This is a genomic window from Kitasatospora nipponensis, from assembly GCF_039528135.1.
In the GTDB taxonomy this organism is placed as follows: Bacteria; Actinomycetota; Actinomycetes; order Streptomycetales; family Streptomycetaceae; genus Kitasatospora; species Kitasatospora nipponensis.
In genome coordinates, this window is the sequence record NZ_BAAALF010000003.1 from 1 (window position 1) to 55,605 (window position 55,605).

At 73.4% G+C, this 55,605-nt stretch carries 55 protein-coding genes and 1 pseudogene (1 of these 56 only partly in view); 28 read left to right on the top strand and 28 right to left on the bottom strand.

What is annotated here, in order from left to right; all coding sequences use genetic code 11:
• From ABD323_RS01495 to ABD323_RS01505, 3 genes are all read left to right on the top strand, one after another.
• Nucleotides 1–935: polysaccharide deacetylase family protein (locus tag ABD323_RS01495; RefSeq protein ID WP_344438056.1), on the top strand; the 935-nt coding region annotated here is incomplete at its 5' end.
• Between the two features lie 106 nt (nt 936–1,041).
• Nucleotides 1,042–1,443, top strand: coding sequence for a YciI family protein (locus ABD323_RS01500; RefSeq protein ID WP_344438058.1), 402 nt, complete (start codon nt 1,042–1,044; stop codon nt 1,441–1,443).
• Nucleotides 1,444–1,446: 3 nt separating this feature from the next.
• Entirely contained in the window at nt 1,447–2,784 is a 1,338-nt protein-coding gene (locus ABD323_RS01505; RefSeq protein WP_344438060.1) for an RNA polymerase sigma factor, read from the top strand.
• Here the strand turns inward: ABD323_RS01505 and ABD323_RS01510 are convergent.
• Together ABD323_RS01510 and ABD323_RS01515 are read right to left on the bottom strand one after the other, a co-directional pair.
• Nucleotides 2,771–3,958, bottom strand: a complete 1,188-nt coding sequence (locus ABD323_RS01510; RefSeq protein WP_344438062.1) for a chitinase — start codon at nt 3,956–3,958, stop codon at nt 2,771–2,773. The genes ABD323_RS01505 and ABD323_RS01510 overlap by 14 nt on opposite strands.
• Nucleotides 3,959–4,110: 152 nt before the next feature.
• Nucleotides 4,111–4,740, bottom strand: a complete 630-nt coding sequence (locus ABD323_RS01515; protein WP_344438064.1) for a TlpA family protein disulfide reductase — start codon at nt 4,738–4,740, stop codon at nt 4,111–4,113.
• Nucleotides 4,741–4,929: 189 nt separating this feature from the next.
• Here ABD323_RS01515 and ABD323_RS01520 point away from each other — a divergent pair, with 189 nt between their 5' ends.
• The gene (locus ABD323_RS01520) at nt 4,930–5,559 is read left to right on the top strand and encodes a hypothetical protein (protein ID WP_344438066.1); all 630 of its coding nucleotides are present in this window, start codon (nt 4,930–4,932) and stop codon (nt 5,557–5,559) included.
• On the opposite strand, the gene ABD323_RS01525 is transcribed toward ABD323_RS01520, so the two are convergent.
• Nucleotides 5,507–6,406 (bottom strand): aldo/keto reductase, encoded by a 900-nt coding sequence (locus ABD323_RS01525; RefSeq protein ID WP_344438068.1) that lies wholly within the window; start codon nt 6,404–6,406, stop codon nt 5,507–5,509. The two genes, ABD323_RS01520 and ABD323_RS01525, sit on opposite strands and share 53 nt — an antisense overlap.
• A gap of 191 nt (nt 6,407–6,597) precedes the next feature.
• A complete protein-coding gene (locus ABD323_RS01530) occupies nt 6,598–6,966 on the bottom strand; it encodes an MmcQ/YjbR family DNA-binding protein (protein ID WP_344438274.1) in 369 nt (122 codons plus the stop codon).
• Nucleotides 6,967–7,030: 64 nt separating this feature from the next.
• Between ABD323_RS01530 and ABD323_RS01535 the strand changes: the two genes are divergently transcribed.
• Genes ABD323_RS01535 through ABD323_RS01545 form a run of 3 tightly spaced genes read left to right on the top strand, consistent with a single transcriptional unit; the run spans nt 7,031 to nt 9,743 of the window.
• Nucleotides 7,031–7,714 (top strand): HEAT repeat domain-containing protein, encoded by a 684-nt coding sequence (locus ABD323_RS01535; protein WP_344438070.1) that lies wholly within the window; start codon nt 7,031–7,033, stop codon nt 7,712–7,714.
• A gap of 8 nt (nt 7,715–7,722) precedes the next feature.
• Complete coding sequence (locus ABD323_RS01540; RefSeq protein WP_344438072.1) at nt 7,723–9,111, top strand: sensor histidine kinase; 1,389 nt, start codon at nt 7,723–7,725, stop codon at nt 9,109–9,111.
• Complete coding sequence (locus ABD323_RS01545; protein WP_344438075.1) at nt 9,108–9,743, top strand: response regulator; 636 nt, start codon at nt 9,108–9,110, stop codon at nt 9,741–9,743. Before ABD323_RS01540 ends, ABD323_RS01545 begins: the two co-directional genes overlap by 4 nt.
• A gap of 55 nt (nt 9,744–9,798) precedes the next feature.
• On the opposite strand, the gene ABD323_RS01550 is transcribed toward ABD323_RS01545, so the two are convergent.
• A complete protein-coding gene (locus ABD323_RS01550; protein WP_344438077.1) occupies nt 9,799–10,320 on the bottom strand; it encodes a DUF3592 domain-containing protein in 522 nt (173 codons plus the stop codon).
• 176 nt (nt 10,321–10,496) lie between these two features.
• On the opposite strand from ABD323_RS01550, the gene ABD323_RS01555 reads away from it, so the two are divergent.
• From ABD323_RS01555 to ABD323_RS01570, 4 genes are read left to right on the top strand one after another with little or no spacing between them, the layout of a single operon-like run.
• Nucleotides 10,497–11,462, top strand: coding sequence for an SPFH domain-containing protein (locus ABD323_RS01555; protein WP_425555824.1), 966 nt, complete (start codon nt 10,497–10,499; stop codon nt 11,460–11,462).
• Nucleotides 11,463–11,472: 10 nt separating this feature from the next.
• Nucleotides 11,473–11,697, top strand: a complete 225-nt coding sequence (locus tag ABD323_RS01560) for a type II toxin-antitoxin system antitoxin (protein ID WP_344438079.1) — start codon at nt 11,473–11,475, stop codon at nt 11,695–11,697.
• 12 nt (nt 11,698–11,709) lie between these two features.
• On the top strand, nt 11,710–12,339 hold the full coding sequence (locus tag ABD323_RS01565; protein WP_344438081.1) for a GOLPH3/VPS74 family protein: 630 nt from the start codon (nt 11,710–11,712) through the stop codon (nt 12,337–12,339).
• A gap of 52 nt (nt 12,340–12,391) precedes the next feature.
• Entirely contained in the window at nt 12,392–13,168 is a 777-nt protein-coding gene (locus tag ABD323_RS01570) for a methyltransferase domain-containing protein (RefSeq protein WP_344438083.1), read from the top strand.
• Nucleotides 13,169–13,191: 23 nt separating this feature from the next.
• On the opposite strand, the gene ABD323_RS01575 is transcribed toward ABD323_RS01570, so the two are convergent.
• Nucleotides 13,192–13,584: a hypothetical protein gene (locus tag ABD323_RS01575; RefSeq protein ID WP_344438085.1), complete on the bottom strand. Its 393-nt coding sequence runs from the start codon at nt 13,582–13,584 to the stop codon at nt 13,192–13,194.
• A 133-nt stretch (nt 13,585–13,717) separates the two neighbouring features.
• On the opposite strand from ABD323_RS01575, the gene ABD323_RS01580 reads away from it, so the two are divergent.
• The gene (locus ABD323_RS01580) at nt 13,718–14,020 is read left to right on the top strand and encodes a hypothetical protein (protein ID WP_344438088.1); all 303 of its coding nucleotides are present in this window, start codon (nt 13,718–13,720) and stop codon (nt 14,018–14,020) included.
• Nucleotides 14,021–14,030: 10 nt separating this feature from the next.
• Nucleotides 14,031–14,591, top strand: coding sequence for a class IV adenylate cyclase (gene cyaB / locus ABD323_RS01585; RefSeq protein WP_344438090.1), 561 nt, complete (start codon nt 14,031–14,033; stop codon nt 14,589–14,591).
• 449 nt (nt 14,592–15,040) lie between these two features.
• Here cyaB and ABD323_RS01590 read toward each other — a convergent pair whose 3' ends face one another.
• Complete coding sequence (locus ABD323_RS01590) at nt 15,041–15,970, bottom strand: proline dehydrogenase family protein (RefSeq protein ID WP_344438092.1); 930 nt, start codon at nt 15,968–15,970, stop codon at nt 15,041–15,043.
• 85 nt (nt 15,971–16,055) lie between these two features.
• Nucleotides 16,056–17,684, bottom strand: coding sequence for an L-glutamate gamma-semialdehyde dehydrogenase (gene pruA, locus ABD323_RS01595; RefSeq protein ID WP_344438094.1), 1,629 nt, complete (start codon nt 17,682–17,684; stop codon nt 16,056–16,058).
• Nucleotides 17,685–17,845: 161 nt separating this feature from the next.
• On the opposite strand from pruA, the gene ABD323_RS01600 reads away from it, so the two are divergent.
• Nucleotides 17,846–19,531, top strand: a complete 1,686-nt coding sequence (locus ABD323_RS01600) for a PucR family transcriptional regulator (protein WP_344438096.1) — start codon at nt 17,846–17,848, stop codon at nt 19,529–19,531.
• Between the two features lie 113 nt (nt 19,532–19,644).
• Here ABD323_RS01600 and ABD323_RS01605 read toward each other — a convergent pair whose 3' ends face one another.
• Nucleotides 19,645–20,889 (bottom strand): hypothetical protein, encoded by a 1,245-nt coding sequence (locus tag ABD323_RS01605; RefSeq protein WP_344438098.1) that lies wholly within the window; start codon nt 20,887–20,889, stop codon nt 19,645–19,647.
• Between the two features lie 206 nt (nt 20,890–21,095).
• Between ABD323_RS01605 and ABD323_RS01610 the strand changes: the two genes are divergently transcribed.
• On the top strand, nt 21,096–21,539 hold the full coding sequence (locus ABD323_RS01610) for a VOC family protein (RefSeq protein ID WP_344438100.1): 444 nt from the start codon (nt 21,096–21,098) through the stop codon (nt 21,537–21,539).
• A 19-nt stretch (nt 21,540–21,558) separates the two neighbouring features.
• On the top strand, nt 21,559–22,092 hold the full coding sequence (locus ABD323_RS01615; protein ID WP_344438102.1) for an SRPBCC family protein: 534 nt from the start codon (nt 21,559–21,561) through the stop codon (nt 22,090–22,092).
• A 46-nt stretch (nt 22,093–22,138) separates the two neighbouring features.
• Here ABD323_RS01615 and ABD323_RS01620 read toward each other — a convergent pair whose 3' ends face one another.
• Nucleotides 22,139–23,761: a hypothetical protein gene (locus ABD323_RS01620; RefSeq protein ID WP_344438104.1), complete on the bottom strand. Its 1,623-nt coding sequence runs from the start codon at nt 23,759–23,761 to the stop codon at nt 22,139–22,141.
• Between the two features lie 314 nt (nt 23,762–24,075).
• Between ABD323_RS01620 and ABD323_RS01625 the strand changes: the two genes are divergently transcribed.
• From ABD323_RS01625 to ABD323_RS01640, 4 genes are all read left to right on the top strand, one after another.
• Nucleotides 24,076–25,398: an MFS transporter gene (locus ABD323_RS01625; RefSeq protein WP_344438106.1), complete on the top strand. Its 1,323-nt coding sequence runs from the start codon at nt 24,076–24,078 to the stop codon at nt 25,396–25,398.
• Between the two features lie 192 nt (nt 25,399–25,590).
• Nucleotides 25,591–25,938: a PadR family transcriptional regulator gene (locus ABD323_RS01630; RefSeq protein ID WP_344438108.1), complete on the top strand. Its 348-nt coding sequence runs from the start codon at nt 25,591–25,593 to the stop codon at nt 25,936–25,938.
• The gene (locus ABD323_RS01635; RefSeq protein WP_344438110.1) at nt 25,935–27,053 is read left to right on the top strand and encodes a hypothetical protein; all 1,119 of its coding nucleotides are present in this window, start codon (nt 25,935–25,937) and stop codon (nt 27,051–27,053) included. The genes ABD323_RS01630 and ABD323_RS01635 overlap by 4 nt, the downstream gene beginning before the upstream one ends.
• Nucleotides 27,054–27,063: 10 nt before the next feature.
• Nucleotides 27,064–29,790, top strand: a complete 2,727-nt coding sequence (locus ABD323_RS01640) for a M4 family metallopeptidase (protein ID WP_344438113.1) — start codon at nt 27,064–27,066, stop codon at nt 29,788–29,790.
• A 232-nt stretch (nt 29,791–30,022) separates the two neighbouring features.
• On the opposite strand, the gene ABD323_RS01645 is transcribed toward ABD323_RS01640, so the two are convergent.
• From ABD323_RS01645 to ABD323_RS01680, 8 genes are read right to left on the bottom strand one after another with little or no spacing between them, the layout of a single operon-like run.
• Nucleotides 30,023–30,415 carry a metal-sulfur cluster assembly factor gene (locus ABD323_RS01645; protein ID WP_344438114.1) on the bottom strand — a complete coding sequence of 131 codons (393 nt, stop codon included), beginning with the start codon at nt 30,413–30,415 and terminating at the stop codon, nt 30,023–30,025.
• A 21-nt stretch (nt 30,416–30,436) separates the two neighbouring features.
• On the bottom strand, nt 30,437–30,886 hold the full coding sequence (sufU, locus tag ABD323_RS01650; RefSeq protein ID WP_344438116.1) for a Fe-S cluster assembly sulfur transfer protein SufU: 450 nt from the start codon (nt 30,884–30,886) through the stop codon (nt 30,437–30,439).
• A gap of 14 nt (nt 30,887–30,900) precedes the next feature.
• The gene (locus tag ABD323_RS01655) at nt 30,901–32,148 is read right to left on the bottom strand and encodes a cysteine desulfurase (RefSeq protein ID WP_344438278.1); all 1,248 of its coding nucleotides are present in this window, start codon (nt 32,146–32,148) and stop codon (nt 30,901–30,903) included.
• A 23-nt stretch (nt 32,149–32,171) separates the two neighbouring features.
• A complete protein-coding gene (sufC, locus tag ABD323_RS01660) occupies nt 32,172–32,936 on the bottom strand; it encodes a Fe-S cluster assembly ATPase SufC (RefSeq protein ID WP_344438118.1) in 765 nt (254 codons plus the stop codon).
• Between the two features lie 2 nt (nt 32,937–32,938).
• Nucleotides 32,939–33,256, bottom strand: coding sequence for a bifunctional 3-phenylpropionate/cinnamic acid dioxygenase ferredoxin subunit (locus ABD323_RS01665; protein WP_344438120.1), 318 nt, complete (start codon nt 33,254–33,256; stop codon nt 32,939–32,941).
• Nucleotides 33,253–34,500, bottom strand: coding sequence for a Fe-S cluster assembly protein SufD (gene sufD, locus ABD323_RS01670; RefSeq protein WP_344438122.1), 1,248 nt, complete (start codon nt 34,498–34,500; stop codon nt 33,253–33,255). The genes ABD323_RS01665 and sufD overlap by 4 nt, the downstream gene beginning before the upstream one ends.
• A gap of 59 nt (nt 34,501–34,559) precedes the next feature.
• On the bottom strand, nt 34,560–35,975 hold the full coding sequence (gene sufB / locus ABD323_RS01675) for a Fe-S cluster assembly protein SufB (RefSeq protein WP_344438125.1): 1,416 nt from the start codon (nt 35,973–35,975) through the stop codon (nt 34,560–34,562).
• On the bottom strand, nt 35,972–36,823 hold the full coding sequence (locus tag ABD323_RS01680) for a helix-turn-helix transcriptional regulator (protein WP_344438280.1): 852 nt from the start codon (nt 36,821–36,823) through the stop codon (nt 35,972–35,974). Before ABD323_RS01680 ends, sufB begins: the two co-directional genes overlap by 4 nt.
• A 163-nt stretch (nt 36,824–36,986) precedes the next feature.
• On the opposite strand from ABD323_RS01680, the gene ABD323_RS01685 reads away from it, so the two are divergent.
• Nucleotides 36,987–37,913 carry an ABC transporter ATP-binding protein gene (locus ABD323_RS01685; RefSeq protein ID WP_344438128.1) on the top strand — a complete coding sequence of 309 codons (927 nt, stop codon included), beginning with the start codon at nt 36,987–36,989 and terminating at the stop codon, nt 37,911–37,913.
• A complete protein-coding gene (locus ABD323_RS01690; protein ID WP_344438130.1) occupies nt 37,910–38,683 on the top strand; it encodes an ABC transporter permease in 774 nt (257 codons plus the stop codon). Before ABD323_RS01685 ends, ABD323_RS01690 begins: the two co-directional genes overlap by 4 nt.
• Before the next feature lie 70 nt (nt 38,684–38,753).
• Here ABD323_RS01690 and ABD323_RS01695 read toward each other — a convergent pair whose 3' ends face one another.
• Nucleotides 38,754–39,455, bottom strand: a complete 702-nt coding sequence (locus ABD323_RS01695) for a sortase-dependent protein (RefSeq protein ID WP_344438132.1) — start codon at nt 39,453–39,455, stop codon at nt 38,754–38,756.
• Between the two features lie 305 nt (nt 39,456–39,760).
• On the bottom strand, nt 39,761–41,182 hold the full coding sequence (locus tag ABD323_RS01700; RefSeq protein ID WP_344438134.1) for a choice-of-anchor A family protein: 1,422 nt from the start codon (nt 41,180–41,182) through the stop codon (nt 39,761–39,763).
• A gap of 203 nt (nt 41,183–41,385) precedes the next feature.
• Between ABD323_RS01700 and ABD323_RS01705 the strand changes: the two genes are divergently transcribed.
• On the top strand, nt 41,386–42,384 hold the full coding sequence (locus ABD323_RS01705; RefSeq protein ID WP_344438137.1) for a COX15/CtaA family protein: 999 nt from the start codon (nt 41,386–41,388) through the stop codon (nt 42,382–42,384).
• A gap of 121 nt (nt 42,385–42,505) precedes the next feature.
• Here ABD323_RS01705 and ABD323_RS01710 read toward each other — a convergent pair.
• Together ABD323_RS01710 and ABD323_RS01715 are read right to left on the bottom strand one after the other, a co-directional pair.
• Nucleotides 42,506–42,844: pseudogene (locus ABD323_RS01710) on the bottom strand (hypothetical protein).
• Nucleotides 42,845–43,041: 197 nt separating this feature from the next.
• Entirely contained in the window at nt 43,042–43,983 is a 942-nt protein-coding gene (locus tag ABD323_RS01715) for a heme o synthase (RefSeq protein ID WP_344438141.1), read from the bottom strand.
• Nucleotides 43,984–44,418: 435 nt separating this feature from the next.
• On the opposite strand from ABD323_RS01715, the gene tkt reads away from it, so the two are divergent.
• The 5 genes from tkt (at nt 44,419) to pgl (ending at nt 51,374) form a co-directional block, all read left to right on the top strand.
• Nucleotides 44,419–46,518, top strand: a complete 2,100-nt coding sequence (gene tkt / locus ABD323_RS01720; RefSeq protein ID WP_344438143.1) for a transketolase — start codon at nt 44,419–44,421, stop codon at nt 46,516–46,518.
• A 99-nt stretch (nt 46,519–46,617) separates the two neighbouring features.
• Nucleotides 46,618–47,763 carry a transaldolase gene (gene tal / locus ABD323_RS01725; protein ID WP_344438145.1) on the top strand — a complete coding sequence of 382 codons (1,146 nt, stop codon included), beginning with the start codon at nt 46,618–46,620 and terminating at the stop codon, nt 47,761–47,763.
• 79 nt (nt 47,764–47,842) lie between these two features.
• Complete coding sequence (zwf, locus tag ABD323_RS01730) at nt 47,843–49,387, top strand: glucose-6-phosphate dehydrogenase (protein ID WP_344438147.1); 1,545 nt, start codon at nt 47,843–47,845, stop codon at nt 49,385–49,387.
• Complete coding sequence (gene opcA / locus ABD323_RS01735) at nt 49,384–50,592, top strand: glucose-6-phosphate dehydrogenase assembly protein OpcA (RefSeq protein ID WP_344438149.1); 1,209 nt, start codon at nt 49,384–49,386, stop codon at nt 50,590–50,592. Before zwf ends, opcA begins: the two co-directional genes overlap by 4 nt.
• Nucleotides 50,589–51,374 (top strand): 6-phosphogluconolactonase, encoded by a 786-nt coding sequence (gene pgl / locus ABD323_RS01740; protein WP_344438151.1) that lies wholly within the window; start codon nt 50,589–50,591, stop codon nt 51,372–51,374. Before opcA ends, pgl begins: the two co-directional genes overlap by 4 nt.
• An 85-nt stretch (nt 51,375–51,459) precedes the next feature.
• Here pgl and ABD323_RS01745 read toward each other — a convergent pair whose 3' ends face one another.
• The 6 genes from ABD323_RS01745 to gap all read right to left on the bottom strand — a co-directional run.
• A complete protein-coding gene (locus tag ABD323_RS01745; RefSeq protein WP_344438154.1) occupies nt 51,460–52,053 on the bottom strand; it encodes a GNAT family N-acetyltransferase in 594 nt (197 codons plus the stop codon).
• Nucleotides 52,054–52,203: 150 nt separating this feature from the next.
• The gene (locus ABD323_RS01750) at nt 52,204–52,539 is read right to left on the bottom strand and encodes an RNA polymerase-binding protein RbpA (RefSeq protein ID WP_035841977.1); all 336 of its coding nucleotides are present in this window, start codon (nt 52,537–52,539) and stop codon (nt 52,204–52,206) included.
• A 171-nt stretch (nt 52,540–52,710) separates the two neighbouring features.
• A complete protein-coding gene (gene secG / locus ABD323_RS01755) occupies nt 52,711–52,947 on the bottom strand; it encodes a preprotein translocase subunit SecG (protein WP_344438168.1) in 237 nt (78 codons plus the stop codon).
• A gap of 96 nt (nt 52,948–53,043) precedes the next feature.
• Entirely contained in the window at nt 53,044–53,829 is a 786-nt protein-coding gene (tpiA, locus tag ABD323_RS01760) for a triose-phosphate isomerase (RefSeq protein ID WP_344438170.1), read from the bottom strand.
• 7 nt (nt 53,830–53,836) lie between these two features.
• Nucleotides 53,837–55,042 (bottom strand): phosphoglycerate kinase, encoded by a 1,206-nt coding sequence (locus tag ABD323_RS01765; RefSeq protein ID WP_344438173.1) that lies wholly within the window; start codon nt 55,040–55,042, stop codon nt 53,837–53,839.
• Nucleotides 55,043–55,198: 156 nt separating this feature from the next.
• On the bottom strand, nt 55,199–55,605 hold the 3' portion of the coding sequence (gene gap, locus ABD323_RS01770) for a type I glyceraldehyde-3-phosphate dehydrogenase (RefSeq protein WP_344438175.1). 598 nt of this gene lie beyond the right edge of the window; only the last 407 of its 1,005 coding nucleotides appear in the window; its start codon lies off the right edge, out of view — the gene reads right to left on this strand; the stop codon is at nt 55,199–55,201.

Genomic DNA, 55,605 nt, shown 5'->3' on the forward strand with positions numbered 1-55,605 from the left:
ACGTCGCGCTGACCTTCGACGACGGCCCGTCCCCCGCGACCACCGCCCTGCTGGACGACCTCGCCGCCGCCCGGGTGAAGGCGACCTTCTTCGTGGTCGGCGACCAGGCCCGCTGGTTCCCCGACCAGCTGCGGCGCGAGGTCGCCGAGGGTCACGTGATCGGCAACCACACCCTCAGCCACCCCTACCTGGGGACCTCCACGCCCGACCAGGTGCACGACCAACTCCTGGGCGGCGAGGACGAGATCGCCGCGGTCACCGGCACCCGGCCGGTCCTGGTCCGGCCCCCGTACGGCTCCTTCGGCGCGGCGGTGCGCTCCTTCGGCCACCCGCTGGTCCTGTGGGACGTCGACAGCCGGGACTGGCAGCACCACGACCCGGCCCAGGTGCTCAGCCGCGCGGCGGCCGGCCTGCGGGCGGGCTCGATCCTGCTGATGCACGACACCGAGAACCAGGTCTCCACCCTCTCCGCCGTCCCGGAGCTGATCCGCACCCTGCGCGCGGCCGGGTACACCCTGGTCACGGTGCCCGAGCTGTTCGCCCCCGGCACCCTGGCGCCCGGTGGCGCCTACCGCAACCGGGACTCCGCCACCCGACCCGCCGAGCACCCGCAGCCCTGGGACGAGGCGCCGGCGAGCAGCACCCGGGACACCGCCACCGCGGTCGCCGGCACCGCGCTGTGGGAGTACGCCACCGGCGCCGCGAGCGGTCCGGCGCAGGCGGAGCGGGTGGAGGACGGGTTGCGCCCCGGCGAGTGCCGCAACACCCGCCCGCCGCGGGACGACGCCACCGACACCCCCGCCTACGCCCTGCGCAACCTCACCGGCCACCGGATCGAGATGCACGACCGCGCCGACTGCGGTCGCCGCAGCGCCGTCGTGGCGCCCGGCGAGGAGCAGTACGGAGACCTGCGCAGCTTCCGCGTCCTGCCCTAGCCTTTTTCCCGAAGAAGGTCCGGCAGGGACGTCGAAATCCCGGCGGCTGCTTCTACCTGTCCGTGAAAGCCCCCGAACCGGGGACCCAGAGCCCGAGGAGCAGGCCATGAAGTACATGCTGCTGATGCAGTTCAGCGCGACCGGCACCGACTTCGCCCCGATCACCGAGTGGACGCCGCAGGAGATCCAGGCGCACATCCGGTTCATGAAGGACACCAACACCGAACTGGCCGCCGCCGGTGAACTGGTCGACGCCCAGGGGCTGGCGATGCCGGCCACCGCGAAGATCGTCCGCTCGCACGCCGGCGGGGCGCCGCTGATCACCGAGGGTCCCTTCGCGGAGACCAAGGAGTTCCTGGCCGGCTGGTGGATCGTCGACTGCGAGAGCCCCGAGCGGGCGGTCGAGATCGCCACCCGGGTCTCGGCGGCGCCCGGCCCCAAGGGCGCCCCGCTGAACATGCCGATCGAGGTGCGCGAGGTGATGTCCGCCCCGCCCACCGAGCTGTGACCGGTGCCCACCGACCCCGAGCAGCCGCTCGACGACCTGCTGCGCACCCTCGCGCCGCAGGTCGTCGGGCTGCTCACCCGGCGCCACGGTGACTTCGACGCGGCCGAGGACGCCGTCCAGGAGGCGCTGCTCGCCGCCGCCCTGCAGTGGCCCAGGGAGGGCCGGCCCGACAACCCGCGCGGCTGGCTGATCCAGGTCGCCACCCGCCGGATGATCGAGCAGATCCGCGGCGAGCAGGCCCGGCGCGGACGGGAGGAGCGGGCCGCCCGGCACCTGCCCGCGGACCGCCGCAGCGCACCGGCGGCCGACGAGCCGGACCCGGCCGGGCAGGACGACACGCTGACCCTGCTCTTCCTCTGCTGCCACCCCTGCCTCTCCCCCGCCTCGGCGGTCGCGCTCACCCTGCGCTCGGTCGGCGGCCTGACCACCACCGAGATCGCCCGGGCCTTCCTGGTGCCGGAGGCGACCATGGGCCAGCGGATCAGCCGGGCCAAGCAGCGGATCAAGGCCTCCGGCCTGCCCTTTCGGATGCCGGCCGACGACGAGTGGGCGAGCCGGCTCGACGCGGTGCTGCACGTCCTCTACCTGATCTTCAACGAGGGTTACAGCGCCGCCGTCGGGGCGCGGCTGCAGCGGGTCGAGCTCTCCCACGAGGCGATCCGGCTGGCCCGGGCGGTGCACGCGCTGCTGCCCGACGACAGCGAGGTCACCGGACTGCTGGCGCTGATGCTGCTGAGCCACGCCCGGAGCCCGGCGCGGACCGGCCCGCACGGCGAGCTGGTCCCGCTGGCCGACCAGGACCGGACCCGGTGGGACGGCGCGGCGATCGCCGAGGGGGTGGCGCTGGTCACCGCCGCGCTGCCCCGCGGACCGGTCGGTCCCTACCAGGTGCAGGCCGCCATCGCCGCCGTGCACGACGAGGCGCCGAGGGCCGAGCAGACCGACTGGCCGCAGATCCTCGCCCTGTACGGGGTGCTGGAACACCTCGCGGCCGGCCCCGTCGTCGCCCTCAACCGCGCCGTGGCCGCGTCCATGGTGCACGGTCCGGCCGCCGGGCTGGAGATCCTCGCCGCGCTGGAGGCCGACGGCCGGCTGGCCGGTCACCACCGGGTGCACGTGGTCCGGGCCCACCTGCTGGAGCTCGCCGGCGACCGGGCGGGCGCCGTGCGCAGCCTGCGGGCGGCGGCGGAGCGCACCACCAGCCTGCCGGAGCGCCACTACCTCACGCTGCGCGCAGCGGAGTTGGGCGCGGCGGAGTTGGGCGCGGCGGAGTTGGGCGCGGCGGAGCCGGGTGCGACGGTGCCGGGCGCCTCGCCGGACGGGGGGCCTACGGCCGGTTGAGGTTGAGCGTGCGCGAGAAGTCGTCGCGGCTCTGGGCGGTGCCGCTGCACACGTCGGAGAAGGTGCCCTCGAGCGTGCAGGGCCGGTCCCGGCCCAGCGACCAGAAGGCGAGCAGCCGGATGCCCTTCGCCTTGGCGAAGGCGGCCAGGTCGGCGGCGTCGGCGGTGGTGAAGACCTCGTTGACGGCGTCGTTGACGCCGATCATCACCGTGTTCCCCTCCATCGCCCAGAGCTGGTCGGAGGTGCGGTCCGGCCAGAGCCGGCCGAGCTGGCCGTGCGCGCCGTTCGCCGCACTGATCGCGGCGTCGCCCATGTCGAGGTCGGGGCCGTAGTCCATCGTCATGAGGTTGACCACGTCGACGTCGAGCCGGTGCTGGCGGGCGTTGGTCAGCACCGCGAGCGCGTTGGCGGACAGCCCCCAGGGGTTGACCGGCAGCGTGTACTGCACGGCGAGCTCGTGCCCGGCCGCCGCGTACTCCCGCTGCAGCTCGGCGAGCGCCTGGTTGCGGCGGTCCACGGAGTGCTCGTCGTCCAGGGCGGCGCCCTCGATGTCGAAGTCGATCCTGGTCAGGCCGAAGGTCTCCACCACCTGCCGGTAGGCGGCCTTCAGTGACTCCACCGTGCCGCAGGCCAGGGCCAGTTCGCGCCCGGCACTGCCGCCGAAGGAGACCGCCACGTCACCGCCGGCCGCCCGCAGCTCGCCGACGGCCGCGAGCCACTCCGGATCCCGCAGCGCGATCGTGCCGTCGAAGGCGCCGGTGCAGCCGCCGTCGCTGATCACGAAGGCGAGGGTGAAGTAGCGCAGGCCCGCGGCCTCGCGGGCCCGTGCCAGCGCCGACGGCGAGCCCCAGGTCTCCACGTACGGTGCGGTGAAGTGGGCCGGGAAGCCGGAGTGCGGGGCGGCGGCGGCCGGGGGCGGTGCCGGTGCCGGCTTCGGCATCAGGGCCGGGCCCAGGCCCGGCAGCGGCATGCTGTGCACCCGCGACGACCGGGCGGGGGCGGCGAGGGCGGCCCGGCCGGCGAGCGGCACCGGCGCACCGGGCCGGCTGACGGGCCGGGCGGCGGACCGGGTGACGGCCGCGACGGCGGGCGGGTGGACCGGCCCCGTGAACGGCAGGGCGGCGGTCAGGCTGAGCGGCATGAGCAGGGCGCTCAGGTGAAGGAGGCTGGGCACGACGTCTCTCCTGATCGGACCTGGGCCTGGGCCCTGTCGCAGGTCGGGCCTCCTCACGATCTCCCACCGGGGCGCCGCGGCGGCGCAGGCGGCGGCGCGCATTCGAGCGTACTTGTCAGAAAATACGCCGGATCAGTGTCGGTGACTCCGCGTCACGAGGGCTCCGCCCGGAAGGTTTGCTCGGCCAGCACGGGTGCGAGCAGGGCCTCGACGTCGTCGGCCGACAGCGCCCGCAGCGCCCGGGCGGCCAGCCGGCCCTGCCGGTCGATCACCAGCGTGCACGGCAGGCTCTGCGGGTTGAGGCTCCCCTTGGGGAACCTGAGCACCTGGCTGCCGTCCGGGTCGTAGAGGCTCGGGTAGGTCAGCCCGTGCGTCTGCTCGAAGCGGCGCGCGTTGACGGCTTCGGGCTCCGCCGTGTTGATGCCGACGAACTGGACGCCCTGCCCCTGGTGCCGGCGGAAGACCTCCTCCAGGCCGGCGGCCTCGGCGCGGCAGCCCGAGCACCAGGAACTCCAGACGTTCACCACGACGACCTGGCCGCGGAAGTCGGCCAGCGCGAGGGGCCGGTCCTGAAGGTCCTTGCCGCTCACCGCCGGAGCCGGCCGGCGCACGTCCAGCGGCACCGTGTCGAGGCCGGACCGCCCCGCGACGAAGCCACCCCCGCCGCCGGCCCCGGAGGCGGCCGCCTCGCAGCCGGCGAGCGCCGGCCCCAGGACGAGCGCGAGCGCGAGGGCCGATGCGGCGAGCGGAGCCGGCGGACGGAGGCGGTACGAACCAGGCATGGGCCGAGCTTCGCACAGGATGTGAGGAGGGATCAGAACCGGGTCCCCGCCGCGGGGGAGGCCCGGCGGCCGCCCTCGTCCACGGGCAGGAGCGGCCCTCGGCCCCCGCGCCGATGTGCCGGCCCGGGGCCCGCTGGAACAGTCGGACCCGGCCGCACGTCCCCGCTCCGCCAGGAAAGGCAGAGACCCATGACCGCTCGTTCCGTCCTTCGCCGGCTGCACGGCCGCACCGCGCCCGGCGCGCCCCGCTGGGCCGTCCGGACCGCGTACGCCGTCACCCTGACCACGCTGCCCTCCTGCGTCTGGCGGATCGCGGCCGTCTGCTGCGGGGCGCCGCTGATGCGGCTCCCCGCCACGCCGCAGCAAGGCCACGGCCCGGTCCTGGTCACCGGCACCTGGTACATCTACGCGATCTGCCTGGTCAGCGAGGCGCTGGCCTACCTCGCGGTCGGGCTGGTCGCCGACTGGGGCGAGGTGTGGCCGCGCTGGATCCCCCGGCTGGGCGGGCGCCGGGTGCCGGTGCCCGCGGCCGTCGTCCCGGCGGCCCTGGGCGCCACCGTGCTGACCCTGTTCACCTGGTACACCTTCCTGATGTTCGCCCTGGGCCGGATGATCAACGGCGCCCGGGGCTCGTTCCTGCACCTGGACGGATGGCAGACGGTCGCCTTCGTCGCGGCGTACGGGCCACTGCTGGCCTGGGGACCGCTGCTGGGCCTGCTGACCGTGCACTACCACCGGCGCCGGCGACCGGCGACCCGACGCACGGTCAGTCCCGCGGCCCTGCCGACGCGTCGAGCAGTGCCAGCTCCTCCCCGGTGAGCCGCAGCGCGCCGGCGGCCACGTTCTCCTCCAGGTGGTCCGGGTCGCCGGTGCCGGGGATGGCCAGCACGTGCGGGCCCTGCTGCAGCGTCCAGGCGAGCCTGACCTGGGCGGGCGAGGCGCCGTGCGCCCGCGCGACCGCGTGCACCTGCTCGGACTCGACCCCGGTCACCCCCTCCTCGGCGCCCTCGCCGGCGATCGCGAAGAACGGCACGAACGCCACGCCCTGCTCCCCGCACGCGCGCAGCAGCTCGGCGTGCCGGCGCGCCTCGATCCCGAACCGGTTCTGCACGCAGACCACCGGGGCGATCGCCTGCGCCTGGGCGAGGTGGTCGGCCCGCGCGTTGGACAGGCCCAGCTGGCGGATCAGCCCGGCGTCGCGCAGCTCGGCCAGCGCGCCGAACTCCTCGGCGATCGAGTCGGCGCCGATGATCCGCAGGTTCACCAGGTCGAGGTGGTCGCGGCCCAGCTGGCGCAGGTTCTCCTCGACCTGGCCGCGCAGCTGCTCGGGGCGGGCCCAGGGCAGCCACTGCCCCGACGGGTCCCGGCCCGGGCCGACCTTCGTGGCGATCACCAGGTCGTCGGGGTAGGGGCCCAGCGCCCGGTTGATCAGCTCGTTGGCCGAGCGCAGCGAGGAGAAGTAGAAGGCGGCGGTGTCGATGTGGTTGACGCCGAGCTCGACGGCCCGCCGCAGCACGGCGATCGACCGCTCGCGGTTGCTCGGCGTGCCGAGGTCGAAGGCCGCACTGCCCGTCAGGCGCATCGCGCCGAAGCCGATCCGGTTGACCGTCAGGTCGCCGAGCGTCCAGGTACCGGCGGCCTGCGCGGCGGCGGTCGTTGCGTGCATGCTGAATCCTCCCGTGGGGGTGGTGCCCACCCGTTCGACGTCGGAGTATGCCCGCACGCCGCCCGCCCGCAGAAGGCGTGCGGGAAGCGGTGATCATCACAGCGGAATCGGGAACAGCCGGCCGGCCCGCGGAGTTGGTCCTGGTACCGGGCGAGCGGGAATCGGGCCGCATCCGGGCTGGGCGGCTCCCCTCACTCCCGGGTCCCGGGCCAGTCCAGGACGAGCTGCTGACGGCGCGGCAGCCGGCTGACGATCAGGTCGTAGGAGTCCTCGACCATCTCCCGCAGCAGGGTGTCCGGCACCGTCCCGTCGATGGTCACCGTGTTCCAGTGCCGCTTGTTGAGGTGCCAGCCGCCGGTGATCGCCGGGTGCGCCGCCCGCAGCCGCACGGCCGTCTCCGGGTCGCACTTGAGGCTCACCTTGAACGGCTCGGCGTCCAGCGCGCTCAGCGCGAAGATCTTCCCGCCGACCTTGAAGACCGAGGTCTCCGGACCGAACGGGAAGGTCTCCTCGGCACCGTTGAGAGCGAGCAGGAGGGTTCTGAGTGCGGCGGGCTTCATCGTCATGGGTCCAGTCTGCCGCGCGGTCTCCTGTCCGCCGTCGCGGTCTCCTACGCTCTGAGCCATGGATGCAGTGGACCGCGGGTGGCACGACTACCGGCGCGAGATGTTCGGCGACCCGTACCTGGTCTGGCACGAGGGCGCGGACTTCACCGCGCTGCTGGCCACCACCGGCGCCGAGCGGGAGCGGGCCGCCCGGATGCTGCTGGTGGGGCTGGACGCCCAGGACGCGCTGGCCGCGCAGGGCCTGCGGGAGCTGCGGCTGGTGGCGGCGGCCCCCGAGCTGCGGGCGGCGACGGCCGCCGGGCGGGAGCCGGAGCTGCGGGTGCGCGCGGCGCAGGCGCTGTACGCGCTGACCGGCGAGGCGGGCTGGTCGCGGGTGGTGGCCGCGGTGCTCGACTCGCCGGCGCCGTGGGGGGCGCGGGTCAGCGCGGCCCACGTCCTGCGGGAGTTCGCGCCGACCCCGGAGCTGGTCGACCGCCTGGCCGCGGCGGTCCGGGACCCGGAGTACCTGGTGCGCTACCACGCGGCCGAGACCCTGCTCGGGTACGCCGGGCGCCGGCCCGACCTCGCGCACCACCGGCGGTGGTTCCCCCGGCTGGCCGCACCGGGCGGACAGGCGCCGCCGAGCGAGCAGGACGTCGCCGGCTGGCACGCGATCGCCGCCGAACTGGCCGCCGCCGCGGAGTCGGCCACCGCCGCGGCACCCGCCGACCCGCCGGCGCCCGCCGCTCCCGCGGGGCCATGATGGGGATCATGCACCAGGACCCGCGGGAGGGTCGGCTCAGCCGGATCCAGAGCTACATCCCCTACGTCGGCCTCGCCGTCTCGCTCGTCCTCACGCTGCTGACCGGCCCCTGGCCCGGCGGCTACCCGGCGTTGCTGGGCCTGACCACGCTCGCCGCGCTCTGGCAGTACCTGATGTACGTGCCCAGCGCCGAGGGCGAGCGCCGGCGCACCAAGGCGGTGGTCTTCTACGCCGGACTGCTGGTGCTGATCGGGCTGTTGGTCTGCCTGAGCCCGATGTTCGGGTTCTTCGCCTTCACCGGCTACCTGCACGTCGGGGTGCTGCCGCGCAGGTTGTGGTCGCCGGCGATCGTGGTCACCGCCGCGCTGATGGCCACCACCCAGGTCGGCGGGGTGTGGAGCCTGACCGGCGGCCTGCTGGCGGTCTACTGCGGTCTGGTGCTGGTCAACATCGTGGTCGCCGGCGCGGTCACCTACCAGAGTGTCGAGGAGGACCGCCGCAGCCGCCAACGAGCCCTGGACATCGACGAGTTGGCGCTGGCCAACCAGCGGTTGCGGGAGAGCATGGCGGAGAACGCCGGCCTGCACGCGCAGTTGGTCGCACAGGCCCGCGAGGCGGGCGTGCTGGACGAGCGGCAGCGGATGGCCGGCGAGATCCACGACACCATCGCCCAGGGCCTGACCGGCATCGTCACCCAGCTGGAGGCCGCCGAGCGCTTCGACGACGACCCCGAACGCCGCGCCCGGCACCGCGAGTCGGCCCGCCGGCTGGCCCGCGAGAGCCTCGCCGAGGCCCGCCGCTCGGTGCAGGCGCTGCGGCCCGGACCGCTGGAGCAGGCCCATCTGCCCGAGGCGGTCGCCGACCTGGCCGAGCGGTGGACGCAGACCTCGGGCGTCCCGGTGCGCGTCGAGGTCAGCGGCAGCCCGGTACCGCTCGCCCCGGTGCTGGAGGTGGTGCTCTTCCGGGCGGCCCAGGAGGGGCTGGCCAACATCGCCAAGCACGCCGGCGCCTCCCGGGTCGGGCTGACCCTGACGTACACCCACGAGGTGGTGCTGCTCGACGTGCTGGACGACGGCGCCGGCTTCGACGCCGGTCCCGCGCCCGACGAGGCGGCGGCACCCGACACGGCCGGTCCGAGCGGGATGCCCGTCCCGCTCGGCGCACCCGGCGCACCTGTCACGCCCGTCCCGCTCGGCGCACCCCGCGACCAAGGGAGCCCGGCCGGCCGCGCGGCGGGCCACGAGAGCTACGGCCTGACCGCGATGCGCCAACGGCTGCGCCAGGTCGGCGGGAGGCTCACGATCGAGAGCAGCCCCGGCGAGGGCACCGCGATCAGCGCCCAGGTGCCCTCCCTGCCGCTCCGGCCGCCGGCCGCCGCGGTGCAGAATGGCGTGTGACCATACGCCTGTTGATCGTCGACGACCACCCCATCGTGCGCGACGGCCTGCGCGGAGTCTTCGAGGGGGACCCGGACTTCGAGGTCGTCGGGGAGGCCGCCGACGGCGCGCAGGGCGTCGAGCGGGCGCTGGCGCTGGCCCCGGACGTCGTCCTGATGGACCTGCGGATGCCCGGCACCGGCGGCGTCGAGGCCATCCGCCGGCTGCGCGAACGCGCCCCGCAGGTCCGGGTCCTGGTGCTGACCACCTACGACAGCGACGCCGACGTGCTGCCCGCCGTGGAGGCCGGCGCGACCGGCTACCTGCTCAAGGACGCCCCGCGCGACGAGCTGGTGCGCGCCGTGCGGGCCGCCCACCAGGGGCAGGCGGTGCTCGCGCCGACCGTCGCCCAGAAGCTGCTGGGCCACGTCCGCGCCCCCGCGCCGGCCCCCTGCGAGCTGCTGACGGACCGTGAGCTGGAGGTGCTGCGGCTGGTCGCCGCAGGCACCACCAACCGGGAGGCGGCCAGGCAGCTGTTCATCAGCGAGGCCACCGTCAAGACCCACCTGCTGCACCTGTACGGCAAGCTCGGCGTGCGCGAACGCGCGGCGGCGGTCGCCGCGGCCTACGAGCGCGGCCTGCTCGGCGGCTGACCGCCCCCGGCCACCGGTCGCAGACCGCCCCCGGCCACCCCGGCCGGCGCCGCGCTCACACCCGGCCCCGGCGCGGCCCGCGGTGGCGGCCCAGCAGGCTCAGGCCGCCCGACACGGTGGCCGACAGCCCGATCGCCACGAAGCCCACCGGGAGCACCAGCTCCCCCATCCCGAGCTGCTGCGGGAACACCGCGTGCCCCGGCCTGGCCGCGCTGTAGAGGACCACCACCCGGTCACCGTCGCGCAGTCGCCCGGGCGCGCTGCCCGGCCGGTCGATCACCACCTCGTCGGGCCCGCCGTCGCCCGCCAGGCTGACCCGCATCCGGGAGGGGTCCTGCAGCAGCTCGGGTTTGACGTACTCGGCGTCGGTGATCACCGCAGGGACCCGCGCCGCGCCGCGGAAGTCCCGCCACAGCACGACGTGGTGCAGCACGAAGGCCAGGCCCAGCGCGGCGAGCAGCGGGCCGACCACGAGGGCGACCAGCAGCCGGCGGCTCCCCAGCGGGGAGCGCGTCGCCGAGGACCGCAGCGGTGGGACGTCGGTCCAGCCCTCCACCGTCACCAGATCGTGCGGCATCCCCACCGAAGCCCCCCTCAGTGCTCGTTCGAACGTACCGGCACGGCCGGGGACCCGACGCTAGCAGCTCTCCCATCCGGGGCCCAGCCCCGTCCGAGGGTTTCGCTGCCGCCAAAAAGTGATATCACTATGCTAGGTTCGTGCCTGCGATCAACCAGAGGAGAGGAGCCGGCCCGATGGCCGCTCAGCAGACCCCCGACAGCACCCCGCCCGTCCCCGCCCTGCCCGGCATCGTCGAGATGCCCGCGCCCAAGGTCACCGAACGGCTGATCACCGGCACCGCCGGCCTGCCGATGCTCGGCCTCGGGCTGTTCTCCCTGCTGGCCGGCGCGGGAGTGACCATCACCGGCATCGCCCGGCAGGCCGACGAGGTGACCCCGCTGGGCACCACGCTGGTGGTCCTCGGCCCGCTGCTCGCCCTGACCGCCCTGATCCTGCTGCGCGGCCTGACCGCGGTGGCCCCGGGCCAGGCACGGGTGGTGCAGCTGCTCGGCCGCTACCGCGGCACGATCCGCGCGGACGGCCTGACCTGGGTCAACCCGTTCACCTCGCGCCGGCGGATCTCCACCCGGATCCGCAACCACGAGACCGAGACCGCCAAGGTCAACGACGCCGACGGCAACCCGATCCAGATGGCGGCGGTCGTCGTCTGGCAGGTCGAGGACACCGCGAAGGCCCTCTTCGAGGTGGACGACTTCGTGGAGTTCGTCGCCATCCAGACCGAGACCGCGGTGCGGCACATCGCCAACAGCTACCCCTACGACGCCCACCAGCCGGGGCAGTTGTCGCTGCGCGACAGCGCCGACGAGATCACCCGCACGCTCTCCGCCGAGATCGCCGCCCGGGTCGCCTCGGCGGGCGTCAAGGTGGTCGAGTCGCGGATCACCCGCCTCGCCTACGCCCCCGAGGTCGCCCAGGTGATGCTCCAGCGCCAGCAGGCGGGGGCCGTGGTGGCCGCGCGCCGGTTGATCGTGGAGGGCGCGGTCGGCATGGTGGAACTCGCCCTGGACCGACTCTCCGAGCGCCAGCTCGTCGAGCTCGACGAGGAGCGCAAGGCCGCCATGGTCAGCAACCTCCTGGTCGTGCTCTGCGGCGACCGGGGCACCCAGCCGGTGGTCAACACCGGTTCCCTGTACCAGTAGGAGACCACGCGTGCCGACGGAGCGGAAGAAGATCCTGCTACGCCTGGACCCGGCCGTCCACGACGCGCTGGCGCGCTGGGCCGCGGACGAACTGCGCAGCACCAACGCGCAGATCGAGTTCCTGCTCCGCCGCGCGCTGGCCGACGGCGGCCGGATGCCCGGCGGCGTGGCCAAACAGCCCCGCCGCGGGCGCCCACCCAAGGACCAATCCCCTGATGATTCGCCAGAGTTGTGAGGTAAGCACGCCATGGACCTGCCCGCCGCCCTGCCCGGACGACTCTTCCTGCTCGCCTTCGACCCGGCCCGCGGCCGGCTGACCGACCGCCGCAACCTCGAACTGCTGCTGCGCGCCGCGGCCCTGACCGACCTGCTCCAGCGCGGGCTGCTCGAGGACGTCAACGGCCGCCCGACCGCCGTCGGTTCGCCGCCCGCCGGGCTCGACCCGGTGCTCGCCGGAATCCTCCAGCAGATCACCGAGAGCCGCGCCCGCTCCTGGAAGAGCTGGATCGGGGCCCGCCGCCGCACCACCACCGCGGTGCGCGACCAGCTGGCGGCCGGCGGCTGGATCCGCCTGGAGGAGCGCCAACTACTGGGCCTGTTCAGCACCGTGCGGATCACCGAACACGACGGCCGGTCCCGCAAGGCGCTGGCCGCCGCCGTCTCGACGGCCCTGCGCGGCCCGCTGACCCGGGTCGAACCCGCCGACGCCGCCCTGGTGGCCCTGGCCGACGCGGCCCAACTGACCGCGGTGCTCCCCCGTCGTACCCGCCGCGAACACCGCGAACGGATCAGCACCCTCGCCACCTTTTGCGGCCCCCTGCCCCGCGCCCTGCGCCAGGCCATCACCGCCCGCGACACCGCGGCAGCCACCGGCTGACCACGAAGCGCCACCGACCCATCGGACGGCTCGACTTGATTGACTGACACCCATGACCTCATCAGCATTCGAGACCGCGACCCCCGATCCGATCGGCTACCTCGACCGCCTCGCCGCGACCGACCTGGCCCGCTCCTACAAGGCGCGCATGCTCGACGAACTCGACGTCCGCCCGGGCCAGACGGTGCTCGACCTCGGCTGCGGCCCCGGCACCGATCTCGGCAGTCTCGCCGAGGCCGTGACCGCCACCGGCACGGTGATCGGCATCGACCACGACCAGGCCGCGCTCCGGGCCGCGACCGAGCGGACGGCACACCAGCCCACGGTCACCGTCCAGTTGGCCGATCTGCACGACCTGCCGCTGGCGGACGGGCTGGCCGACGGCGCCCGCACCGACCGGGTGCTGCAACACGTGGCCGACCCCGTCCAGGCACTCCGCGAGATCCACCGGGTGCTGCGGCCGGGCGGTCGGCTCGTCATGGGCGAGCCGGACTGGGAGACCCTGACCATCGATCACCCGGACGGCGAACTGTCGCGCGCCTACACCCGGTACGTGACGGACCAGGTCGTCCGCAACGCCCGCATCGGCCGCGAGCTCCCCCGGCTGGCGGCGGGGGTCGGATTCACGGTGCCGACCGTCCTCCCCGTCACCTCCGTCTTACGCGACGCCCGGACCGCCGACAGGATCCTCGGCCTGGAACGCAACACCCAGCGCGCCGTCGCCGCCGGCTACCTCACCGAAGAGGCGGCCCGGCCATGGCTGGACCACCTCACCCACGGCCCCTTCCTGGCCTCGGTGACCCTCTACGTCGTCGTGGCCGAGTCCTAGCGGCCCGGGCCGGGTTCCGAGCCCTACGTCCTGGCGGCGTTCCGGCGCCACCACGAGCTGTCCCTCACCACCTCGTCCAGAGCCTGCAGTCTCTGCTCGATGTGGACGAGGAACTCGGCCGGCAGCCTGACGCCGTGGTCGAGGACGTAGTGGCCGAGCCCCTCCGGCCAGACGTAGTAGCCGTCGGTGAGGTCCCGGGTGCCGTTGAGGCACGCACAGAGCCTGCACCTCGACGCGCCCATCCAGGAGCGGGCTACCTGACCGTCGTTCAGGTAGCCCGCCACCCACTCCCGTTCCGACTCGTCCCACCCGGCGTCGACGAGATCAGCGGGGTCCGGCAGCGTCCGGTCCGCGGACGTCCCCCAGAAGCCCAGCATCCTGACCGGACGGTCGGCGCCTTCCCGCAACTCGGACATGCCGAGAGGCTTTCACAGCGGGGCGGATGCGTCACCCCGGCCTCGGTCTCGGCCCGCCCGGCACGACGTCCATCCCTCGTCGTTTCGCCCTCTGTGGACTCCGGGCATCGGAGAGGCCGCCCGACCCGGGGGGGTGGACCGGGCAGCCGGCCCGGAGGAGTCGAGCGAGTCCCTCGCGGGCGGCGTCCGGCTCGCCGAGTCACGCCTGCGGGAGCTGGCTGCCGGCGGCACGGTCGAGGTCTACCGATACAGCAGCCTGCCGGTCTGGCGCATCATCAGACTCGATACCACCCTGTACGTCGCCAGCTTCGCCAGTACCTGGGAGGGGCACGAATCCGCCACCTACAAGGTGGTGGCGACACCCCACGGGCCCTTGTATCAGGGGTTCCGCAGGCTGTTTGATTCGATGCTGGCGGACGCACAGCGGGTCATCTGAGGAGGAGACTTTGGCGATCGAGGCCGAGCTGAAGGCGATCGTGCGTGACCCGGAGGCGGTGATGGAGCGCCTGGAAGAGGCGCATGGCCCGGGCCGGCCAGAGGTCTACCGAGACACCTACTACGACACGCCGACCGGCTCGCTCGACCAAGGTGACCGCGAGCTGCGGATCCGCACCGTGCACGCGGCTGACGCCACCCGGACAATGCTCACCTACAAGGGCGCGCGCGTGGACGCGGTCTCCGGGTCGAAGCCGGAGCACGAGACGCGAGTCGAGGATGCCGAGGCAGCTCACGACATCGTGCGCGGGCTCGGGTACGTGCCGGTGATCGCGTTCGAGAAGCATTGCCGGAACTACTCATTCGTCGCTGCCGGCCGGGAGCTGCTGGCGACGCTCGTGCGCGTACCCGAGATCGACGGTACGTTCCTAGAGGTGGAGACGATCGCGGCCGTCGACGGTGACCTGACCGAGGCACTCGCCGTGGTGCGCAAGGTCCTCGCCGACCTCGGGATCGAGGACGGCGACCTCACCATCGAGCTCTACACCGACGCTGTCGCCGCAAGCCGTTGACCCCCGGCGCGACATTTACGCGTCTGCCGGGTCCGGGTCCGGTACCGCCGCGCCCAGCTCTCGCCGCGCGGTCCCAGGCGGCGGGAGCACCGGCGTAGCGCGCCCGTGTCCTCGTCCCGGCGCCGGGAGTGCTCCTCCTGCGCGGCCTGCGCCGCGTTCAGCACGGCGTTCCCGTAATCCAGTTCGGCCACGCGGTCCCGCAGGAGGACCATCTGCGCCGCCAGGCCGGCGATCGTCGTCAGCTCGGTCCGGGCCGGCGGCTTGTCCGCAGCGGCCGCCGACGTGGCCGTGGACTGTATGACGGCGCTTGCGGCCTGAGTTCGAATGGATCTCCATCAGCACTCCAGAGAGGCCGGAGGCGCGACCCAGGGGTCCTAGAGATATGGACCAAAGAAGTGACTGTGCGGCGGAGCCGAAATCGACTCCGCCGCAGCCCAAACACCGTTCCGTCAGCCCCGGGTGGCCATCGCGCGCAGGAAGAACGTCAGGTTGGCCGGGCGCTCCGCGAGGCGGCGCATGAAGTAGCCGTACCACTCGGCACCGTACGGCAGGTACACCCGCATGGTGTTGCCGGCCTGGGCCAGGCGCAGCTGCTCCTCGGGGCGGATGCCGTAGAGCATCTGGTACTCGAAGCTGTCGCGGCTGCGGCCGTTCCACTCGGCCAGCTGGCCGGCGATCTTGATCATGTTGGGGTCGTGCGAGGCGACCATCGGGTAACCCTCGCCCGCCATCAGCACCTTGAGCGCGCGCACGTAGGCCAGGTCGACGTCGCGCTTGCCCTGGAAGGCCACCGACTCGGGCTCCTTGTAGGCGCCCTTGCACAGCCGCACCCGGGAGCCGGCCGCGGCGAACTCCGCGCAGTCGGCCTCGGTGCGCCGCAGGTAGGCCTGCAGCACGACGCCCAGCCACGGGAAGTCGGCACGCAGCTCGCGCGCGATCGACAGCGTGGAGTCGGTGGTGGTGTGGTCCTCCATGTCCAGGGTGACCGTGGTGCCCGCGTCGGCCGCGGCCTCGCAGATCCGCCGGGCGTTCTCCAGCGCGATCTTCTCGCCGTCCAGCGGCAGGAACTGGCCCACCGCCGACAGCTTGACCGAGACCTCGGCGCCGGCCGCGAGGCCGGTCTCCTTCAGCGCGGTCAGCAGGTGCTCGTACGCCTGCGCCGTGCCGGCCGCCTGCTCGGCGTCCTTGGTGTCCTCGCCCAGGTGGTCGAGGGTGACCTTGCGGCCGGTGGCGACCAGGTCGTCGCAGGCGGTCACGGCGTCGTCGAGCTGCTCGCCGGCGACGAAGCGCTCGACTATCGCGTGGGTCGGCGGGAACTTCTCGACCACGGTGCGCACCTGCGGCGAGCGGGAGGCGGCGAGGAGGGCGGAACGGAGCATCGGTACTCCTGGATCACAGGTCTGTGGGGGAAGGGGTGGGGCGGCGGCTGAGGGTGTGGCCGCCGCCCCGGGACATGCGGCTCGGTCAGCCCATGTGGGGGTAGCGGTAGTCGGTCGGCGGGACGAAGGTCTCCTTGATGGAGCGCGTCGAGGTCCAGCGGGCCAGGTTCTGCTTGGCGCCGGCCTTGTCGTTCGTCCCCGAGGCCCGGCCGCCGCCGAAGGGCTGCTGGCCGACGACCGCACCGGTGGGCTTGTCGTTGATGTAGAAGTTGCCGGCCGCGAAGCGCAGCTTGTGCATCGCGTCCTGGGCCGCGGCGCGGTCCTGGGAGATGATCGAACCGGTCAGGCCGTAGGGCGAGACCGACTCCATCTGCGCGAGCATCTCCTCGTACTGGTCGTCCTGGTAGACGTACACGGCGAGGATCGGGCCGAAGTACTCGTCGCGGAAGTACTCGGCGGCCGGGTCGGCGCAGACCAGCACGGTCGGGCGCACGAAGTAGCCCACCGAGTCGTCGTACGTGCCGCCGGCCAGCACCTCGACGGCCGGGTCGGCCTGGGCGCGGTCGATGGCGGCCTTGTTCTTGGCGAAGGACCGCTCGTCGATCACGGCGCTCATGAAGTTCGACAGGTCGGTGACGTCACCCATCGTCAGGCCCTCGACCTCGGCCTGGAACTCGTCCTTCAGGCCGGCCCAGAGCGAGGCGGGGACGTAGGCGCGCGAGAGCGCCGAGCACTTCTGGCCCTGGAACTCGAAGGCGCCGCGGGTCATCGCGGTCTTCAGCACCCTGGGGTCGGCGGAGGGGTGGGCGACCAGGAAGTCCTTGCCGCCGGTCTCGCCGACGATCCGCGGGTAGGTGCGGTAGCCGGCGATGTTGTTGCCGACCTCGCGCCACAGGTGCTGGAAGGTCGGGGTGGAGCCGGTGAAGTGGATGCCGGCCAGCGCCGGGTGCTTGAGCGCGACCTCGGAGACGGCCAGGCCGTCACCGGTCACCATGTTGATGACGCCCTTGGGCAGGCCGGCCTCCTCCAGCAGCTCCATCAGCAGGTGCGCGGAGAACTGCTGGGTGGGGGAAGGCTTCCACAGCACCACGTTGCCCATCAGCGCCGGGGCGGTGGGCAGGTTGCCCGCGATGGCGGTGAAGTTGAACGGGGTGATCGCGTAGACGAAGCCCTCGAGCGGGCGGTGGTCGCTGCGGTTCCAGATGCCGTCGGAGGAGATCGGCTGCTCGGCGATGATCTGCCGGGCGAAGTGCACGTTGAAGCGCAGGAAGTCGATCAGCTCGCAGGAGGAGTCGATCTCGGCCTGCTGCGCGGTCTTGGACTGGCCGAGCATGGTGGCCGCGGCCAGCGTCTCGCGCCAGGGGCCGGCCAGCAGGTCGGCGGCCTTGAGGAAGATCGCGGCACGCGAGTCGAAGGAGAGCGCCTGCCAGGCCGGGGCGGCGGCCAGGGCAGTGTCGATGGCCTCCTGCGCGTCCGCCTGGGTGGCGTTGCGCAGGGTGCCGAGCCGAGCCGCGTGGTTGTGCGGCTGGACGACGTGGATCTCGGCGCCGCCGCCGAGGCGGCGCTCACCGTTGATCGTCATGGTCAGCTGGACGGGCTCCTGGCCCCCCAGCTCCTTCAGCTTGGCCTCCAGGCGGGCCCGTTCCGGGCTGCCGGGGGCGTAGCTGTGGACCGGCTCGTTCACCGGCGCGGGAACCTGGGTCACAGCATCCATGAGCGCGCGCTCTCCTTCGAGTCGTGGGGGGCTGGGCTCCGCGTGGGTCGCACGCGGGCCATGGACGAACGTTAAGCCGCGGGCCGGGCCCACATGGTTGGCCAGGCGGCTAAAGTCATCCCAACGGAGTTGTCCAGGCGCACGAAACGCAGGTCCCAGCAGTGTCGGAGTCACCTTCCGCCCCAGTAGCCCCCTCCGCCCCGGCCACGACCGCCTCCTCGGCCCTCGTCGCGCCCGTCCCGAGCGCCTCCGGCATCCCGCTGCGGCAGCTGCTGATGTCGCTCGGCGAGCCGCTGGTCGAGCTGCAGGCCGCGCCGGCCGGACTGGACGTGGCGGTGCGCGACGTGGCCATCCTGGACCCCGAGGACCCGGCCACCGCCACCGCCGGCGAGCTGGTGCTGGCGATCGGCGCCCGCGGCCGGGCCGCACTGCCCGCGCTGCGCGCCGCCGCCCGGGCCCGGGCCGCGGCCGTCGCCGTCAAGCTGGACGCCCCCGGCCAGGCCGACGCGCTGCGCGAGGCGGCCACCGAGGCCGGCGTGGCGCTGCTCTCGGTGCGCCGCGAGACCCGCTGGGAGCACCTGGACGCGCTGGCCCGCGCAGTCATCGCCGGCCCGGACGCGCCCGAGCAGGGCGAGGGCCCCTCGGCCGGTCAGGGCGCCGGCGACCTCTTCTCGCTCGCCCAGACCACCGCCGTGCTCACCGGCGGCATCGTCTCCATCGAGGACACCTCCAGCCGGGTGCTGGCCTACTCCCGGTCGGCCGACTCCGACGAGGTCGACGACCTGCGCCGGCTCTCCATCCTGGGCTGGCAGGGCCCCGAGCCGTACCTCTCCAAGCTCCGCGAGTGGGGCATCTTCCAGCACCTGCGCAGCTCGGACACCGTGATCGCGGTCGAGCCGCACCCCGAGCTGGGGCTGCGCCGGCGGCTGGCGATCGGCATCCGGGCCGGCGCGCAGCCGCTGGGCACCATCTGGGTCCAGGAGGGGTCGCAGCCGCTGGCCGAGCAGGCCGAGCAGGCGCTGGTCGGCGCGGCCCGGGTGGCGGCCGGCCAACTGGTGCGCCGGCGCCGGGAGCTGTCGGCGGACGTGCGGCTCACCCAGACCCTGCTCACCGGCCTGCTGGAGGGCAGCACCGGTCCGCAGTCGCTCGCCACCCACCTGGGCCTGGACCCGCACCGCCCGGCCACCGTGCTCGCCTACTCGGCCGAGGGCTCGGACCTGACCCGGGCCGAGGTCACCGGCCTGATCTCGGTGCACACCGCGGCCCGCCACCGCGGCGCGCTGCTGGCCCCCGTGGACGCCCGGATCTACGTGCTGCTGCCCGACCTGCCGCCCGCGCTGGCGATGGCCACCGTGCGGCACTGGGCGCAGGAAGTGGTGGACGCGGCCCGCGCACACCTGGGCATCCAGCTGCGGGCCGCGATCGGCAGCACGGTGCCGGCGCTGGCCCAGGTGCCCGCCTCCCGGGCGCAGGCCGACCGGATCCTGGACGCGATGGGCCGCGGCGGGGTGGTCCCCGAGGTCGCCGCGCTGATCGACGTGCAGGCGGAGGTGCTGGTCAGCGAGGTGCTGGCGCTGCTCCAGGAGCGGCCGGCGCTGCGCGACCCGCGGCTGGCCGCGCTGACCGCCTACGACCGGCGGCACGGCACCCGGCTGGCCGAGTCGGTGCTGGCCTGGCTGGACGCGCTGGGCGAGGTGCGGGTGGCCGCCGAGGCGCTGCACATCCACCCCAACACGCTGCGCTACCGGGTGCGGCGGGCCGAGCAGCTGACCGGGATCGACCTGGCCCAGCCGCAGCAGCGCCTGCTGGCGATGCTCCAGCTGCGGCTGCCCGCCGAGCCGGCGTAGGGCGCGTCCTCACCGGCGGACCCGCCCACCGCCGGACCCGCCCGGCCCGCCCGCTACCGGACGCGCCCGGCCCGCCCACCGCCGGACCCGCCCGCCACCGGACCGCCCGCCCGCTAGCGGACCCGTTCGCGGCGCCACTGCTCCCAGGCCGCCAGCCAGACCTCCTCGGCGTGTTCCCGCCACTCCCGCTCGTCGCCCCCCGCCACATCCGCCGCCCCCGCCGTTCCGGGCGCCGGCTCGCGGGCCGGGCGGGCCCGCAGCCGCTCCCAGGCCCGCTGGGCGGGCAGGCTGGGCACATGGCTGGCGAAGGCGGTGTAGCGCACCAGCTCCTCCAGCGCCGCCCGGCCGTCCGGCGTGCCCGGCAGCCAGTCGGCGAGCGTGGCCAGCGCGACCAGGTGACCCACCATCGACTCCAGCGCGGCGTGCGCCTCCCGGCGGTCCTCGCCGGCGAGCCTCATCTGCTGGCGCAGCGCCGCCTCCCACTGCTCCGGCCGCTCCTCGCCGCGCAGCCGCCGCGGCAGCCGCGGCTCGCCCTGGGCGAGCCGGTGCGCCCGCACCGCCAGCGCGCGCTCCACGCTGAACTCCAGCACCGCGCGGTGGGCGTCCAGTCCGGTCAGCGCCAGGTGCCGGTGCTGGGCCTCGGCCAGCCGCCGGCGCCGCTGCTCGCCCACCGCGTGCAGCAGTTCGCCGCGGCCGGCCAGGAAGCGTTCGAAGTCGTCGCCGGCCAGCGGGAGGAGTTCCACGGCGCCGGGGGCCACCCCGCGCGCGCAGAGCGTCACCACCGTCCCGTGCACCCGCAGCCGGCCCGCCCAGACCGTCTGGGCCTGGGCGGCCGCGCCGGTGCCGGTGCCGTGCTCCTCGTGCACCTCGGCGGCGGTCGGCTCGCCGTCCACCGTGATCCACTCGCGCAGCGCGCGGACCCGGCCGGGGCTGTCGCCCTCGTCGATGCCGATCTGCTCGTAGACCCGGTCGCGTTCGCGCTCGACCAGTTCCTCCAGCTCGGGCAGGGTGTCGCCGCGCTCGGCGCCCGGCCGGTAGGTGCGCACGGTGACGTACGGGCCGTCCAGCGAACGCCAGTCGCCCGAGCGCAGTTCGACCCAGCTCAGCTCGCCGCCACGGGTCTCGTAGGCGGTCATCGCCTCGGTCCCGGCCGGTGGCGCGCCGTACCTCAGGGGCGCGCCGGGCAGCGCGCCGCCCGCGGCGCGCGCCGTCGGGAAGCCCCGCCCGCCGCGCCCGGCGAGGTCCACCGCGTAGACCGCGAAGTCCAGGTCGGCCAGCACCTCGCGCACCCGCCGCTCCTGCCCGTCGTGGAAGAAGTCCCCCGGCTCCGCGGTCCAGCTCCCACCGCTGCTCCTCATCCGCCCGCACCCCCGGGTCTCGCCAGTCGTCGTTCCGCGGCCGGCTGGGGCGGGGTCGCCCGAGCGGCCGGGCCGCGCCGCCCACGATACGTGCGCGGGACCTGCCGGGTCATCAGCTTGCGGAGCCGGGTGGGCGGATCGACGTCGTGAAGGCGCCACGGCACGGCCGGGCGGCCGTTGTCGGCGGCACTGCCTACGCTGGCGCCATGACCACCACTCACGGGGTACCCGCCCGGATCAGCATCGTCACCCTCGGGGTCGCGGACCTGGCCCGCAGCAGCGAGTTCTACGCCGCGCTCGGCTGGGAACGCTCGGCCGCCTCCAGCCCGGAGATCGTCTGGTTCCGCACCGCCGACTCCGCGCTCGGCCTCTTCCCCACCGCCGCGCTGGCCGCCGACGCGGGCATCCCCGAGGGCGGCGAGCCGGCCTTCCGCGGGGTGACGCTGGCCATCAACCTGGAGTCCGCGCAGGCGGTGGACGAGGCGCTGGCGGTCGCCGTCGAGGCCGGGGCCTCGGTCGTCAAGCCGCCGGCCACCGCGCACTGGGGCGGCTACTCGGGGTACTTCGAGGACCCGGACGGGCACCTCTGGGAACTGGCCCACAATCCCTTCTTCCCGCTCTCCGAGAGCGGCCGACTGGAACTGCCCTAGTCCGCCGGGCCGCTCGGCCATGGAGTTCAACCACTACCGGCTCACCAGCCGCTGGGAGCTGGCCGCCGGCCCCGGCACGGTCTACGCCGCGCTGCGCGACGTCGAGCACTACCCGCTCTGGTGGCCGCAGGTGCGCCGGGCCACCACCCCGGCGCAGCCGCCCGGCGAGCCAGGCGGGGCGAGCGTGGCGAGCGGACGGCTGCTGATCCGCTCGGTGCTCCCCTACGACCTGCTGCTGACCGTGCGCGCACGCCGCCAGGACGAGGCGGCCGGCGTGCTGGAGGCCGAGCTCTCCGGTGACCTGGTGGGCTGGTCGCGCTGGACGGTCCGCCCGGCCGGGAGCGGCAGCCGGGCCGTCTTCGAGGAGGACGTCCGGCCCGGCAAGCCGCTGATGCGCCGGCTGGCGCTGCCCGCCCGGCCGCTCTTCCTGGCCAACCACGCCCTGATGATGCGCTCCGGCGAGCGCGGCCTGCGCGCCCAACTCGCCGGCTCCCGCCCCGGCAGCACCCGCCTCGGCGCCGCCCACCCGGACGACGGCCGGCCCGGGACCTGAGCCCCGGGCCGTGCGCACCGGTCCGCCCACCGCGCGGGCGCCCGCCTCAGTTCCGCGACCGGGCCTTGAACGCCGCCTTGCGCGCCTCCTTGGCCACCTGGCGGTCCAGGTGCAGCTCGCCGACCGCCTCCAGCACCTGCGCGGTGTAGGGGTGCTCGACCCGCCACAGCTCGCCGAAGAAGCTGGCCGGGTTGTCGGTGACCGGCAGGCCCGAGATCAGCTCGCGCAGCAGCTCGGCGTCGCCCTCGCTGTCCAGCAGCTGGGCGGCGAAGGTGTCCACCGTGGTCCACAGCACCATCGCGCGCTCCGGCGCGGGCACGTCGGTGACCCCGCGCGAGACCAGCCAGGCGCGGGCGCCGCCGCCCAGCTCCGGGTCGTCCAGCACCTCGCGGGCGGCCGGCTCGGCCGGCTCGCCCAGCTCCGCCAGGGCCAGCTGGCAGAGCATCCGGCGCAGCGGGGCGCTGGGGTCCTCGCCGCGGGCGGCCTCGAAGAGCTCCCGGGCGGCGCCCAGTGGCTCGCGGCCGGTCAGCCAGACCCGGATCTCCTGCTCGGGCAGCACGTTGACGGCCTGCGCGACACCGTCCAGCAGGGCCAGCGCGTCCCCGCGGGCGTGGTCGCCGACCAGCGGGGCGTCGTAGCCCTCCTCGAGCAGCCACTGCCGGATCCCGTACTGGCCCAGCGGGGTGAGCCGCACCAGGCCGAAGCGGGCGGCCTCGGTGTCGTCGAGCGGGGTGGCGGCGTCGGTGGGCTCGATCACCGTCTCCTCGTCCTCGTCGAAGAGGTCCGGGTCGATCGGCTGGTACTCCAGCAACCCGATCTCGGCCAGGTCGGCCAGCATCGGGTCCAGCGCGACCATCACGTCGGTGATGTCCCCGAGCATCTCCTCGTCCGGCTCCTCGCCGTCCGGCACCACCAGCAGGGCGGCCAGCACGCCCAGCGGCATGGTCTCCTGGCCGGGCTCGGTGAAGGCGGTGGCCTCGTAGAGCACCTGGAGCGCCTCGTCGAGCAGTTCGGCGGCCTCCTCCTGGACCTCCTCGAACTGCGCCAGCAGCTCCTCGGCCCGCTCGTCGTCGGCCTCCTCGCCGGCGTCCGGCTCGGCGTCCAGCGGCTCGATCTCCACCGCCAGCTCGGCGACCACGTCGGCGGCGGCCAGCCAGAGCTCCAGCACCGCCTCCGGGTCACCGGCCTCCACCGGCGCCAGTTCCTCGCTGGGGCCGGCCGCTCTCGCGCCGCCCGCCTCGTGGCCGACCAGCACCAGGTCCAGGTCGGTGGCCAGCGACCAGACCCGCATCGCCTCCAGCACCGCCTCCTCGGAGACCTCGCCCTCGGCGGCGGCCAGGCCCAGGTGGCGCGCGGCGGCCTCCCGGTCGGCCTCCAGCAGGTCGCCCAGCTCGTCGACCGGACGGGTCGGCGCACTCCACCGGGCCAGCTTGACGGCCTGCTGGATCAGCGGGACGGCGAGCGCCGCGGCCGCCAGTTCCGCCTCCGGTAGCAGCCGCACCGGCGGGACCAGCACGGCGGCGTCGTCGAGGTCCTCCTCCTCGTCGGAGCCGTGCGCGCCGTAGAGGTCGGCGAGCTCGAAGTCCGCGGGCAGCAGGCTCTCGGCCGGCAAGGTGCCCGGCCCGGTCGCCGACGGGTTGTCAGTGTTCTTGCGTCGTCGTCCGGCCATGGGGGAGCGATTCTCCTAGGAAGAGCGGTCTGCACTGCGATCAGCGTATCGGCCGCGCCCCCGGCGGCGCCCGTCCTACGGGGGGCGCGTGCCACCCGTGCGCGCCTTCCGCGCACCACCCCGTATCCTTCCTCTGACCCCGTTCACACCCTGCGCTGGGTCACGCCCGGGCACAGTCGCCCGACCGATCACTTGCACACCCCGCACCACCACGGTCTCCCCCGCACCACGGCCACCACCACAGCGCCTCCGGACGGGCCCGTCGGCACACCCCGCCGGCCCGCGGTGGCGCCCGGCCACAGGAGACCCCTGCCATGGCGGACCTCTCCCCCGTCGGCTCCGGCCTGCGCACCGCGCAGCTGACCGGTACCCGGCTCTCGGAGACCCTGCTCCCGCTGGAGCTCGCTCCACGCACCCAGCTCCAGCTCGCCGCCGTCAGCCGCTGGAACGCGCTGCGCGGCATCCGGGTCGGCCTCTGTGCCGCCGCCCTGCTGCTCCTCCTGGTCGGCGCGAACCTCGCCACCCCGGTCTACCCCCTGCTGCAGCAGCGGCTGAACCTGACCGCCTTCGACACCACGCTGCTCTTCACGGTCTACGTCTTCGCCCTGGTCCCGGTGCTGGCCGCGGTCGGCCACTGGTCCGACCTGGTGGGCCGGCGGGCGCTGATCCTGCCCGCGGTCTGCCTGGCCGCCAGCGGGGACGCGATCTTCGCCACCGCGCACGGCTTCGGCCAGCTGGCCGCCGGGCGGGCCGTGCAGGGCGTCGCCGTCGCGCTGGCCACCGGCGCGGCCGGCGCGGCCCTGGGCGACCTGCTGCCCGACCACCCCACGCTGGCCGCCAAGCTCACCCTGGCCTGCTCGGCCGGCGGCGTCGCGCTCGGCCCGGTGGTCGGCGCCTGGCTGTCGGGCGGCGCGCACCCGCTGCTGACGCCCTTCCTGGCGCACGCGGTGGCCCTGCTGGTGCTCTGCGTCCCGCTCGCCCTGGTGCACCCCCGGATGCCCGGCGCCCGCCGGCCGCAGGACGCGCCGCCGCGGGTCACCACCCCGGAGCTGCTGCGCCCGCGCCGCCTGGCCCTGCCCGCCGAGGGCCGGCGGACCTTCCTGCTCGCGGCCGGCGCCGGCTTCGTCTCCTACGCCGTCTTCGGCGTCTACCTCAGCCTCGCCCCCGCCTTCTCGGCCGGCCTGCTGCACACCCACTCGCGGATGGTCGGCGCGGTGGTCGCCGCCCTGCTGCTGGGCTCCTCCGCGCTCGCCCAGCTGCTGGTGCCGCCCACCCGCGACCGCCGGGTGATCGCGCTCGGCATGACCGGCCTGGCGCTCGGCCTGGGCCTGGTGGTCACCGCCCAGTACGCCCAGCTGCCCGCCCTGCTCTTCGCCGGCAGCGTGCTCGGCGGCGCCTGCCAGGGCGTGGCCTTCCGCTCCCTGTTCACCAAGGCCGTCGCCGCCATGGACCCGGCCCGCCGGGCCGGCGAGATGAGCACCCTGTGGGTGATCGTCTACCTCGGCAGCTCCGCCCCCATCGTCGCGGTGGGCGCGCTGTCCCGCAGCTACGGCCTGCTCCCCGCCGTCAGCGCCTTCGCCCTGGTCGCCGCCACCGTCTGCCTGGCCCTGGCCGCCGCGGTCCTCAAGCGGCCGTAGCCTGCGCGTCCCCGAACCGCCCGGCAGCCCGACGGCGCCGGGCGGTTTCGCGTTCCGCGGCACCACCACCGGCTACCGCCGGGCCCGCACCCACGCTCGTGCGCCTCGTCCCGCACCACCACGACGAGGCCCGGCCGGCCTGCCCATAGCTAAACGATCGACATATTCAAAGCAATGACTTATCGTCATCTCATGGCAGACCGTCAACTCCAAGAGCCGACGCGCCTGGTGCTCACCGCGCTGGCCGACGCCCCCAGACACGGCTACGCGATCCTCCAGGAAGTCCGCGCCATCACCGGCGGCCGGACCAGGCTGCTCACCGGCACCCTCTACACGGCCCTGGACCGCCTGCTCCAGCAGGAGCTGATCCGGATCGACCACGAGGAGATCGTGGACGGCCGGCTGCGCCGCAGCTTCGCGCTGACCGAGCAGGGCCGCGAGGTCCTCGGTCAGGAGACCGAGCGGCTGCGCGCGAGCCTGGCCGAGGCCGAACGGCGGCTCGCACTGGGCCGCACCGTCCCCGACGGGAGTACGGCATGAGCGAGTCCAGCGCCTGTGCGGCCGACTCCGCAGCGACCGCCGCGAGTGCACCAGGGCCCGCCCGGGCCGCCGTGGTGGACCGCTGCCTCGCGCGGCTCCCGCTGCTCGGCCTCTACCCCGCCGCCTACCGCGCCGCGCACGGCGAGGAGATCGCCGCCGTCCACGCCGAGACCGTCCAGGGGGCCGACCGCCGCACCGCCCTGCGCGAGTGGGCCGCCCTCGCCGCCCACGCCCTGCGGCTGCGCACCCGGCTCGGCTCGGCCGACCCGGCCGGCCGGATCGTCGCCGGCGCCGCCCCGATGGTGCTCGCGAGCGGCGCCGGACTGAGCCTGGTGTACCTGCTGCTCGGGCTGCTGACGCCCGACTCCACCTTCGGTTGGGGGCAGTACGCCCCCCGGCAGGCCGTCGGCCTGGCACAGACCGGCCCCTGGATCCTGGCCCTGCTCTGCGCCTCCCTCGGCCGCTGGGCGCCGGCGCGGGCCCTGGTCCTGCTCGGCACGCTCACCCGGCTCGCGATCCCGCTGGTGCTCCACCCGCCGCGCCACGGCGAGGCGTTCGCCCAGTACCACCTCTTCCTCGGCCTCTGGACGCTGTTCGGCGTCCTGCTGCTCAGCGCCCCGCCGGACGCCGTCGAGCTGTCCCGGCGCGACCGCAACGAGACGGTGCTCGCCGCCCTCGGCCTCGCCCTGCCGCTGACCCTGCTCCCCACCCTGAACCAACTCCCGGGCCCCGAACGGCCGGACGCCTTCTTCGACCTGGTCACCACGCCCGCCCTGCGGCACCTGATGGAGGCCTCCTCCTCGTGGCCCGTCGCGGTGCTGAGCCTGGTCCTGCTGGGTCGCCTCCTGGCCCGCCACCCCGACCGGCTGCGCGCCGCCGGCATCGTGCTGGCCGCCCTGCCCTGGACGTTCGTCGTCGCCCCGCCGTACATCGAACAGCCCGTGCTGCACCACGACGTCCTGTTCCGCAGCGCCGGGATCGTCGCCGGCCTGCTCGGCACCGCCGTCCTGCTGGCGAGCGCCTGGCACGCCCTGCGCCCCACCCCCGCGCAGGGCGACCCGGCCGACCCCGCCGCCGGCCGCACCCACCCGCACATCCACATCCGGATCCGCTGAAAGGCCCCGCATGCGCCACCGCAACCACGCTCCCAAGGGCCTCGGCCTGGCGGCCACCACCGTGCTGGCCCTGACCCTGGGCGGCACGCCCGCCCTGGCCGCACCGGGCGCCGACCCCGACCCGGTGCCCACGCTGGTCGCCGGCCAGGACACCGCCACCCCGCAGTTGGTCACCGGCCTGACCGAAGCCGCCCCCGGCAACCCGGCCGACGCCGCCCGCACCTTCCTGGCGGCCCACCCGGACCAGTACCGGATCGACCCCGGGCAGCTGACCGAACTCGCCACCGAGCGCACCCCCGAGGGCGGACACACCGTCAGGTTCCAGCAGAACCGGGCCGGCATACCCGTGCTCGGCGCGCAGTACCTGGTCCACCTGACCGGCGACGGCGCCGACCAGCGGATCGAGTCGGTCGGCGGCAAGTACTTCACCGGCCTCAGCACACCGACCACGCCCACCGTCCCCACCGAGGCGCTGCGCGCCCTGGCGCTCGGCTCGGTCACCGACCCGCAGGTCCGTGCCAAGGCCACCGCCGAGGACCGCGGCCCGGTCATCCTGCCCGGCGGCACCGGTCGGCTCACCCGGCACTTCACCCTGCACGGCAGCGCCCCGGCCGCCGGCGCCCCCTTGGTCCGCGAGGTCTACGTGGACGCCACCGTCGGCGCGATCGCGCTCACCGACGAGGGCCACGACCCGTACACCCTCGACGCCAACGACACCCGCGGCACCGCGCCCGCCACCGGCCCCGCGCCCGCCACCGGCACCGCCCCGGACGCCCACGGCCGGGCCGCCCAGGTGAACATCGCCCGCCTGCCCGACGGCGGTTACCAGCTCACCGACCTCACCCGGCCCGCCACCATCACCACCTACGACGCGGCCGGCCGGGACTACAACGACATCAACGGCGGCATCCCCGCCGACCTCCCGCCGGTCCACTCCCCGAGCCCCGACTTCCCGCCCGGCACCGGCGGCAGCGGCGCCACCGACGCCCACCTCGACGCCGCCCTGGTCTACGACTTCTACCACGACCGGCTCGGGCGCAGCGGCCTCGACGGCAAGGACGGCCCGATCAACGCGGTGGTCAACGTGTCCGACGGGGGCGCCCCCTTCGCGAACGCCTACTGGGACGGCCACGAGATGGTCTACGGCGGTGGCGGCCCCCAGTACTACCCCTTCTCGGTCGCCCTGGACGTGGCCGGTCACGAGATGACCCACGCGGTCATCGAACACACCGCCAACCTGGTCGGCTTCGGCCAGGCCGGCGCGATGAACGAGGGACTCGCCGACTACTTCGGCAACGCCATCGAGGACAACGCCCGCGGCCTGTCGATGAACGACCCCGGGGCCGCCCTCCTCGGCGAGAGCCTGTGCCGCACCGGCACCCCCGAAGCCTGCGCGCAGCGCCGGCTGGACGACCACCGCAGCACCGTCGACGACTACCTGGGCGCGGCCCCCGGTCTCGACGGCGGCGGGCAGCACCTCAACTCCACCATCTTCTCCGGCGCGCTGTGGGACATCCGGCGCACCCTGGACCCGCTCACCGCCGATCGCCTGGTCTACCGGGCGCTCGCCGACTACCTCACCCCCACGGACGACTTCGTGGACGGCCGCAACGCGGTCCTCGCCGCCGGCCGCGCCCTGCACCTCACCCGCGCCCAACTGCGCACGGTCGCCGCCGCGTTCGACGCCCACGGGATCCGCGCCGGCTGGCAGCAGCACCTCGGCATGGACAGCAGCGCCCTGCTGCGCGACACCTCCACCCCGACCGGCCCGGTCGCCGCCCGGGGCCACTGGGTGATGACCTCCGGCGACCCGGCCGGCAAGGGCCGGCCCGCCCTGTTCACCGGTTCCACCACCGAACCCGGCACCCCCGTCCAGCTCAGCCCCGACGACGGGCGCCTGCACAGCTGGCCCGCCACCGACGGCAGCTCGGCGGTCTGGATCGCGGTCGGCACCGACACCCAGGGGCAGTGGGGCATGGAGGTCCTGACCCGCTCCCTCACCGGTGGAGCGACCCGCAGCCTGTTCAAGTCGGCCGGCCCCCAGCAGCAGCCCAGCGAGGTCGCGGTCTGCGGTGACGACATCGCCTTCAAGGTCACCGACTACTCCGGCGGCGAGGGCCGGACCCGCATCCTGCTCTCCCACGCCGGCGGCCCCGCCACGGAACTCCCGCTGCCCGACGGCCACCAGGTCTCCGGCCTCACCCTCAGGAACGGCATCCTCGCCTGGTCCGAGTCCTGGACCGCGAACCAGACCCAGGTCTTCACCCCCACCGTCTACTCGATCACCACCGGACAGGTCACCGCCCGGTTCCCCACCGCCACCCCCGCCTCGACCGACTCCACCCTCCTGGTCGGCAACCGCCTCCTCTGGGTGGAAACCCCCACCGACCGCACCCGCCCCAGCTCGATCCGCTCCGCCGCGCTGGACGGCTCCGGCATCACCGACCTCCTCCCGGCCGACGCCCCGGCCCGGCCCACGCTCGGCATCACCGCCTCCGACCAGGCCGTCACCTTCGAGGCCGACAGCACCAAGCCCACCAACGGCTGGACCAACGCCGCCCTCCCCAAGCTCTGGCAGCTTCCCCTCACCGGCGGCACCCCCACCCGCCTCTCCTGCAACCGCGGCGCCCAGTACGAACCCGCCGCCGACACCGCCACCCGCGTCATCTGGCTCGACGCCACCCCCGGTCGCACCGACCTCGTCAGCCGCGCCCGCCCCACCACCCACACCTGCTGACCGCCCCACCCCACCGCCCGAGGATCGGACCCCGGGACCACCCGGCGACCCGGTCCTCGGGCAGCCCCGCCGAACTTCCGCCCCACCGGCACCCGAGCGATCGACGGCGGCTGTCCTCCTCCGCCCGGCCGGGCCGGACCGAGGCAGCAAAAAGCCCTGCCGGCCCGCCTCTCAGGCGGGTCGGCAGGGCTTCAGCCAACGCTCACGGCGTCGCAGGTCAGCCGCTCGGTCCTCAGACGTTGAAGCCCAGGGCCCGCAGCTGCTCGCGGCCGTCGTCGGTGATCTTGTCCGGGCCCCACGGCGGCATCCAGACCCAGTTGATCCGCAGGTCCTGGACCAGGCCCTCGGTGGCGCTCTTGGCCTGGTCCTCGATGACGTCGGTCAGCGGGCAGGCCGCCGAGGTGAGCGTCATGTCGATGGTGGCCACGTCGGACTCGTCGATGTGGATGCCGTAGATCAGGCCGAGGTTGACCACGTCGATGCCCAGCTCGGGGTCGACCACGTCCATCAGGGCCTCGGTGAGGTCCTCGACGGAGACGGTGCCGGCCGTGGTGCCGACGATGACCGTGGGCCCCTCGGTGGTCTCGGCGGCGGCGGCCGGGGTGCCGGCCTCGGTGTCGCTCATGGATAGCTTCCTGTTCGGGAGTCAGTCGGTGGCGGGCTGCTCGGCCAGGGCCTTGGCGGTGGCGTCCTTCCAGGCCATCCAGCTCAGCAGCGCGCACTTCACCCGGGCGGGGTACTTGGAGACGCCGGCGAACGCGACCGCGTCCTCCAGCACCTCCTCGTCGCCCTCGCCCTGGCCCTTGCTCTGCATCAGCGCGAGGAACGCCTCCTGGACGGCCTGCGCCTCGCCGACGCTCTTGCCGACCACCAGGTCGTTCAGCACCGAGGCGCTGGCCTGGCTGATCGAGCAGCCCTGCGACTCGTAGGAGACGTCCGCCACGGTGGCGCCGTCCAGGCGCACCCGCAGGGTGATCTCGTCGCCGCAGGTCGGGTTGACGTGGTGCACCTCGGCGTCGCCGTCCCGCAGCCCCTTGCCGTGGGGGTTGCGGTAGTGGTCCAGGATGATCTCCTGGTACATGGAGTCCAGCTTCATGCTGCCACCCCTCCTCAGCCGAAGAAGTTGCGGACGTGGTGCAGGCCCTCGACCAGCTGGTCGACCTCACCCGGCGTCGAGTACAGGTAGAACGACGCCCTGGTGGTCGCCGGGATCCCGTACCGCAGGCAGACCGGGCGGGCGCAGTGGTGGCCCACCCGGACCGCGATGCCCTGCTCGTCCAGCACCTGGCCCACGTCGTGCGGGTGGATGTCACCGAGCACGAAGGAGATCGCCGCGCCGCGGTCCACGGCGGTGCGCGGGCCGATGATGCGCAGCTCGGGCACCTCCTGCAGGCGGTTCACCGCGTACTCGGTGATCGCGTGCTCGTGGGCGGCGATCCGCTCCATCCCGACGTTCGACAGGTAGTCGATGGCCGCGCCCAGCCCGACCGCCTGGGCGATCGGCGGGGTGCCGGCCTCGAACTTGTGCGGCGCCGGGGCGTAGGTGGACGAGCCCATCGTGACGGTCTCGATCATCTCGCCACCGCCGAGGAACGGCGGGAGGTCCTCCAGCAGCTCCTGACGGCCCCACAGCACGCCGATGCCGGTGGGCGCCAGCATCTTGTGCCCGGTGAAGGCGACGAAGTCGGCCTCCAGCGCCTGCACGTCCAGCACCATGTGCGGGGCGGCCTGCGAGGCGTCGATCAGCACCAGCGCGCCGACGTCCTGGGCGCGGCGCACGATCGCCTCGACCGGGTTGACGGTGCCCAGCAGGTTGGAGACCAGCGTGAAGGAGACGATCTTCGTCTTCTCGTTGATCAGCTGGTCGATGTTGGACAGGTCGAGCCGGCCCTCGTCGGTCAGCCCGAACCACCGCAGCTTCGCGCCGGTGCGCTGCGAGAGCAGCTGCCACGGCACGATGTTGGAGTGGTGCTCCATCTCGGTGATGACGATCTCCGAGTCCGCGTCCACGCGGTACGGCTCGTCGGCCCAGCCGAGCATGTTGGCGACCAGGTTGAGCGACTCCGAGGCGTTCTTGGTGAATATCACCTCGTCCCGGCTCGGTGCGTTGACGAACGCCGCGACCTTGTCGCGGGCGCCCTCGTACAGCGCCGTGGCCTCCTCGGCCAGCACGTGCACGCCGCGGTGCACGTTGGCGTTGTGCCGCTCGTAGTACGCGTTGAGCGCGTCCAGCACCTGGCGGGGCTTCTGCGAGGTGGCCGCGTTGTCCAGGTACACCAGGGGCTTGCCGTCGTGCAGCAGGCGCTGCAGGATCGGGAAGTCCTTGCGGATCGCGTCGGTGTCCAGCAGACCCGGCAGCGTCGAGCCGGGATGGATGATCGTCACTCGGAAGCGCCGCCCTTCACATAGGCCTCGTAGCCCTCGTTCTCCAGCTTGTCGGCCAGCTCGGCGCCACCGGACTCGACGATGCGACCGGCCGAGAACACGTGGACGTGGTCGGGCTTGATGTACCGCAGGATGCGCGTGTAGTGGGTGACCAGCAGGGTGCCCACCTCACCGGAGGCGGTGACCCGGTTGATGCCCTCGGAGACCTGGCGCAGCGCGTCGACGTCCAGGCCGGAGTCGGTCTCGTCGAGGATCGCGATCTTCGGCTTGAGCAGCTCGAGCTGGAGGATCTCGTGGCGCTTCTTCTCGCCGCCGGAGAAGCCCTCGTTGACGTTGCGCTCGGCGAAGGCCGGGTCCATCTGGAGCGTCGCCATGGCCTCCTTGACCTCCTTGACCCACAGCCGCAGCTTGGGGGCCTCGCCGCGGATCGCGGTGGCGGCGGTGCGCAGGAAGTTGGAGACCGAGACGCCGGGGACCTCGACCGGGTACTGCATGGCGAGGAAGACGCCCGCGCGGGCGCGCTCGTCCACGGTCATCGCCAGCACGTCCTCGCCGTCCAGCAGCACCTGGCCGCCGGTGACGGTGTACTTCGGGTGGCCGGCCAGGGTGTACGCCAGGGTGGACTTGCCCGAGCCGTTGGGGCCCATGATGGCGTGCGTCTCGCCCTGCTTGACGGTCAGGTCGACGCCGCGCAGGATCTCGCGGGCACCGTTCTCGGTGTCGACGGAGACGTGCAGGTCACGGATTTCAAGGGTTGCCATGCTCAGGACTCCTGGGTGACGGAGACGAGCACATCGTCCCCTTCGATCTTTACGGGGTATACGGGGACCGGCTTGGTGGCGGGCAGTCCCGAGGGCTTGCCGGTGCGCAGATCGAAGCTGGAGCCGTGCAGCCAGCACTCGATCCTGCAGTCCTCGACCTCGCCCTCGGAGAGCGAGACGTTCGCGTGCGAGCAGATGTCGTTGATCGCGAACACCTCGCCCTCGGTGCGCACGACCGCCACCGCGAGGCCGTCGAGCTCCACGCGCCGGGGCGTGTCCTCGTCCAGCTCGCTCAGCGCGCAGACGCGCAGGTACGTCATGCCACGCCCGCCAGCTCGTCCTCGATCTTCTCCAGCAGCTGGTCGTGCAGCTCGGCCACGCCGATCTGCTGGACCAGTTCGGCGAAGAAGCCGCGCACCACCAGGCGGCGCGCCTCGTCCTGCGGGATGCCGCGGGACTGCAGGTAGAAGAGCTGCTCGTCGTCGAAGCGGCCGGTGGCGGAGGCGTGGCCGGCCCCGACGATCTCGCCGGTCTCGATCTCCAGGTTCGGGATCGAGTCGACCCGGGCGCCGTCGGTGAGCACCAGGTTGCGGTTGTGCTCGTAGGTGTCGGTGCCCTCGGCGGCGGCGCGGATCAGCACGTCGCCGACCCAGACCGCGTGCGCGTCCTGGCCCTGCAGGGCGCCCTTGTAGACCACGTTGGAGCGGCAGTGCGGGGTGTCGTGGTCGATCTGCAGCCGGTGCTCGAGGTGCTGGCCGGCATCCGCGAAGTAGAGGCCGAAGAGCTCGGCCTCGCCGCCGGGGGCCGCGTAGGTGACCCGCGGGTGGATGCGCACCAGGTCGCCGCCGAAGGTCACCACGACCGACTTGAACGCGGCGTCCCGGCCGATCAGCGCGGTCTGCTGGGCGGCGTGCACCGCGTCGCGGTCCCAGTCCTGGATCGAGACGAAGGTCAGCTTGGCGCCGTCGCCGACCAGCAGCTCGACGTTGGCGGCCCGGGTGCCGGTGCCGGTGTGACCCAGCACCACGACGGCCTCGGCGAACGGCTTGACGTCGATCACCACGTGCGCGAAGCGGACGCCGCCCTCGCCGCGGACGTCGATGCGCACCGGCTCGGTGAGCACGGCGTCCTTCGGGACGGTGACCACCAGCGCCTGCTCGAAGGAGCTGTACGCCTGCGCGGCGACCCGGTCGACCGGCTTGCCGGCCCGGCCCAGGCGCTCGTCCCCGCGGCCCACCAGGTCGGCGGTGACGCCGTCCGGCAGGCTCAGCTCGACCTTGTCCTCGCCGGCGGTCGCGGTGAGCGCGGTGCCGTCGTGCAGGCCGGCCAGGCGGTGCAGCGGGGTGAACCGCCAGTCCTCCTCGCGGCCGGTGGGCACCGGGAAGTCGTTCACGTCGTACGAGGGCTTGACCGCGACGCGGGCGTCGATCGGCTGCTGCACGGTGGCCCGGCCGGTGCCGGGCCCGGCGAGCTGCGCGCCGGCGCCGGCGGTCCCGACCTCGATCGAACCGGCGGTGGTGGAGCCGGAGGTGTTCCCAGTGGCATTCAAAGGCATGTCAGCCATGGCTGTTCGTCGTGCTCTCTTCCTCAAAGGTACGGGGGGTACTGCCGGTTGACGACGCGTCAGCCGACAGAGCCCTCCATCTGCAGCTCGATCAGCCGGTTGAGCTCGAGCGCGTACTCCATCGGCAGCTCACGCGCGATCGGCTCGACGAAGCCGCGCACGATCATCGCCATCGCCTCGAACTCGGTCATGCCGCGGCTCATCAGGTAGAAGAGCTGGTCCTCGCTGACCTTGGAGACGGTCGCCTCGTGGCCCATCGAGACGTCGTCCTCGCGGACGTCCACGTACGGGTAGGTGTCCGAGCGGGAGATGGTGTCGACCAGCAGCGCGTCGCAGAGCACGTTGGACTTGGCGCCCTTGGAGCCCTCGCCGATCTCGATCAGACCGCGGTAGCTGGTGCGGCCGCCGCCACGGGCCACCGACTTGGAGACGATGTTGGAGGACGTGTTCGGCGCCATGTGCACCATCTTGGCGCCGGCGTCCTGGTGCTGGCCCTCGCCCGCGAAGGCGATCGAGAGGGTCTCGCCCTTGGCGTGCTCGCCCATCAGGTAGACGGCCGGGTACTTCATGGTGACCTTGGAGCCGATGTTGCCGTCGACCCACTCCATGGTCGCGCCCTCGTAGGCCACGGCCCGCTTGGTGACCAGGTTGTAGACGTTGTTCGACCAGTTCTGGATCGTCGTGTAGCGGCAGCGGCCGCCCTTCTTGACGATGATCTCGACCACGGCGCTGTGCAGCGAGTCCGAGGAGTAGATCGGCGCGGTGCAGCCCTCGACGTAGTGGACGTAGGCGTCCTCGTCGACGATGATCAGCGTCCGCTCGAACTGGCCCATGTTCTCGGTGTTGATCCGGAAGTAGGCCTGCAGCGGGATGTCCACGTGCACACCCTTCGGCACGTAGATGAACGAGCCGCCGGACCAGACCGCGGTGTTCAGCGCGGCGAACTTGTTGTCGCCCACCGGGATCACGCTGCCGAAGTACTCGTGGAAGATCTCCGGGTGCTGCTTGAGCGCGGTGTCCGTGTCGAGGAAGATCACGCCCTGCTCCTCCAGGTCCTCACGGATCTGGTGGTAGACGACCTCGGACTCGTACTGGGCGGCGACGCCGGCGACCAGGCGCTGCTTCTCCGCCTCCGGGATGCCGAGCTTGTCGTAGGTCGCCTTGATGTCGGCGGGCAGGTCCTCCCAGGACTCGGCCTGCTTCTCGGTCGACCGCACGAAGTACTTGATGTTGTCGAAGTCGATCCCCGAGAGGTCGGAGCCCCAGGTCGGCATCGGCTTCTTGCCGAAGAGCTTGAGGCCCTTCAGGCGCAGGTTGAGCATCCACTCCGACTCGGACTTCTTCGCCGAGATGTCGCGGACGACCTCCTCGCTCAGGCCGCGCTTGGCCACCGAGCCGGCCGCGTCGGGGTCCGACCAGCCGAACTCGTAGGTGCCCAGACCTTCGAGCTCCGGGTGGGAAACGGTGTCAGTCATGCGGGGTTCCTCCGCGCAGGCGCAGTCGGTGTTCCAGTGGTCGTACCGGCAGTCGGCGCTGCACCGGAATCCGCCCGGGGGGCGGAGGACGGTGCGGCACCGGGTGCCGGCACGTAGGTGGTGCAGACCCCGTCGCCGTGGGCGATGGTGGCCAGCCGTTGCACATGGGTGCCCAGGAGCTGGGAGAAGACCTCGGTCTCCGCCTCGCAGAGCTGGGGGAACTGCTCGGCGATGTGCGCGACCGGGCAGTGGTGCTGGCAGAGCTGGGCGCCGGCCGGGGCCTTGGAGGCCGAGGCGGTCGGCACTCGCCGCACGGTGGCAGCGTACCCGTCGGCGCTCAGCGCCCGGGCGAGCGCCTCGGTCCGGTCCTCGGCGGGGGCCTGGGCCAGGTCGCCGAGGTACTTCTGGCCCTGCTTGGCGAACCGGGCCCGGGCGAAGGCGGCGACCGCCTCCTCGCCCGCCGCGCCGCCGCCCACGGCCTCGGCGATCCAGCGCAGCGCGTCGGCGGCGAGCTGGTCGTAGGCCTGGTAGAAGGCGTCCCGGCCGGACTCGGTGAGGGCGAAGACCTTCGCCGGCCGGCCGCGCCCGCGGCTGCCGTAGACCCGCTGCTCGCGGGACTCCACCAGCCCGGAGGCGGCCAGACCGTCCAGGTGGCGGCGGACCGCCGCTGAGGTCAGGCCCAGGCGGGTGGCCAGGTCGGTGGCGGAGGAGGGACCGTGGTCCAGGATGGAACGGGCGACCCGGTCACGGGTGGCCCGGTGGCCGTCCAGCAGCACCTCCGCCGAGGTCGCGGGCACCGGGAAGCCGGGGGCCGACTCGGCCTCCAGCTCCTGCGGGTGCTCGCGCATGTTTTTCACAACACCATTGTTGCGTAATTACTTCCGGACGGACAACCCGTGATCCACGCCTCAGCGGTGGGATCCATCACGCAGGCAAGCCTTACCTGGCCTGCCGAAACCGTCCGGGAGGCCCGGTCGGGACACCCCGCGCGGCCCTCTTACACTCGCCGGTATGCAGACAACACCCGCGGTCGAGATCGCCGGGCTGGTCAAGCGGTACGGCGACAAGACCGCGGTGGACGGCCTGGACCTGCGCATCGAGCGCGGCACCGTCACCGCCGTGCTCGGGCCCAACGGAGCCGGCAAGACCACCACCATCGAGACCTGCGAGGGCTACCGCCGCCCCGACGCGGGCACCGTGCGCGTGCTGGGCCTCGACCCGCAGCGGCAGGCGGCCGAGCTGCGGCCCCGGATCGGGGTGATGCTCCAGGCCGGGGGCGTGTACGCGGGCGCCCGCGCCGTCGAGATGCTCCGGCACACCGCCAAGCTGCACGCCCACCCGCTGGACGTGGACGCGCTGGTCGAGCGGCTGGGCCTGGGTTCCTGCGGCCGGACCACCTACCGCCGGCTCTCCGGCGGGCAGCAGCAGCGGCTCGCGCTGGCGATGGCCGTGGTCGGCCGCCCCGAGCTGGTCTTCCTGGACGAGCCCACCGCCGGACTCGACCCGCAGGCCCGCCGGGCCACCTGGGACCTGGTGCGCGACCTGCGCCGCGACGGCGTCACCGTGGTGCTGACCACGCACGCCATGGACGAGGCCGAGCAGCTCGCCGACGCGGTCGCGATCGTCGACCGCGGCCGGGTGATCGCCGGCGGCAGCCCCGACGAGCTGTGCCGCGACGGCGCCGAGAGCAGCCTGCACTTCGAGGGCCCGGCCGGCCTCGACCTCGGCGCGCTCACCAAGGTGCTCCCCGACGGCGCCGCGGCGACCGAACTCGCGCCCGGCAGCTACCGGGTGCAGGCGCCGATGGATCCGCGGCTGGTCGCCACCGTGACCGCCTGGTGCGCCGACGCCGGCGTGCTGCCCGAGAGGCTGACCGTGCAGCGGCGCGGCCTCGAGGACGTCTTCCTCGAACTGACCGGACGGGACCTGCGCTCATGACCACTCCCGGCACCTACGCGCCGAAGCCCGGCGCGGCCCCGCTGGCCCGGATGCTGCTGGCCCAGACCGCGTTCGAGACCCGGATGCTGCTGCGCAACGGCGAGCAGCTGCTGCTCACGGTGGTCATCCCCACCGTGCTGCTGGTGCTCTTCAGCGCGGTCGACGTGGTCGCGGTGACCGGCCCCGGCCGGCGGGTGGACTTCCTGGCCCCCGGACTGCTGGCGCTGGCCGTGATGTCCACCGCCTTCACCGGCCAGGCCATCGCCACCGGCTTCGAGCGCCGCTACGGGGTGCTCAAGCGCCTGGGGGCCAGCCCGCTGCCGCGCTGGGCGCTGCTGAGCGCCAAGACCGGCTGCGTGCTGGTCACCGAGGTCCTCCAGGTCGCCCTGCTCTCGGTGATCGCGCTGGCGCTGGGCTGGTCGCCGCACGGCGACCCCCTCGCGGTGGCCCTGCTGCTGGTGCTGGGCACCGCCGCCTTCTCGGGCCTGGGCCTGCTGATGGCCGGGACCCTGAAGGCCGAGGCCACCCTGGCCGGCGCCAACCTGGTCTTCATCCTGCTGCTGCTGGCCGGCGGGGTGATCGTGCCGCTGAGCAGGTTCCCCGCCGCCGTGCAGTCGGTGCTGGGCCTGCTGCCGATCAGCGCGCTGTCGCACGGACTGCGCTCGGTGCTGCAGAACGGCGCGTCGCTGCCCTGGTCGGACCTCGGGATCCTGGCCGGCTGGGCGGTGCTGGCCCTGGCGGCGGCCGCCCGGTTCTTCCGCTGGGAGTAGACCCGGCGCAGCGAAGCCCGGGGGGCGGGGACCGTCGCGGTCCCCGCGGGCCCGGCCGGGCGGCCCGTGCTCAGTGCCGGCCGTCGGGCCGGCGGCGGCCGACGTAGACCAGCCCGCCACCGACCACCAGCACCGCCGCGCCCACCCCGGCGATCAGGCCGGCGTTGCTGCCGCCGCCGGTGAAGGCGAGCGAGGGCGCGGTGCTGCTCGGCTTGGGCACGGCCGAGGTGGCCACCACCGGGGCCGCCGAGGTCGGCGCCGCGCTGCTGGGCCTGGCGCTGGCCGGCGCCACGGTGCTGGGTGCCGCAGTGGTCGGCGCCGGGGTGGTCGGCGCCACGGAGCTCGGGCTCGGGCTCGGTGAGGGCGGCGCCGTGGTGGGGCTGGGCGTCGGCGTCGGCGTCGGCGTCGGGCAGACCTGAAGGGTCTTGGTCTCCGTGCCGGACCAGTGGTTCTCGCCCTTGGGGTCGTCCGAGGTGTAGACGACCAGCACCGCCGTGATCGGCTTGGGATGGTCGGTCGGCACCGTGAAGACCTGGTGGAACGCGGTGTCGAACTTGACCTTGTCGAGCTTCTTCTCGCCGTCCAGGGTCAGGCTGACCTCGTTGTCGGCCTTCGCCTGGTACGACGTGAGGTCGATGGTGACCGACGAGCAGGTCGTGGTCATGTCGAACGTGTGCGCCGAGGCCGCGGTGGCCAGCAGCCCGGTGGAGAGCACCGCGAGCGTCGCCGCCCCGGCGAGTGTGCGGCCGGATATCAGCCTCTGTCGCGCCATAACCATGTGTTCCTCTTCCGTACAGGACTGTGCAGCACGGGCGTTGCAAAGATCCGTAAGCGACCGACTACACCTGGTGCGGGGGACTCTACCGGCACCCGCGCCCCGTTCCACCCCCGCAGAACGGCCGGATTACGTCTGTGCGGTGGGGGGTTGGCGTGCTGGAGCGGGCCGATACCCGTCTCACCTCAGGCAACGGCCGCGCGATCCAGCCACGTTGCTTTGATCACATGACGTCAAAATAGTCGGACCCCTGTGACCGGAGATGATCAACAGGGGTCCGATTCGGGACAGCTGAGCAAATATCAGGACTTCCGGGCCGCCCGGCGCCGGGTGGCCAGCACGATGCCACCACCGGCCGCCAGCACCAGCAGGCCGCCCACCGTCAGCGGAACGATCCCGTCCGCGCCGGTGAACGCCAGGCCGCCGTGCGGGGCGGCCGGGCTCGGGCTCGCCGCGCCCGGCGTGGCCACCGCTCCGCCCGACGGGGTGGTGGCCACCGCGGCCGGCGCCGGGGCGCTGCCCGACGGCCGAGCGCCTGCAGGGGTGGTCGCCGGGTGGGCGGTCGGGGCGGTCGGCGAGGCGGTGACGCCCGGCGTGCTCGGCCCGCCGGGGGTGCTGCCCGGGGTCGAGGGGGTGGACACCGGCGCGCTCGGGGCGGCCGGGCCGCCGCTCGGCGGCGAGCTCGACGGCACGGTCGGCGGCAGGCTGGGCGCGCCGGAGGGCACCGGCGGCACCGGGAGGCAGGCGGTGAACGGGGAGTGGTGGGTCTCCGCTCCCCCGCTGCCGGTCAGCGAACGGGCGATCACCGAGCCGTTGACCGGGCCGCCGGTGCCCAGGTCGAAGGCCGCGTCGGGGGCCAGCACGCTGCCGGCCCAGGCCAGCGCGCTGTTCTTGACCACCGTGGTGGCGGTCGGCAGGTTCCACAGCAGCGCGGCGCGCACCGCGCCGCCGTCCGCGCTCTGCAGCTTGTCGTCCAGCACGTAGCCCTGCTTCGTGTGGTCCCAGAGCCACATCGAGGTGGTGCCGGCGGACCGCGAGTCGTAGCCCTCCCCCGTCACGGTGACCACCGCGACCGCGCCGGCCGGGACCTTCAGCCGGATCGCCCGGGCGCCCTCCAACTGCGCCGCGCTCACCACGAAGCCGTTGTAGGCGCTGTCGGTGCCGGTCAGCGTCAGGGTCGCCGCGGCACCGCTGCCCTCGGCGAGGACCGTGCTGCCGGCCGAGGCGCCGCGCGCGGCGAGCGCGGCGGACAGGCCGCGCAGCGTGGCGAACTCGGCGGCGAAGTCGATCGGCGAGGGGCCGTGCACCACCGTGCCCGCGTGCCCCTCCAGCCGGCCGGCGCCGAACTTCCGGCCGGCGTAGACGCCGTTGCCCTTCATCACCTCGGTGTTGCCGTCACCGACCGTGATGTTCCCGCCGACCACCAGCGCGTTGCCGCCGGGCAGCGCCTTGACCTGGGCGTCCGTCAGCTCCTGGCCGACGCTGAAGCCGTGACCGAAGTCGGCGTTGCCGCCGACCGCCACCGCCCCCTCGGCGTCCGGGCCGTGCGAGTCGTCGCCCTCGACGAACTCCCCGTACAGGCCGGCCACGCCGAAGCCCTGGCAGGTCGCGGCGGCGGGCGTGACGGGGACGGCGGGCGTGGCGAGGGCGGCCGGCGCGACGAGCGCGCCCAGGGCGAGCGAGCCGCCCAGGGCCAGGGCCGCGGCGGGTACGGATATGCGCATGTGCTGGATCTCCGCTGGTGGGTGCGGTGCGGATGGGGGATGACAGCGCACTCTCCCGGCCGGCGGCCACAATGGTCAAGACCAATGTCCGACCTGATCCGGAGGGTCCCGGTTTGTCGCCCCACCGGGTCCGGCCCCCACCGCGCGCCGGCGGCCCGCGCCCCCGCCGCAAGATCGCCCCGGGGGCAACCTAGGATGAATCCGTGCGTACCCCCTTCTCCCTGCTCGCCGAACGCTGGCAGCCGTCCGCCACCCTCGTGCGGCGGGCCGCACTGAGCGCGCTGGTGATGAGCGTCGTCATCGTGGTGACCGGCGGCGCGGTCCGGCTCACCGGCTCCGGCCTCGGCTGCAGCACCTGGCCCACCTGCACCGCCGAGAGCCTGACGCCGACGCCCGCGATGGGCGTGCACGGCGTCATCGAGTTCACCAACCGGATGCTCACCTACGTGCTCTGCGCGGCGGTCGGCTGGGCGATCCTGGCGGCCCGCTGCGCCCGGCCCTGGCGCCGCCCGCTGACCCGGCTCGGCTGGGCCCAGTTCTGGGTGGTGATGAGCAACGCCGTGCTCGGCGGCATCACCGTGCTGGCCGGCCTCAACCCGTACGTGGTGGCCGCCCACATGCTCGCGGCGCTGGCACTGGTCTGGGTCGCCCTGCTGACCTGGGAGCGCGCCAAGGAGGGCGACGGACCGGTCCGGCCGCTGGTCGCCGGCCCGCTGCGACAGCTGGCAGGCGTCCTGGTGGGGGTGACCGGCGCGCTGGTGGTGGCCGGCACCCTGGTGACCGGCGCCGGTCACCACCCGGGCGACTCCAGCGACGTGCCGCGGATCCCGATCGGCTACGACCGCCTCGCCCAGGTGCACGCCGACCTGGCCTTCGCGGTGGTCGGCCTCTCGCTGGCGGTGATCTTCGTGCTGGCGGCGGTCAAGGCGCCGGCGGCCGCCCGGGCCCGCGGCCGCGAGCTCTTCGTGGTGCTGCTCGCCCAGGGCGTGATCGGCTACGTGCAGTACTTCACCGACGTGCCCGAGGTCCTGGTCGGCCTGCACATGCTCGGTGCCACGCTGACCTGGATCGCCGCGCTGCGGATCCCGCTGGCGCTGCGCACCCGTGACGTCGAGGCGCCCGCCGCCGAGGACGGGGACCGGGTCGGCGGGGTCGAGCCGGTCGACGCGCCGGCCCTGAGCGCCCAGCGCACCGCCGTCTGAGCCGTCCGCCCGAACCCGCCGGCAGCACGAAGGCCCTGGCCCCCACCGCACCGGGGGGCCAGGGCCTGTCTCGTGGGCTCGCCGGTCGGTCCGGCCCGTACCCGGACCGGCCGGCGGAGCGTCACCCGCCGAGCTGGATGCCCGCCATCCGCTTCCACTCGTACGAGCCGGTGCGCACCTTCAGGGCGAGCTCGCCCTCGAAGGAGTCGTGCAGCGTGACGCCGGCCAGCTCGGCGGCCCGGCGGCCGACCTGCTAGCTGGGCGCCACCTGGTCGCCCCAGGAGCCGTCCTGGCCCACCAGCACGATCCGGGTGGCCACCCGGCCGACGTACTCGACCACGCCGTCGGCGCTGCCGCCGTGCTGCCGGGCGAACGCGGTCAGGTTCTTGGCGATGCGCTTGGCGCGGCGCTCGGCGCGGGCGTCCGAAGCGGCGGGGGCGAGGGTCTCTGCGCTGCTCATGCCCGCATGCTACCCACGGGTAGCGGAGCTGGCGACGGCAGGGACGTGTGCCGCCGACCACAGCGCGCCACCGGACCTCGACCCGGCCGGCCGCCAGGCCCGGGGGCGGGAACGCCGACGGCCCCGGCGTGTCGTGTAACGCCGGGGCCGTCTGCGGCCAAGTACCGGGTGAGGGGCTCGCTACCCGAGGGAGCCGGTCACCCGGTGAAGGGATCGATCGCGATCGCCACCATCAGCAGCGTCAGGTAGGTGATGGACCAGTGGAACAGCCGCATCTCCTTGAGCTTGGCCCCCTCCAGGCCGGCCTTGGCCCGGGCGTGCAGGCCGTGCGCCTCCTTGAGCCAGAAGCCGCCGAGCAGCACCGCCGAGACCGGGTACAGCCAGCTGGTGTGGGCCAGCGGCCAGAGCAGCAGCGAGACCCCCACCATCACCCAGGAGTAGGCCACGATCTGACGCGCCACCGCGAGGTTGCCGGCGGTCACCGGCAGCATCGGCACACCGGCCTTCGCGTAGTCGTCGCGGACCTTCATGGAGAGCGGCCAGTAGTGCGGCGGCGTCCAGAAGAAGATCACCAGGAAGAGCACGAACGGCGCCCAGCTCAGCGAGCCGGTCACCGCCGCCCAGCCGACCAGCACCGGCATGCAGCCGGCGATGCCGCCCCAGACGATGTTCTGCGCGGTCCGCCGCTTGAGGCCGAGCGTGTAGACGAAGACGTAGAAGAGCAGCCCCGCCAGCGCCAACCCGGAGGCGAGCCAGTTGACGAAGTAGCCCAGCCACAGGGTGGAGACGACTCCCAGGGTGATCCCGAAGACCACGGCCTCGCGCGGCGAGACCATCCCGGTCACCAGCGGCCGGCGCTCGGTGCGGCTCATCACCGCGTCGATGTCGCGGTCGATGTACATGTTCAGCGCGTTGGCCCCACCGGCGGAGAGGTACCCCCCGATGACGACCGCCAGGACGAGCCAGAGGTCGGGCACCCCGCGCTGCGCCAGGAACATCACCGGCACCGTGCTCATCAGCAGCAGCTCGATGATCCGAGGCTTGGTCAGTGCGACAAATGCCCCGACACGGGCCCCGAACGGCCGGTGCGCGGGGGTCGTCCCGAGGACCCCGGCGGGGCGGGATTCGACGGCGGTCACGAACACCCCAACTGAAGATGAAGCTTCGCAGGCGTCCACGGGTCGATTGCTCGTGAATCCGTTCACGCTGCGCGTACCACGCCACCTTAGACGGTGCATATCTCCCGATCCGCCCCGGGGTCCGCTGACGGGGCCCAACCGCACACCCGTGGGTGAACTCCGCAGTTCGCCGGTGGCCGACCCCGGACAAAACAGGCCAAGGTAGTACCGGCGACGCAGGTGCGCCACCCCCGCCGGAACCGGGAATGAGGCCGCGAAACCACCGGTTGCTGCCACACGGAAGGCGGCCCCCGGGCCGGACGGTAGGCTCACCCGAAGAAGCGGGATCAACCCTCCGTGACCGGCATGACCGAACGACATCCGGCCCACAGCGACGTGGCCGACCCGGTCCCCTTCACGGGGTCACACTTCAATACGGAAGGAGCCCTGAGAAGGGTGAGCACCACGCCGACGAACGCAATCGAGTGGACCGAGCTGGACGAGCGGACCGTTGACACGGCCAGGGTCCTGGCCATGGACGCGGTCCAGAAGGTCGGAAACGGGCACCCCGGCACGGCGATGGCCCTCGCCCCCGCGGCCTACCTCCTCTTCCAGCGCTTCCTGCGCCACGACCCGACGGACCCCCACTGGGTCGGGCGCGACCGCTTCGTGCTCTCCCCCGGGCACACCAGCATGACCCTCTACACCCAGCTCTTCCTCTCCGGCTACGGCCTGGAGCTGGACGACCTGAAGGCGTTCCGGGTCGCCGGCAGCCGCACCCCGGGCCACCCCGAGCACGGCCACACCGCCGGGGTGGAGACCACCACCGGCCCGCTCGGCCAGGGCATCGGCAACGCGGTGGGCATGGCGATGGCCGCCCGCTACGAGCGCGGCCTCTTCGATCCGCAGGCCGCCCCGGGCAGTTCCCCGTTCGACCACACCATCTGGGCCATCGTCTCCGACGGCGACCTGGAGGAGGGCATCTCCGCCGAGGCGTCCTCGCTGGCCGGCCACCAGAAGCTCGGCAACCTGGTCGCGGTCTACGACGACAACCACATCTCGATCGAGGGCGACACCCAGACCGCCTTCTCCGAGGACGTCCTGGCGCGCTACGAGGCCTACGGCTGGCACGTCCAGCGCATCAGCCCCAAGGACAGCGGCGACATCGACGTGCAGGCCCTCGCCGACGCGCTGACCGCGGCCAAGGCCGAGACCTCGCGCCCGTCCATCATCGCGATGCGCACGATCATCGCCTGGCCCGCCCCCGACGCGCAGAACACGGCCAAGGCCCACGGCTCGGCGCTCGGCGCGGCCGAGATCGCCGCGACCAAGAAGGTGCTGGGCTTCGACCCGGAGCGCACCTTCGAGGTCTCCGACGAGGTCCTCAGCCACGCCCGCCAGGTGATCCAGCGCGGCAAGGCCGCCCGGGCCGAGTGGGAGCGGTCCTTCGCCGAGTGGCGCGCGGCCGACGCCGCCCGCGCCGCGGAGTTCGACCGCGTCCAGGCCGGCGAGCTGCCGAACGGCTGGAAGAAGCAGCTGCCGTCCTTCCCGGCCGGCAAGGACGTCGCCACCCGCAAGGCCAGCGGCGACACCCTCAAGGCACTCGGTGCGGTGATCCCGGAGCTGTGGGGCGGCTCGGCCGACCTCGCGGAGTCCAACCTCACCACCATCGACGAGGAGAGCTCCTTCCTCCCCGAAGGCAACCCGCTCAAGTCGGCCAGCCCCTACGGCCGCACGATCCACTTCGGGATCCGCGAGCACGCCATGGGCTCGACCATGAACGGCATCGCCCTGCACGGCAACACCCGGGTCTTCGGCGGCACCTTCCTGGTCTTCGCCGACTACATGCGCCCGGCGGTGCGGCTCGCCGCGCTGATGAAGCTGCCGGTCACCTACGTCTGGACGCACGACTCGATCGGCCTCGGCGAGGACGGCCCGACCCACCAGCCGGTCGAGCACCTGGCCGCGCTGCGGGCGATCCCGGGCCTGTCGATGGTCCGCCCGGCCGACGCCAACGAGACCGCCGTCGCCTGGCGCACCGTGCTGGAGCGGCACACCAGCCACCCCGGCCCGGTCGGCCTGGCGCTGACCCGCCAGGGTGTGCCGACCTGGGACCGCGAGGTCTTCGGCTCCGCCGAGGGCACCGCCAAGGGCGGCTACGTGCTGGCCGAGGCCTCCGACGGCGCCCCCAAGGTGATCCTGATCGGCACCGGCTCCGAGGTGCAGCTCGCGGTCCGGGCCCGCGAGGTGCTGGAGGCCGAGGGCATCGCCACCCGGGTGGTCTCGATGCCGTCCATCGAGTGGTTCAACGAGCAGGACCAGGCCTACCGCGACCAGGTCCTGCCCTCGACCGTCAAGGCCCGCGTCTCGGTCGAGGCCGGCATCGCCCAGGGCTGGCGCGAGCTGGTCGGCGACCACGGCCAGATCGTGAGCCTGGAGCACTTCGGTGCCTCGGCCGACTTCCAGGTGCTGTTCCAGGAGTTCGGCATCACCGCCGAGGCCGTGGTGCACGCCGCCCACAAGTCGCTCCGCTCGCTGGAAGCCGTCAACCGCTAGGCCTCCCCGGGCCGCGCACCCGGCGGACACCAGCCGACCCCGGCGGGTGCGCGGCCCCTCCCGCTACCTGACGTACCGATGATCGAAGGACTGAGCAGCATGACTGACGCACTGAAGCGCCTCAGCGACGAAGGCGTGGCGATCTGGCTCGACGACCTCAGCCGCAGCCGGCTGACCTCCGGCAACCTGGCCGAGCTCGTGCAGACCAAGCACGTGGTGGGCGTGACCACCAACCCGACGATCTTCCAGAAGGCGATCGCCGGCAGCGGCGACTCCTCCTACGACGCCCAGCTGCGCGACCTGGCGGTGCGCAAGCTCACCACCGACGAGGCGATCCGCATGATCACCACGGCGGACGTGCGCGACGCCGCCGACGTGCTGCGCCCGGTCTACGACGCGAGCAACGGCCGCGACGGCCGGGTCTCCATCGAGGTCGACCCGCGCCTGGCCCACGAGACCGCCGTCACGGTCGCCGAGGCCAAGCAGCTGTGGTGGCTGGTGGACCGTCCCAACGTCTTCATCAAGATCCCCGCCACCCGGGCCGGCCTGCCGGCGATCAGCGAGGTCATCGCCAAGGGCATCAGCGTCAACGTCACGCTGATCTTCTCGCTGGAGCGCTACAAGGCCGTCATCGACGCCTACCTGACCGGCCTGGAGCAGGCCAAGGCCAAGGGCATCGACCTCTCCTCGATCGAGTCGGTGGCCTCCTTCTTCGTCTCCCGGGTCGACACCGAGATCGACAAGCGCCTGGACGCCATCGGCGGCGAGGCCAAGGAGCTGCGCTCCAAGGCCGCGCTGGCCAACGCCCGCCTCGCCTACCAGGCGTACGAGGAGGTCTTCGGCTCGGTCGACGGCAAGAAGCCGGCCGGCGAGCGCTGGCGCGCCCTGGAGGCGGCCGGCGCCAAGGCGCAGCGCCCGCTCTGGGCCTCCACCGGCGTCAAGGACCCGGCCCTGCCGGACACCCTGTACGTCACCGAGCTGGTCGCTCCCGGCACCGTCAACACCATGCCCGAGGCCACCCTGGACGCCACCGGCGACCACGGCCAGGTCACCGGCGACACCATCACCTCGGCCTACGCCGACGCGCAGGCCGTGCTGGACGCGCTGGCCGCGGCCGGCGTCGACTACGACGACGTCGTGCAGGTCCTGGAGGACGAGGGCGTGGCCAAGTTCGAGGCCTCCTGGCTGGAGCTGCTCGACACCGTGACGGCCTCGCTGGCCTCCTTCGCGGCCGACGGCAAGTGACCCCTGCTCGCACGACGCACTGAAGCGGAGCCCAGCAGTGAGCAATGGACAGGCATTTCCCGACCTCGAGGGGTCCGAGGTGACGCAAGGAACGGTTCCGCAGCAGCCCGCGAACCCGCTGCGTGACCCGGCCGACCGCCGGCTGCCGCGGATCGCGGGCCCCTCGGGTCTGGTCATCTTCGGGGTCACCGGCGACCTCTCCCGCAAGAAGCTGATGCCGGCGATCTACGACCTGGCCAACCGCGGCCTGCTGCCGCCGGGCTTCTCGCTGGTGGGCTTCGCCCGCCGCGAGTGGGAGGACGAGGACTTCGCGAAGGAGGTGCACGACGCCGTCAAGGAGCACGCCCGCACGCCCTTCCGCGAGGAGGTCTGGCAGCAGCTCGCCAAGGGCATGCGCTTCGTGCAGGGCACCTTCGACGACGACGCCGCCTTCGACACCCTGCGGCAGACCATCGAGGACCTCGACAAGGCGCAGGGCACCAGCGGCAACTTCGCCTTCTACCTCTCGGTGCCGCCGAAGTTCTTCCCCAACGTGGTGCAGCAGCTCAAGAAGCACGGGCTGGCCGACCCGCCGAAGGGCTCCTGGCGCCGCGCGGTGATCGAGAAGCCCTTCGGTCACAACCTGGAGAGCGCGCAGGAGCTCAACAAGGTCGTGCACGAGGTCTTCCCGCGCGACGAGGTCTTCCGGATCGACCACTACCTGGGCAAGGAGACGGTCCAGAACATCCTGGCGCTGCGGTTCGCCAACTCGATGTTCGAGCCGATCTGGAACCGGTCGTACGTGGACCACGTGCAGATCACGATGGCCGAGGACATCGGCATCGGCGGCCGGGCCGGGTACTACGACGGCATCGGCTCGGCCCGCGACGTGATCCAGAACCACCTGCTCCAGCTGATGGCGCTCACCGCCATCGAGGAGCCGGCCTCCTTCCACCCGAAGGCGCTGGTCGCGGAGAAGCTCAAGGTGCTCAGCGCGGTGCAGCTGCCCAAGGACCTGGGCCTGCACACCGTGCGGGGCCAGTACGCGAGCGGCTGGCAGGGCGGCGAGGAGGTGCTCGGCTACCTCGACGAGGACGGCATCGACCCGAACTCCAAGACCGACACCTTCGCGGCCATCAAGCTGGAGATCAACAACCGGCGCTGGGCCGGGGTCCCGTTCTACCTGCGGACCGGCAAGCGCCTGGGCCGCCGGGTGACCGAGATCGCGGTGGTCTTCCAGCGCGCCCCGTACCTGCCGTTCGACTCCTACGCGACCGAGGAGCTGGGGCAGAACGCCCTGGTCATCCGGGTGCAGCCGGACGAGGGCGTCACGGTGCGGTTCGGCTCCAAGGTGCCGGGCACCTCGATGGAGGTCCGGGACGTCACGATGGACTTCGCCTACGGCGAGTCGTTCACCGAGTCGAGCCCGGAGGCGTACGAGCGGCTCATCCTGGATGTGCTGCTCGGCGACGCCAACCTGTTCCCGCGGCACCAGGAGGTCGAGCTCTCCTGGGAGATCCTCGACCCGATCGAGAAGTACTGGGACCAGCACGGCAAGCCCGCGCAGTACCCGGCCGGGACCTGGGGTCCCGCCGAGGCGGACGAGATGCTCGCACGAGACGGCAGGAGCTGGCGCCGGCCATGAGGATCGACCTGACGGACACCACGTCAAGCAAGATCAACAACGCGTTGATGGACGCCCGCCGGGCCAGCGGTTCCACTGCTGCCGGCATGGTCCTCACGCTGGTCATCGTGGTCGACGAGGGCAGCGCGTACGACGCCCTCCGCGCCGCGAACGACGCTTCGCGCGAGCACCCCTCGCGCACCCTCGCGGTGATCAAGCGGGCCGGCCGCTCGCCGCGGGCCCGCGCCGGCACCCGGCTGGACGCCGAGATCCTGGTCGGCACCGACGCCGGCTCGGGCGAGACGGTCGTGCTGCGGATGCACGGCGAACTCGTCTCGCACGCCCAGTCGGTGGTGCTGCCGCTGCTGCTGCCGGACGCCCCCGTGGTGGTCTGGTGGCCGGAGAACGCGCCGCTGCACCCGGCGCAGGACCCGCTCGGCGCGATCGCCCAGCGCCGGATCACCGACGCGGTGACCGCCGAGTCGCCGGTGGGGCAGCTCAGCGTGCGCGCCGAGAGCTACACCCCCGGTGACACCGACCTCGCCTGGACCAGGATCACCGGCTGGCGCTCGATGCTGGCCGCCGCCCTGGACCAGCGCCCGGTCACCGTCACCTCCGCCGTGGTCGAGGGCGAGTCCTACAACCCCAGCGTGGAGCTGCTCGGGCTCTGGCTGGCCAACCGCCTCGACGTGCCGGTCGAGCGGGTGGTCACCAACGGCCCCGGCATCACCTCGGTCACGCTGCGCAGCAAGGACGGCCCGATCGTCCTGGACCGCCCGGACGGGCTGCTGGGCACGCTCTCCATCCCCGGCTCGCCGGACCGGATAGTGGCCCTCAAGCGGCGCGACACCGCGGAGCTGATCGCCGAGGAACTGCGCCGGCTCGACCCGGACGACATCTACGCGGCCGCGGTGCGCACCGGTGTGGAGCGGCTCAGTGAGCCGTCGACCGCCGAGATGCAGGCGGCGAACGTGCCCGCCACCACCACCGTCGTCGAGGCGGCGGTGGCCACCGCGCGGGTGACCGCCAAGGTGCGGGCCGTGGAGGCCGCCGTGGCGGAGGCCGCGGGCGAGGCGGCCATGGCCGCTCCCGCCCCGGCCGAGGCCACGCCGGTGGTCGCGAAGAAGGCGCCGGCGAAGAAGGCCGGTGGCAAGGGCGCGGCGAAGAAGGCCGAGGCCGCGAGCGCGCCCAAGAAGGCGGCCACCCGCAAGCGGAGCGGCGCGTGAGTCCCGTCCCGCAGCTGGTGGTGCACCGCGACAAGGAGCTGATGGCCCAGGCGGCGGCCGCCCGACTGATCACCAAGATCGTCGACGCGCAGTCCGCCCGGGGCATCGCCTCCGTGGTGCTCACCGGCGGGCGCAACGGCAACGCGCTGCTCGCGGCCGTCGCCGCCTCCCCCGCGCGGGACGCGGTGGACTGGTCGCGGCTCGACCTCTGGTGGGGCGACGAGCGGTTCGTGCCCGCCGCCGATCCGGACCGCAACGCGGTGCAGGCCACCGGCGAGTTGCTCGCACGGGTGCCGCTGGATCCGGCGCGGGTGCACCCGATGCCCGCCTCGGACGGGGTGGACGGGGCGGATGTCGAGGCCGCCGCCGAGCGGTACGCGCAGGAGCTGGCCAAGGCCGCCGGTCCGCAGGACCGCGGCCGGGTGCCCGCCTTCGACGTGCTGCTGCTGGGCGTCGGCCCGGACACCCACGTGGCCTCGCTCTTCCCCGAGCACCCGGGCGTGCGCGAGAGCGCGCGGACGGTGGTCGGGGTGCGCGGGGCCCCCAAGCCGCCGCCCACCCGGATCTCGCTCACCCTGCCGGCCATCCGCGCGGCCCGCGAGGTCTGGCTGCTGGCGGCCGGCGAGGACAAGGCCGACGCCGTGGCGCTGGCGCTCTCCGGTCCGGGCGAGCTGCTGGCCCCGGCCAGCGGGGCGTACGGCACCAGCCGCACGCTCTGGCTGCTGGACCGCGCGGCCGCCGACCGGATCCCGCCGCAGCTCTACCCGCCGGCCTCCGCCTGAGACACCTCACGCCCGGCCGGGCGACCTCACACGCCGTCGGGGCGGTGCGCCAACTGCGCACCGCCCCGACGGCGTTGTCACACCCTCACGGCCGAAGCGGGCCGCTGTGGGCCGGCGCGCACTCTCCCAGCGGCTCGCGCTCCCAGCGCCGCTCGCCGTCCTGCCACCGCTCGGTGGGGGCCAGCCCGGCCGCCGCCGCGACCCCTCCGGCGGCGGCGTGATCGGGGTGCACATGGGCGACCACCCGCAGGCCCGCCAGGTGCCCGGCCACCGCGCGGGCGGCCTCCTTGGCGATCCCGCGCCCCTGCCAGCCGGTGCCCACCACCCAGGCGATCTCCGCCTCACCGCCCGCCAGCGTGGCCTGGACCCAGCCGACCAGCGGCCCCGCGCCGTCCTCGCGCCCCTCGTCGTCGCCGGGCCGCGCCTCACCGCCGGGCCGCACCTCGCCACCGGGCCGCGCCGGATCGCCGTCCAGCCGCACCACCCAGTTGCACCAGGTCTCGGCCGGGTCCGGCGAGCCGGCCTCCCACCGCTGGTAGCGGACCCTCAGCTGCTCGGCCGTCAACGGCGCGTCCCCGATGAAGGTGTGCAGCGCGGGATCGCCGAGCACCTCGGCCATCTCGGCGGCGTGCTCGGCGCGCAGCGGCAGCAGGGTCAGCCGCTCGGTCCTGATGGTCACTCGGCTCCTCGGGTCGGGGACGGCCGCGCCACCCCCGGGCAGCACGACGGGCGCGGACCGTGTCGGTCCGCGCCCGGGTGTGGAAGGTCCGGCATCCTGGATACCGTGCGCGTCGCGCCGCCGGCTCCCGGTGCTTCGGCCTCCGGTCGCTCAGATCTCGCCGCGCAGCTTGGCCAGCGCCTCGGCGAGGATCGCCTCGCCGTCGGCGTCGGTGCGACGCTCGCGGACGTAGGCCAGGTGCGTCTTGTACGGCTCGTTGCGCGAGGGCGCCGGCGGGTTGTGCTCGTCCTGTCCGGCCGGGAACCCGCAGCGCGGGCAGTCCCAGGTGTCCGGGATGACGGCCTCGGCGGCGAAGCTGGGGCGCGTCTCGTGCTTGTTGGCGCACCAGAAGGAGATCCGGTTGCGGGGGGCGGACTCGCCGCGCTCCGCCTCACCCATCGGGCCTGCCCCGACCCTGCTGCCACGGATGGCGTTGCCACTTGCCACGGTCTGACTCCCTGCGTGCCCTATCCGCCTGGTCTACCCAGACGCTGCCGACCGCACCCCAGCGGGACCGGTCTCACCTGCACCCGCCGCCCGCTGCGGACAGAGGCAAGTTGTCCTAGTGTACGGAGCGGATAAGGATCTGTCCGCACCGCCTGCACAACTGAGACCCGATCAGCTCTTGACCTTGATCAGCAGACCCAGTACGACGATGCAGGCGAACCAGCCGAGGCCCACGATGATGGTGATCCGGTCGAGGTTGCGCTCGGCCACCGCGGAACCGCCGCCGGCCGACATCGAGCCGCCGCCGAACATGTCGGACAGACCGCCGCCCTTCCCCTTGTGCAGCAGCACCAGGACGATCATCAGGAAGCTGAAGAGGAGCAGGGCAATCGAGAACCCGACAATCACGACAGGACCATCCATCTCGTTCATTAGGTCATGGCCCGAAGGGCCGGACCACCCGAGAAGGCGATCCGGCCCAAAGCCTACGTTGCTGCGAGGGCGTTATCCTACCGCCTGCTCGCGGTAACGCACGATCTTGACGAACTCGTCGGCGTCCAGCGAGGCCCCGCCGATCAGCGCACCGTCCACGTCGGGCTTGGCCATCAGGCCCGCCGCGCTCGAGGACTTCACCGAACCGCCGTACAGGATGCGGACCTTGTCGGCCAGCTCGGCCTCGTAGAGCTCGGCCAGCTTGGCCCGGATCGCCGCGCAGACCTCCTGGGCGTCCTCCGGAGTGGCCACCTCGCCGGTGCCGATCGCCCAGACCGGCTCGTAGGCGACGACGATCCGCTCGACGTCCGAGGCCGGCACGCCCGCGAGGGCGCCCTCGAGCTGGGCCAGCGTGTGCGCGACGTGCGTGCCGGCCTTGCGGACCTCCAGCGGCTCGCCGATGCACAGGATCGGCAGGATCCCGTGGCGGTAGGCGGCCTTCACCTTGGCGTTGACGATCTCCTCGTTCTCGCCGTGGTACTGGCGGCGCTCCGAGTGGCCGATCACCGCGTAGGTGCACTTCAGCTTGGAGAGCATCGGGCCGGAGATCTCACCGGTGTAGGCGCCCGAGTCGTGCGCCGAGATGTCCTGCGAGCCGTACTTGATCTTCAGCTTGTCGCCGTCCACCAGCGTCTGCACCGAGCGCAGGTCGGTGAACGGGGTCAGGACGGCGACCTCGACGGCCTCGTAGTCCTTGTCGGCCAGCGTGAAGGCCAACTTCTGGGTGTGCTGGATGGCCTCGAGGTGGTTGAGGTTCATCTTCCAGTTGCCCGCCATCAGCGGGAGACGCTCACTCATGCTCTGCTCAGCCTTCCAGGGCGGCGAGACCGGGGAGCGTCTTGCCCTCCAGGTACTCGAGGCTCGCGCCACCGCCGGTCGAGATGTGTCCGAACTTGGTCTCGTCGAAGCCCAGGATGCGCACGGCCGCGGCCGAGTCGCCACCGCCGACCACGGTGAAGGCCTCGCTGTCCTGCAGGGCCTTCGCGACGGCCTTGCAGCCCTCGGCGAAGGTGGGGTGCTCGAAGACGCCGAGCGGGCCGTTCCAGAAGACGGTGGCGGCGTCCGCCAGCTTCTGCGCGAACAGCTCCTGGGTCTTGGGGCCGATGTCCAGGCCCTCCTTGTCGGCCGGGATCCGGTCGGCGTCGACCACCTCGAAGTCCTCGACCGGCTTGTGGGTCTTGGTGTCGGGGAAGCTCGCGGAGACCGCGACGTCCACCGGCAGCACGAACTCCACGCCCTTGGCCTCGGCGCGGGCCAGGTAGTCCAGGACGGTGGGGATCTGGTCCGCCTGCAGCAGCGAGATGCCGACCTCGTGGCCCTGGGCCTTGAGGAAGGTGTACGCCATGCCGCCGCCCACCAGGATCCGGTCGGCCTTCTCCAGCAGGTTGTCGATCACCGCGAGCTTGTCGGAGACCTTGGCGCCGCCGAGCACCACCACGTAGGGGCGGGCCACCTCGTCGGTGAGCTTGCGCAGGACGGCCACCTCCTTCTCGATCAGCAGGCCCGCCGCGTGCGGCAGCCGGGCCGGCAGGTCGAAGACCGAGGCGTGCTTGCGGTGCACCGCGCCGAAGCCGTCACCGACGTAGCGGTCGGCCAGCGCGGCGAGCGCGTCGGCGAAGGCGCCGCGCTCGGCGTCGTCCTTGCTGGTCTCCCCCGCGTTGAAGCGCAGGTTCTCCAGCAGCGTGACCTCGCCGTCGGCCAGAGCGGCGACGGTGGCCTTCGCGCTGTCACCCACGGTGTCGGTCGCGAAGGCGACCGGCTTGCCGAGGATCTCACCCAGCCGCACGGCGACCGGGGCGAGCGAGAACTGCGGGTCCGGCTCGCCCTTGGGGCGGCCGAGGTGGGAGGCGACGATCACCTTGGCACCGCGCTCCAGCAGGGCGGCGATCGTCGGCGCGACGGCGCGGATCCGGCCGTCGTCGGTGATGGCGCCGCCCGAGAGCGGCACGTTGAGGTCGGCGCGGACGAAAACCCGCTGGCCGGCCACGTCGAGGTCGTCGATGGTCTTCACGGTCTTCGATCTCCTGGGGAGGGGGGAGGGGTGGCGCTGGAGGGGCGGCACAGCGCCGGGCCGCCGGGGGAACGGTGAGGGTCGCAGGGACAGGGCCCGGAGGCGGGATCGCGCCGTCCGGGCCCTGGCCCTCACTTCACGTCAGCTCCCGCTGCGTCAGAGCTGGCCACCGACGAGGGCGGTCAGGTTGACGAGACGGTTCGAGTAGCCCCACTCGTTGTCGTACCAGCCGAAGATCTTGACCTGGTTGCCCTGGACCATCGTCATCAGCGAGTCGAAGATCGTGGAGAACGGCGAGTTCACGATGTCGGAGGAGACGATCGGGTCCTCGGTGTACTGCAGGATGCCCTTGAGGGAGCCCTCGGAAGCCTTCTGGAAAGCCGCGTTGACCTCCTCGACGGTGACCTCGCGCTCCAGGGTGACGACCAGGTCGGTGATCGAACCGGTCGGCACGGGGACGCGCAGCGAGGTGCCGTCCAGCTTGCCCTTGAGCTCCGGCAGCACCAGCGCGGTGGCCTTGGCGGCACCGGTGGAGGTCGGGATGATGTTGATCGAGGCGGCGC

Bases quoted from the DNA above. Each gene is read 5' to 3' on its own strand.
- ABD323_RS01500 (WP_344438058.1), top strand. From the start codon at position 1,042: ATGAAGTACATGCTGCTGATGCAGTTCAGCGCGACCGGCACCGACTTC.
- ABD323_RS01515 (WP_344438064.1), bottom strand. From the start codon at position 4,740: ATGCCTGGTTCGTACCGCCTCCGTCCGCCGGCTCCGCTCGCCGCATCG.
- ABD323_RS01520 (WP_344438066.1), top strand. From the start codon at position 4,930: ATGACCGCTCGTTCCGTCCTTCGCCGGCTGCACGGCCGCACCGCGCCC.
- ABD323_RS01525 (WP_344438068.1), bottom strand. From the start codon at position 6,406: ATGCACGCAACGACCGCCGCCGCGCAGGCCGCCGGTACCTGGACGCTC.
- ABD323_RS01530 (WP_344438274.1), bottom strand. From the start codon at position 6,966: ATGAAGCCCGCCGCACTCAGAACCCTCCTGCTCGCTCTCAACGGTGCC.
- ABD323_RS01535 (WP_344438070.1), top strand. From the start codon at position 7,031: ATGGATGCAGTGGACCGCGGGTGGCACGACTACCGGCGCGAGATGTTC.
- ABD323_RS01540 (WP_344438072.1), top strand. From the start codon at position 7,723: ATGCACCAGGACCCGCGGGAGGGTCGGCTCAGCCGGATCCAGAGCTAC.
- ABD323_RS01550 (WP_344438077.1), bottom strand. From the start codon at position 10,320: ATGCCGCACGATCTGGTGACGGTGGAGGGCTGGACCGACGTCCCACCG.
- ABD323_RS01555 (WP_425555824.1), top strand. From the start codon at position 10,497: ATGGCCGCTCAGCAGACCCCCGACAGCACCCCGCCCGTCCCCGCCCTG.
- ABD323_RS01565 (WP_344438081.1), top strand. From the start codon at position 11,710: ATGGACCTGCCCGCCGCCCTGCCCGGACGACTCTTCCTGCTCGCCTTC.
- ABD323_RS01570 (WP_344438083.1), top strand. From the start codon at position 12,392: ATGACCTCATCAGCATTCGAGACCGCGACCCCCGATCCGATCGGCTAC.
- ABD323_RS01575 (WP_344438085.1), bottom strand. From the start codon at position 13,584: ATGTCCGAGTTGCGGGAAGGCGCCGACCGTCCGGTCAGGATGCTGGGC.
- ABD323_RS01590 (WP_344438092.1), bottom strand. From the start codon at position 15,970: ATGCTCCGTTCCGCCCTCCTCGCCGCCTCCCGCTCGCCGCAGGTGCGC.
- pruA (WP_344438094.1), bottom strand. From the start codon at position 17,684: ATGGATGCTGTGACCCAGGTTCCCGCGCCGGTGAACGAGCCGGTCCAC.
- ABD323_RS01605 (WP_344438098.1), bottom strand. From the start codon at position 20,889: ATGAGGAGCAGCGGTGGGAGCTGGACCGCGGAGCCGGGGGACTTCTTC.
- ABD323_RS01610 (WP_344438100.1), top strand. From the start codon at position 21,096: ATGACCACCACTCACGGGGTACCCGCCCGGATCAGCATCGTCACCCTC.
- ABD323_RS01615 (WP_344438102.1), top strand. From the start codon at position 21,559: ATGGAGTTCAACCACTACCGGCTCACCAGCCGCTGGGAGCTGGCCGCC.
- ABD323_RS01620 (WP_344438104.1), bottom strand. From the start codon at position 23,761: ATGGCCGGACGACGACGCAAGAACACTGACAACCCGTCGGCGACCGGG.
- ABD323_RS01625 (WP_344438106.1), top strand. From the start codon at position 24,076: ATGGCGGACCTCTCCCCCGTCGGCTCCGGCCTGCGCACCGCGCAGCTG.
- ABD323_RS01630 (WP_344438108.1), top strand. From the start codon at position 25,591: ATGGCAGACCGTCAACTCCAAGAGCCGACGCGCCTGGTGCTCACCGCG.
- ABD323_RS01635 (WP_344438110.1), top strand. From the start codon at position 25,935: ATGAGCGAGTCCAGCGCCTGTGCGGCCGACTCCGCAGCGACCGCCGCG.
- ABD323_RS01640 (WP_344438113.1), top strand. From the start codon at position 27,064: ATGCGCCACCGCAACCACGCTCCCAAGGGCCTCGGCCTGGCGGCCACC.
- ABD323_RS01645 (WP_344438114.1), bottom strand. From the start codon at position 30,415: ATGAGCGACACCGAGGCCGGCACCCCGGCCGCCGCCGCCGAGACCACC.
- sufU (WP_344438116.1), bottom strand. From the start codon at position 30,886: ATGAAGCTGGACTCCATGTACCAGGAGATCATCCTGGACCACTACCGC.
- sufC (WP_344438118.1), bottom strand. From the start codon at position 32,936: ATGGCAACCCTTGAAATCCGTGACCTGCACGTCTCCGTCGACACCGAG.
- ABD323_RS01665 (WP_344438120.1), bottom strand. From the start codon at position 33,256: ATGACGTACCTGCGCGTCTGCGCGCTGAGCGAGCTGGACGAGGACACG.
- sufD (WP_344438122.1), bottom strand. From the start codon at position 34,500: ATGGCTGACATGCCTTTGAATGCCACTGGGAACACCTCCGGCTCCACC.
- sufB (WP_344438125.1), bottom strand. From the start codon at position 35,975: ATGACTGACACCGTTTCCCACCCGGAGCTCGAAGGTCTGGGCACCTAC.
- ABD323_RS01680 (WP_344438280.1), bottom strand. From the start codon at position 36,823: ATGCGCGAGCACCCGCAGGAGCTGGAGGCCGAGTCGGCCCCCGGCTTC.
- ABD323_RS01685 (WP_344438128.1), top strand. From the start codon at position 36,987: ATGCAGACAACACCCGCGGTCGAGATCGCCGGGCTGGTCAAGCGGTAC.
- ABD323_RS01690 (WP_344438130.1), top strand. From the start codon at position 37,910: ATGACCACTCCCGGCACCTACGCGCCGAAGCCCGGCGCGGCCCCGCTG.
- ABD323_RS01695 (WP_344438132.1), bottom strand. From the start codon at position 39,455: ATGGCGCGACAGAGGCTGATATCCGGCCGCACACTCGCCGGGGCGGCG.
- ABD323_RS01700 (WP_344438134.1), bottom strand. From the start codon at position 41,182: ATGCGCATATCCGTACCCGCCGCGGCCCTGGCCCTGGGCGGCTCGCTC.
- tal (WP_344438145.1), top strand. From the start codon at position 46,618: ATGACTGACGCACTGAAGCGCCTCAGCGACGAAGGCGTGGCGATCTGG.
- opcA (WP_344438149.1), top strand. From the start codon at position 49,384: ATGAGGATCGACCTGACGGACACCACGTCAAGCAAGATCAACAACGCG.
- tpiA (WP_344438170.1), bottom strand. From the start codon at position 53,829: ATGAGTGAGCGTCTCCCGCTGATGGCGGGCAACTGGAAGATGAACCTC.